This window comes from Denitratimonas tolerans, from assembly GCF_037203605.1.
Taxonomy (GTDB): Bacteria; Pseudomonadota; Gammaproteobacteria; order Xanthomonadales; family Xanthomonadaceae; genus Denitratimonas; species Denitratimonas tolerans.
The window spans coordinates 1-57,671 of sequence record NZ_JBBDHC010000001.1; the positions used below are offsets into that span (position 1 = coordinate 1).

A 57,671-nucleotide genomic window follows, 5' to 3' on the forward strand; every position below is an offset into this window, starting at 1 on the left:
CGTGACCACCGGCGTCTTCTTCTTGCGTGGCATACGTACTCCTTGGCAGTAGCATGGTATGCCTCACACACAAAATTCCTGACAGGCTCCATCGTCCATTCGCACGATTCCCGCTAACCTGGCCCAAGCCGGCGCGACAGGAATCCCATGCGTGCCGACACCTCGTGCTCTGCTCGAACGGATGCGGCCCTGGAACACCCGGCAATGACTATGCTGTCAGACGGCCTTTATGATCGATTGCTCAACCGTGCGCTGGAACAGGCGCTGCGCGAATTGCCCGCCGGCCGACAGGCGCAGCTGGAAGAACTCGGTCGCGCTGAACAGCGCCGCCGCCTGGCGCTGGAAGTTTCGCGGCTGCTCCCGGAAATCCTCGACGGCCTTGCCGACCAGGACGGGGACGGAAGCAGCGACGAGCTGACGTTCATTAATACCCTGCTGGGCACGCTGCGCAGGGAAAGCACGCAGGAAACGCAGCTCGTCGCTCCACTTCGCAGTCTGCGTGCGATCCATCCCATCGGGCAGTCCCCGAACTACCCGCCGACCGGCTTGAGCGCGCCCTGGCTCTTCACCGCCGGCCGAGCCGATCCCTCACTGTACGCGGAGCTGCGCGCAGAGCTTTCCAATGCGGATCGCATCGACGTGCTGGTGAGCTTCATTACCTGGAGCGGACTCCGTAAGATCATCGATGTACTCGAAGCGGTTACCGCGCCCAGCGCCAGCGGCAGTCCAGGCACGCGGCTACGCATCATCACGACCACCTACACGGGTGCCACCGAATCCGAAGCCGTGGAAAAACTTGCGCGACTGCCGGGCGTGGAGCTCAAGATCTCGCTCGACGGACAGCGTTCGCGGCTGCACGCCAAGGCCTGGATGTTTCACCGCAAGACCGGCTTTGGCTCGGCACTGGTCGGCAGCGCGAACCTGTCCGCCTCGGCCCTGCTGAACGGAATCGAGTGGACGGTGAAGTTCACCCAAGCCGGTCAGGCCGACCTATTCGCTGCCGCCACCGCGCACTTCGAGACGCTGTGGAACGACGCGGAATTCCAGCGCTTTGACCCGGGAAACGAAGAACACCGCCAGCGCCTGCGCAGCGCGCTCGGGGAGGCGCGGAACCCGAGTCGCGGCACCCGCGTGGTGGCGCTACCCACCTGGTTCGACCTGCGCCCGCGCGCCTTCCAGGAAGCAATGCTGGAGCGCCTCGCCAGCGAGCGCCGCCACGGCCGCCATCGCAACCTGCTGGTCGCCGCGACCGGCACCGGGAAAACCGTCGTCGCAGCATTCGACTACCTGCGCCAGGTACAGTCCCAGGGCACACCGCCGCGACTGCTGTTCGTGGCGCATCGTTTGCAAATCCTGCAGCAGGCCATGGCTACCTTCCGCCAGATCCTGCGTCGCCCGGACTTTGGCGAACTGCTTGCCGACGGTGCCGAGCCACAGGCCTGCCAGCACCTGTTCGCAAGCATTGCCAGCCTGGACTCCCGAAGGCTGCTGGAAAAGTACGGCGTCGACTACTGGCACACCGTGATCATCGACGAGTGCCACCACCTGCCGGCGGCCTCGTTTCGGCGCTTTGCCCAGGCCGTCCAGCCGAAGGCCCTGCTCGGGCTGACCGCGACACCCGAGCGCACCGATGGCGCATCGGTCACTGCGTTTTTCGACGCCCGCCCGAACGGCAGCCCGGCGGTGGAACTGCGCCTTTGGGACGCGCTCGACCAGCAATTGCTGGCGCCGTTCGAGTACTACGCCACGGCCGATGAGACAGACTTGCACACGGTGCGCTGGGGTCGGCCGCAGCAGGAACGCGAAGACCTCAGCAACATCCTGGGCGCCGACCACGCGCGGGCGCGTCGGATCATCAACGCACTCGAACACTACGTCGACCGGCGCGATGCGGTGCGTGCGATCGCGTTCTGCGTGGACATCGCACATGCCAACTTCATGGCCGAGCGCTTTTCGGAAACCGGCTGGAGCGCAATGGCGGTGACCAGCCAGACCTCGCGCGAAGACCGCGCCAGCGCGCCGGCGCGCCTGACGTCAGGCGCGCTCCAGATCCTGTGCACCTGCGACCTGTACAACGAAGGCGTCGATATCCCCGATGCCAACACCCTGCTGTTCCTGCGGCCGACGCAGAGCCCGGTGGTGTTCGCCCAGCAGCTCGGGCGCGGCCTGCGGCTTGCGCCAGGCAAGGAAAGCTGCCTGGTGCTGGACTTCGTGGGGCGCATCAAGGAAGGCTTCCGTTTCGATCGCATCTATCAGGCCGTCACCGGACTGACCCGCAGGCAGCTGCAGCAGGAAATGGAGCAGGGTTTCGCCAGCCTGCCGCCCGGCTGCCATATCCAGTTCGACCGCCTCGCGCGCGAACGCGTACTTGACGCCCTGCGCGCGGTCGCCAACCAAAGCTGGCGCCGCCTGACCGGGGAGCTGGTCGCCTTTGCACAAGGTCGACCACGCGACTCGATTCACCTCACCCAATTCCTGGCCGAGCAGTGCCTTGAGGCCAGCGATCTCTACAGCACCAGCCGCTCCAGCTCGGGCTGGAGCGCACTCAAACGTGCCGCGGGACTGGAGGTGCGCGACGCCGGGCCGGATGAGGCGTACCTGGGCAAGCGGCTGACGGCGCTGCTCGAGGTCAATGACGACGAGCGCGTCGTGTTGATGCGGCGCATCGCCATGCGCGACCCGTCCCTGCGCACAGGCAACGATCCGCGCACCTGCCGCCAGCTGCAAATGCTCGCCTACCAGCTCTTCGGCCAGCGCAACGTCTTGATGGACGGCGCCGGCTTCCTCGATCGCCTCGAAAGATCCCCACGGATACGCGAAGAACTGGGCGAGCTTGCCGCCTGGATCGATCTGCACGCCGACCTGGAGCCCGAGCCGCTGCCCGGCACGCCCGACGACTGGCCACTCCTGCTACACGGAACCTACAGCCGTGCGGAGATTCTGAGCGCCATCGGATTCTGGAGCCCGGAAGTCCGCGATCTGGTGCAAACAGGCTTGCACAACATCAAGCCGCTCAAGCTACAGCTGCTGTTCGTGACCTTGGACAAGAAGGAAGGCTTCCACGAGCGCATCGCCTACCACGACTATGCCATCAGCCCGGAGCTTTTCCACTGGCAAAGCCAGAACAACGCGGGGCCGGAAACGGCATCGGGCCGGATCTACACTCAAAGCGCCAGCAACGGCTGGCGCTTCCAGCTGTTCGTACGCGAGACTCCAACGCATCCCTTCATCGCGCTGGGCCCGGCCACGCTGGACGGCGAGCCGACCGGCGAAAAGCCCATGTCGATGATCTGGCGGCTTGAGCGCCCTGTTCCCATCGCGATGTTCCGGCGATTTTCGGTGCTGCGCGCCTGAATCCTCCGCCACTCGGACGCAGGGCACCCGACGCATCCACCCCGCCTCACGCCTTTTTCACGAACTCCGACTTGAGCTTCATCGCGCCGATGCCCTCGATCTTGCAGTCGATGTCGTGGTCGCCTTCCACCAGCCGGATGTTGCGCACGCGGGTGCCGACCTTCACCACCGAGGAGGAACCCTTGATCTTGAGGTCCTTGATCACGGTGACGGTGTCGCCGTCCTGCAGCAGGGTGCCGTGGGCATCCTTCACCACCAGGCCGGTTTCTGCCGGAAGCGATTCGTCGGGGCTCCACTCGTGCCCGCACTCGGGGCAGATCAGCAGGCCGCGGTCTTCGTAGGCAAAGGCGGAACCGCAGTTGGGGCAAGGGGGAAGATCACTCATGGAACATCACTCGCATATCGGTATCGGGACCGCCCGCGGAGAGCGGCGGCGGAATTGCCTGCAGCGCTCCCTGCGCGGTCGGAACGCTATTGTAGGGCGGAACCCGCGCAGCGGTTTCCGCGCGGCTGATGCGCTGCCCACGGTTCAGCCCCCGCTGCCCTGCTCCAGATAGCGCAGCACCTCCTGCGCCAGATTTTCCGGCGGCTGGCCGTGGTTGTGCAGATGCAGCTCGGGCGAAGCGGGTGGCTCGTAGGGTGAATCGATGCCGGTGAAGTTGCGCAGTTGCCCGGCGCGGGCCTTGGCGTAGAGACCCTTGGAATCGCGCGCTTCGCACACCTCCAGCGGCGCGTCGACGAAGACTTCCACGAAGCTGTCCTCGCCCAGCAGCTCGCGCGCCATGCGGCGCTCGCTGCGGAAGGGCGAGATGAAGGACACCAGCACGATCAGGCCGGCGTCGTTCATCAGCTTCGCCACTTCGGCCACGCGGCGGATGTTCTCCACGCGGTCTTCCTGGGTGAAGCCGAGGTCGCGGTTGAGGCCGTGGCGCACGTTGTCGCCATCGAGCAGGATGGTGTGCCGGCCGCCGGCGTGAAGCTGCTGTTCGACGAGGTTGGCGATGGTGGACTTGCCCGCGCCGGACAGGCCGGTGAACCACAGGCAGCGCGGGCGCTGCTGCAGGCTGGCGGCGCGCGCGGCGCGGTCGATGGCCAGATCCTGCCAGTGGATGTTGGCGGCGCGGCGCAGGGCGAAGTCGATGGTGCCGCAGGCCACGGTCTGGCCGCTCTGGCGGTCGACCAGGATGAAGCCGCCCAGTTCGCGACTCTGCGCATACGGCTCCCAGGCGATCGGACGATCCAGGCTGAGGTGGATGCGCGCCACCTCGTTCATCGCCAGGCGGGTGGCGGGCAGCGGCTCCTGGCTATCGACGTCGATCTTGTGGCGGATCGCGGTGACGCGCGCGACCGCGCTGCTGCTGGCAAGGCGCAGGCCGTACAGCCGCCCCGGCAGCAGCGGCGTTTCGGCCAGCCACAGGAGATGCGCGGAAAACTGGTCGGCGCAGTCGGTAGGCGCGTCGACCGGTGCCAGCAGATCGCCGCGCGCCACGTCGATGTGGTCGGCCAGGGTGACGGTCACGGCCTGCCCCTGCCGCGCTTCGTCGGCGGGCTTGCCCGCCACGTACAGCGACCGGATGCGGGAACGCTGGCCCGAAGGCAGCACGACAACGCGATCGCCCACGCGCAGCCGACCGGCGACAAGATTGCCGTCGTAGCCGCGGAAGTCCTGTCCGTTGCGGTGCACGCGCTGTATCGGCAGGCGCATCGAGCGGTCGAGGTCGACCTGCTCCACCGGCACGGTTTCGAGCCAGTCGAGCACGGTCGCGCCGGCGTACCAGGGCATGTTTTCGCTTCGGCGCACCACGTTGTCGCCGGCGGTCGCCGACACCGGCACCGCGGTCACTTCGGCAATGCCGACGGCGGCCGCCAGTTCACGGTATTCGGACTCGATCGCGTCAAAGCGCGCGGCGTCGAAATCCACCAGATCCATCTTGTTGACCACCAGCAGCACGCGGCGGATGCCGAACAGCGCGCAGATCCAGCTGTGCCGGCGGGTCTGGGTGAGCACGCCCTTGCGCGCATCCACCAGCACCAGCGCCACCGAAGCGGTGGACGCTCCGGTGGCCATGTTGCGGGTGTATTCGGCGTGGCCGGGGCAGTCGGCGATGATGAAATCGCGCCGCGCCGTGGCGACGTAGCGGTAGGCGACGTCGATGGTGATGCCCTGTTCGTGCTCGATCGCCAGGCCGTCGAGCAGGCGGGAAAAATCCGGCGGATCGCCGAGGCGCGCGATGTCGTCGTCGTGCAGCAGGCCGGCGTCGAACAGCATCCGGCCCAAGAGCGTGCTCTTGCCGTCATCGACGCTGCCGCAGGTCACAAGGCGCAGCAGCTCGCGCGGTGCCGTCGCGTCCATCAGAAATACCCCTCGCGCTTCTTGTCTTCCATGCTGGCGCCGGGGGCAAAATCGATCACCCGGCCCTGGCGCTCGGAGGCGCGCGAGGCCTGCATCTCGGCGAGGATCTCCGGCACGCTGGCGGCCTCGGAGCGGATCGCGCCGGTCAGCGGCCAGCAGCCCAGGGTGCGGAAGCGCACGCGCTCGTGTTTCACCGTTTCGCCCGGTGCCAGCACCATGCGGTCGTCGTCGCGCATCAGCAGCGCCCCGTCGCGCTCGACCACGGGGCGCGGCGCGGCGAAGTACAGCGGCACCACCTCGATGCCTTCGCGCCCGATGTAGCGCCACACGTCCAGCTCGGTCCAGTTGGAGAGCGGAAACACGCGCACCGACTCGCCCGGCGCCATGCGGGTGTTGTAGAGATTCCACAGCTCCGGGCGCTGCCGGCGCGGCTCCCAGCGGTGCGCGCTGTCGCGGAAGGAGAACACGCGCTCCTTGGCGCGCGAACGTTCCTCGTCGCGTCGCGCGCCGCCGATCGCGGCATCGAAGCCGTGCTGATCCAGCGCCTGCTTGAGCGCCTCGGTCTTCATGACGCGGGTGTGTTCGGCGGCACCGTGGGTGAACGGCCCCACGCCCTCGCGCACGCCGTCGGGATTGATGTGGACGATGAGATCCACGCCGGCATCGCGCACCGCGCGGTCGCGAAAGGCGATCATTTCGCGGAACTTCCAGGTGGTGTCGATGTGCATCAGCGGCATTGGCGGCGCGCCGGGCGCGAACGCCTTGCGCAGGAGGTGCAGCAGCACCGAGGAGTCCTTGCCGATGGAATACAGCAGCACCGGGTTGCGGCAGGTCGCGGCCACTTCGCGCAGGATGTGGATGCTTTCGGCTTCGAGCCGGTCGAGGGTGGTGAGCGTGGTCATCGGCAGGCGGCGGGATGCGGGGCTGGTCGGTGGATGATCGGAGGATGGCACGAGGCGGGCAGTCGGCACGCTACCACTGCGTCGCGCAGCGCGGCGCGGCCGGCGGCGTGCGGAGCACCCGCGGAAGGAAAACCGCATGCCGCCAGCGCCATAATGCCGCCAGCGCATGAGCGAACCCGACCCCCTTGCACCCTTCCCCGAATCCTGATTCCCCCGCGCCGCCGTCCCGACCGCCGGCGTCGCGCGCGCCGGGGTTGGCGCTGGCCTCCGGCATCGGCGCGCTGGCGCTCGCGCTCGGCCACTGGATGCCTCTCGTCGGCGGCGCGGTGTTCGGCATCCTCCTCGGGATCGTCGTGCGCCAGTTCATCCCGCTCGGCGCGCGCACGGTGCCGGGCATCGCCTTCGGCAGCTCGCAGCTGCTGCGCGGTTCGATCATCCTGCTGGGTTTCGGGCTGAGCCTGGACCAGGTGGCGAAGGTGGGGATGGAATCGCTTGCGGTGACGCTGGTCACCATGGCGACCGCGTTCATCGCCGCCTGGCTGCTCGGGCGCTGGCTGCGCGTGCGCGGCCACCTCACCCTGCTGATCGGCGTGGGCACGGCGATCTGCGGCGGCTCGGCCATTGCCGCCGTGTCCCCGATCATCCGCGCGCAGCAGCACGACGTCGCCTTCGCCATCTCCACCGTGTTCCTGTTCAACGTGGCGGCGGTGCTGGTGTTTCCCGCGCTGGGACACGCCATGGGCCTGTCCGACCCGGGCTTCGGCCTGTGGGCCGGCACCGCGATCAACGACACCTCGTCCGTGGTCGCCGCCGGCTATGCCTACAGCCCTGCCGCCGGCGACTACGCCACCATCGTCAAGCTCACCCGCGCGACCTTCATCATCCCGATCTGCCTGGTGCTCGCGGCCGTCGTGGCCTGGCGCGGGAAGCACGAAGCGACCACGCAGGGCCGCGTGCGCCTCGGCCGCATCTTCCCGTGGTTCATCCTGTGGTTCCTGCTGGCCTCGGGCCTGCGCAGCGCGGGAATCATCCCGTCCGCCGCCCTGCCCTGGCTGCAGACGCTGGCGCACCTCCTCATCGTCGTGGCCCTCACCGCCGTCGGTCTGGGTGCCGACCTTCGCCGGATGCTCGCCACCGGCCCGCGCCCGATCCTGCTGGGCCTGGGCGCGTGGATCGCGGTGGCGGTGAGCAGCCTGGTCGTGCAGCAGGCGATCGGACGGCTGTAGGCGCGGATCCCGTCCGAGCGTACCCACAGCGATGGCGCGGAAGTACAGTGGCCCGCATCCGCAGACTCCCGGTGCCACGCCATGCACACACGCCGTTACGCCGGCCTGCTCGCGCTGACCGTCTTGCTGACCGGCTGCACCACGGTCGGGCAGGTGCGCAATCTCGAGGCCCCTGCGTGCCGCCGGTCGCTGGAAAGCGGCGTGGCGCAGATCCTCCTCGCGCAGGGCGAGAACGCGGGCGAGGCCGAACGGCTCGCGCAGCGCACCGTGAGCGCGCTGGACCTGTCGCCCGACGGGCCGCGCCCGTTCGCGCTCGCGGCCAATTCCGGCACCGACTACCACTTCATCGTCCAGCCGACCCGGACCCTCTGCCAGCTTCGCCTTTACGGGCGCGTGCGGGGTTTCACCCGCGTCACCAACAACCTCACCTGGATCGAATCGCGCCCGCTGGTCGGGTGCGAGTGCAGCCGCTAGCACCCGCCTACTTCGGCTGGAAGTCCGGATCGCCGAACTGCCACAGCACGAAGCTCAGCTTGTCCGCTGCTTCCTCCAGCGCTTGTCCAACGGTGTTGCCGATGCCGTGCCCGCCGTCGTAGTCCACCCGCAGCAGCACCGGCTTGCCGCTGGCGGTGGCGGCCTGCAGGCGCGCGGCGAACTTGGCCGGAATCCAGGCGTCCACGCGCGGATCGTTGACACCGGTGGTCACCAGCACGGCGGGATAGTGGATGCCGTCCTCGATCTGGGCGTAGGAGCTCATCTCGAGCAGTTGGCGGAAGCCGGCTTCGGTCTTGACGCTGCCGTATTCGGGCACGTTGGGCGGCCCGTTCGCGGCGGTCTCGAAGCGCAGCATGTCGGCCACCGGCACCTGGTCCAGGACCGCGGCGAACAGGTCCGGGCGCTCTTCCAGCGCGCGGCCGATCATGATGCCGCCGGCGCTGCCGCCGCTGGCGGCCAGTTTGCCCGGGTTGGTGTAGCCATGCGCGACCAGGTACTGGGCGCAGGCGATGAAGTCCTTCCAGGTATTGGGCTTGGTCTGCTGGAAACCGGCCTGGTGCCAAGCCTCGCCGTACTCGCCGCCGCCGCGCACGTGCGCGAGCGCCATGATGAAGCCGCGCTCGAACATCGCCCCGAACACCGGGTCGTAGAAGGGCGTATAGGTGATGCCATAGGCACCGTAGCCGAACAGGTAGGCCGGATGGCTGGCATCGAGCGCCAGGCCCTTGCGGTGCACGATCGTCAGCGGCACCAGCACGCCGTCCCAGCTCTTGACCTTGACCCGCGTCACCTCCAGGCCGTCGGCCTGGTCGCCCGGACTGGCCGGCCGCAGCGAGGTATCCATTGCGCTGCGGCCGCTCCCGGCGTCGTAGTGCAGATAGGTCGGCATTCGCGTCCACGACGTGACATCGAGCACGGCACCGCCGCGGCCGTGATCGACGATGATGTCGTACACGCTCGCGGCAAACGGCAATTCGATCACCGCGGGTGTCGCGCCCTCGGAAAATGCCAGGCGCTGCGCCTGCTGCACGCCCGCATCCATCCGCACCACCCACAGCGCATCGGGCCCGACCACGAGGTCATGGATCGGGAGCCCGCCGGGCGCAAGCACGACCTGCGCCTTGGCGAGATCGGGATCCGCCAGGTCGATCGCGAGCACTTCGCCAGCGGGCGAGCGAGCGCGCGATATGACGTAGAGCGTGTCGCCGCGCAGGCCGAAGCTCTGGTAGTTATCGAGATCGGCGGCCACGACCCCGTCGTCGTAGCTGGCCGCAATCGCGCGCCAGGGCGCGCCGCCCTCGGCATCGAGCTGATCGAGCGGCGCGGCGTAGAGCCGCACCCGCGCATCGGTTCCCGGCGAGACGATCGCCACGGCGTAGCGCGAATCGGGAGAGGTCAGCAGCAGCGGTATCTCGGTGGGGCGCAGCGGCAGGCGCGCATCGCTCACGCCGATTCCGACGATGGCGCGGTCTTCCGTCAGCGGGCGGCCGAGCTCGTGCCGGTAGATGCGGCCGTTCTCGAAGCGCGCGGTTTCCGGCATGCCGGGGCGGAACTCCTGCAGGCGCGAATAGAAGAACGCGCGCCCGTCGGGCTGCCAGGTGAAGAAGCTGAACATCGAGCGATCGATCGTCTCCGGCAGGTTCTGGCCGCTGGCCGCGTCCAGAACGTGCAGGGTCGGCTGCTCCGAGCCGCCCTCGGCCAGCCCGTAAAGCACGTGACGGTTGTCGGGCGAAGGCGCGAAGCCCGTCATCGCCACGTGCGCGCCGCCCGCGCCGGTGAGCGTTTCCGGATCGAGCAGCAGGCGATCCTCGCCGCCCAGCCCGTCGCGCACGTAGAGCTTGGGAAGCTGGGCCATCGCGGGCGAGCGCTGCGTGTAGTAGTGCCCGTCGACGAGCTGCAGGCCGCCGACCCGCATCGGCACGGACCGATCCAGCTCCTGAATCCGCCGCAGCAGGGGCGCGCGGCCGGGGAGCGAATCCAGCACGGCGCGGGTGTAATCGGCCTGCGCCTTCATCCATGCCGCCGCATCGGCGTTCTCGCGCTCTTCGAAGTAGCGGTAGTTGTCGGTGATCCTGGTGCCGAAGTAGTCGTCGACGACCGGACGCACGGGTGCCGGCGGCGGCGGGCTGATGGCGATGACCACGGTGGATGCGAGCGCCAGCGCGACGCCGACGATGCGGGTGCCGAATCGGTTCATGGGATATCCCCTTCGATGAATGCTGCGGTTCTTGCCGGAAGGGCGTGCAGTGCAGGCCCGTCGTGAAACCGAACCAACGTCTTGCGAACGATTCATCCCTGGATACATCTGCAGGCCGCGTCCCCCGGCCCGTCGGCTCCATCGCGCAAAAGGCTGCGCCTGCCGATGCGGTGGCGTCAAGTGTCCTGCCGTTGCGGAAATTGGCCGGACAAATCGCGGCCAGTGTCGAACGCTTCACGGGAGTCGGCCCCGGCGCATCGGCACCGGCTCCGATACGATATCCCTATGCCGAAGATCTACGACCGCGACTATTTCGACCGCTGGTACCGCGAACGTCCCGTCCTTTCGCGCCAGCGCCTGGCGCGCAAGGTGGCGCTGGCCGTGGCCACGGCGGAATATCACCTGGAGCGCCCGATCCGCAGCGTGCTGGACGTGGGCTGCGGCGAGGGCGTCTGGCGCACGCCGCTGCTCGGCCTGCGTCCGAAGCTTGCCTATCTCGGCTTTGATTCAAGCGACTATGCGGTGCGTCGCTTCGGCGCGCGCCGCAACCTGCACCTCGCGCGCTTCGCCGATTTCGAAATGCTGCGCCCCTGCCCGCCGGTGGATCTGCTGGTGTGCAGCGACGTACTGCACTATCTGTCCGCGCGCGAAATCGACCGCGGGCTTCCCGGTCTGGCCGCGCTGTGCGGCGGCGTGGCCTTCCTCGAATGCTTCGCGCGCGAGGATCAGGCCGAAGGCGACGACGACGGCTTCCACCAGCGCCCCGCATCGTTCTATCGCGACCGCTTCACCGCGGTCGGCTTCGCCCAGATCGGCTCGCACTGCTGGCTCTCGCCGGCGCTGGCCGGGCGCGCGACGGCGCTGGAAATCGCGCCCGCCGCGCCGCGCCGGCGGCGGATCGAGCTGCGCTGAGGGTCGAAGCGGCCGCAGCACCGCGCGCCGCCAATCCCGCTGCGCTTGCCCTGGATCAAGGAGCCGGTGCCGGCCGGGCGCTAGCCTCGACGCGGCAATTGGTGTGCGCGCAGGATGCACCGGCTCCCGCGACGGGCCACTTCCCGCGGCGCACCGACCACGCTCCGGCCCCGATGCCGCGCCGCGACTTCACACGCAGCAGCCCAACGCCCATGAAAGAACGACGCAAACCCCGCTATGTCCAGATCGGCGATGCGCTTCAGGCCGGTATCGAAGACGGCACCTACCCGCTCGGGGCGCTGCTGCCTACCGAGCTGGAGCTGTGCAAATCGCTCGGCATCAGCCGCCACACCGCCCGCGCCGCGCTGGCGCGCCTGAGCGACGCGGGTCTGGTGCTGCGCCGCCCGGGCTCGGGGACGCGCGTGATCGCGCGCCGCGCGGCCATGCACTGCGCCTGCGAGGCCAACTCCACCGAGCAGCTGCTGCAGTACGGCAAGGCGAGCCAGATGCACCTGCTCAGCGCCAGGCGCTGTCAGGCCGGCACCGACGTCGCCGAGCAGCTTTGCATCCCGCCGGGCACCGAGCACCTGCACCTGACCGGGCTGCGCCGCACCGGTGCCGACGGACACCCGGTGGCGCTGACCGAGATGCTGATGCCGATCCATGCCGACACGCCGATCGCCGAACTGCTGGATCCGGCGCGTGCGGAAGTGGCGCTGGCGCGGCTCCTGGACATGTCGCGCCTGGCGAGCGTCGAGCAGACCTTCGACGTGGACGTGTTCAGCGCCGCCCAGGCGCGGCATCTGGACGTGGCACCGCGCGAGCCGGCGCTGCGCGCCCAGCGCCGCTATGTGGACAACATCGGACGCCTGGTGATGGTGTCGACCAGCCTGCACCCGCGCGAACGCTTCGCCCATCGCGCCGTCTTGTCGCGCGGCGGACACTGATCCGGCGTGACGGCGGGGCGTGGCGGCGAGTTTCCGTCGGGGGCGTAGCCCCGACCTACGGGCCGTTGCCGTGCGCGCCGTTGCCGTGCGCGCCGTTGCGCGTGGCGCATCGCTTCCGTAGGTCGGCCCTACGTGGCCGACGTTGCGGGGCATCGAACACCGCGTCGGGGGCGTAGCCCCGACCTACGGGCCGTTGCCGTGCGCGCCGTTGCGCGTGGCGCATCGCTTCCGTAGGTCGGCCCTACGTGGCCGACGCTGCGGGGCATCGAACACCGCGTCGGGGGCGTAGCCCCGACCTACGAGCCGTTGCCGTGCGCGCCGTTGCGCGTGGCGCATCGCTTCCGTAGGTCGGCCCTACGTGGCCGACGTTGTAGGACATCGAACACCGCGTGGCCGACGTTGCGGGGCATCGAACACCGGTGACCAGACGCAGAAAGGGCGCCCGAGGGCGCCCTTTCCGGTTCAGCGTTTGATCGTTACCGATCAGTGATTGCGACGCAGGCCGAGGATCAGCATGCCGAGCGCGGCGAACACACCGAACAGGGCGAGCTTGGACCACAGCGAGCTGGCCGGCACGAAGGTCGGCGGCGGCGGAGCCGTCGACGCAGCCGGGCAGGTCACCGGGTACGTCCACGCGATGGCACCCGCCTGATCCGTACCCGTGCAGGTCACGGTACCAGTGATCGCCGCGGCACCCGGGGTGCAGCCCACGACCGCGTTCTGCGCAGCGCCACCCGGCGGGGTGAACGTCAGCGCACCCGCAGGCGTCACGGTGAAGCCGGCGGAACCGGTGCTGCAGGTCACGCTGGCGTTCGGACCGCCCGCGTCACCGCCGGCCGGAGTGATCACGATGTTGGAGCTGACGGGGGTACCGTAGCTGCCGGGCAGCGTGATGGCCGTGCCGCTGGCCGGATTCGAGCTCAGAGTCGGAGCCGCGAGCACCGTGCCCGCCGGAGCGGTCAGGGTCCAAGTGGCCGTCGAGGTACCGCCCGAATCCGTCACGTCGCAGGTCAGGGTGGCGTTGAGAGCCGCAGCACCCAGCGTGGCGCTCAGGTCGAGCGAGGTCGCCGGAGGAACCGTGGACGGGTTGCCGCCGGTGATGGCGAACGAGCCGGCATCGGCACCGCCGAGCACGCAGCCGCTGACCGTACCGGAGCCGATGGTGCCGGTGTTGCCGATCGCGATGGACTGGGTGACAACGTCAGCCGGCATGCCGCCGGGGAAGGTCACCGTGCCACCGGAAGCCGGGGTGAAGGTCACGATCACATCGGGCGGCGGACCGCCCTGAAGGACGATCTCCCCACCAGTCGCCGTGTTTCCCGGGACTGGATTGCCGCCACCGTCTCCCCACAGATCGTTCTGCATCGTGAGCGGCCAGACAATATTCGGATCGCCTGGAGCAGGGATGTCCCCAGCATTCAGCACTGTGAATGTGACATTGCAGTACGACGTTGGTCCCGCAGGCAACGGGTTCAGCCCAGGATCTGTCATCTGCACAACGACAATTCCGGTCCCGTTATTTGCTGCGCACGCGCCGCCATTGGCACCTGCAGCAACTCCGCTCACCTTTGTCTGATCGTACTTCACTTCCACTTCGAAGAACGAAACGACACCATCACCCGTGAACTGAACAGCAATCGGCGGAACATTTACTGTGCCCGTCACTGCTGACGCTGGGTTGAGTGCGACGCTTGCAGCCTGCGCAACTCCGTAAACCGCAAACAGCGCTGCCACCAGCGCAGATTTTTTAACAAAACGTCTGACGTTCATTGCATCACTCCGATGAAAACAACAACAATTAATTATTTGACTTCAGCAAATGTTGAAACCTTGGCATCAAGCCTGCCGGCCTGCGCGTCAGCCACCAAGATGTTTTCAACTCGAACAGACTGCACGGCTTTTCCAGAAACAGCAATTCGGCCGACAGGCACAATGCCCTCGGGAAGCTTCGCGTTCGTGTTGCTATACACCATCACGACTACCTTCCCTTTGGCCTGATCATACTTACATGCGCCAACATGGGACGAGGGCACCTCAGAGACGCAGTTCTTCGTATCGACTACCGCACCTTTCGGAACCGCAACTTCAAACTCGAATGCCGTAGCCGCACCGGAACTTGCGAAGTCAATAGACACGTTGGCAGAACCTTTTTTAGCCTGGTCAATCGTTGCAACCAACTCATTTGCGTTGGCTGTCGTCCAGAGCATACCCAAGGCGCACGCCATCCCAAAAATAAACGACTTACGATGCGTATTCATCAGTCCAAATCCTTGTCCGTTAGTTGCAGGTTACGCTGGCCAGACGAAGCGCCACAACGCAGTTCGTGTCGAATACGTTAATTGCACCATCTTCAGTGCAATCAGGCTGACCAGATGCAAGCGTTCCGTTGACGCGCTCGGCAGTTACGGCGGCAGTGTCAAACACATTGATGACATTATCCCCATTCGCATCACCCCGACACAGACGCCCGATCGCCGTCGTTTCCGAGCGGGTGGATTCGAACGCGTCGAAGCCCAGGCTGGCCGCGCCGGTGCTGCCCGCCACGGCACCCAGGACGGCGGAACCGACCGTGCCGGTGCCGGCCGCGCCGGAGACGTTGCCGACTTCCGCCGTGCCGCCCGCGCCCCATACGGATGCGGTGAAGTTGCCGCCCGAGACGTAGAGCATTTCGATGGAGTACCACTTGTTGGCCTGGATGCCGGCCACGCCCGAACCGACGGCTGCGCCGTTGGAGCGGAAGTTGAAGGCCGAGCCGGTGTAGTCGACTTCGATCACCGAAGCGCCGCCGCCGTTGTCGCTGGCGCTGGCCTTGAAGATGGTGACGGTGCCGGTGGCCTTGGTGAGCACGTAGAAGCGGGCGCGGTAGGTGCCCTCGGTGCCCGGGGTGTTGTCGACCACGTACTTGCCGCTGTCGACCGCAAGGCCGCAGACGCCGCTGTAGCGGGCGATGCCCTCGGCGGGGCCGCCGGTGTTGGCTGCGGCCGCCGTATTGGTGCCGTTCCAGTTGGAGATGGTGCAGGCCATCGCGCCGCTTGTCGGCAGGGCGACAAGGAGGGCTGCGGCCAGGAGGGTCCTGGTGGAAATCTTCATGTTCAACACCCTTATGTATTGATTGTTCGGTCGAAGCCGAGGAGGCAAGGCTCCCGCAAGCGAAGCGAGCTTAACACACGCTTGACGCGGTGCAAGTACTTGCTGCGCACGGGGAACTTTCCAGCCCGGAGCGTTGTGGCAGCTTCGGGCCTGCAGGTAGTACGCAGCGGGATGGGGTTTTGTGTCACGCGATGGACCCGGACGAACAAGCAGGTGGCGCGGCCCCCCAGCCGCAGCGGACACAATTAGACACACTTCGGGAGTGGAGCGCAAGGAATTGCGTCGGGGACGTAGCCCCGGCCTACGAGTCGCCGCATGCTTCCGTAGGTCGGCCCTACGTGGCCGACGTGGCATTGCGCTGGAGAGGTGTTGCGTCGGGGGCGTAGCCCCGACCTGCGAGCCGCCGCATGCTTCCGTAGGTCGGCCCTACGTGGCCGACGTGGCATTGCGCTGGAGAGGTGTTGCGTCGGGGGCGTAGCCCCGACCTACGACAAAGCGTTGCGCCGCCCCGCAGGTCGGCCCTGCGTGGCCGACGGTGCTGCGCGCGGTTCCGCCCTACCCGGGCCGCGCGCGCTGGCGCAGCGCTTCGATGAGGGCGCGGGTGATGGGGTCGGCGGCGGACTCGGGGCTGTCGATGGCGGTGTCGAGGTCCGCGGCCAGGCGCTTGCCGAGCTCCACGCCCCACTGGTCGAAGGGATTGATGCCCCAGATCGTGGCCTGCACGTAGACACTGTGTTCGTACAGGGCGACGAGCGCGCCGAGGGATTCGGGCGTGAGCGCGTCGAGCAGGATCATGGTCGAGGGGCGGCTGCCGGGATAGGCGCGCTGCGGGTCGGCACCCGGCGCGCCGTTCGCGAAGGCTTCGGCCTGGGCGAGCAGGTTGGCGAGCAGGGCCCGATGCTGCACCGGGCTGCCGTGGTCGGCGCGCGCGATGCCGATGAAATCCATCGGCACGGTGTCGGTGCCCTGGTGCAGCGACTGGAAGAAGGAGTGCTGCACGTCGGTGCCCGCGCCGCCCCAGATCACCGGCCCGGTGGCGCAGGGCACGGGCGCGCCCGCCTGCGTGGCGGATTTGCCCAGGCTCTCCATGACGAGCTGCTGGAGATAGGCCGGAAGGCGGGCGAGGCGCGCGTCGTAGGGCAGCACGGCGTGGGTGTCGTAGCCGAGCGCGTTGCGGTTCCAGACCGCGACCAGCGCGTGGCGGACGGCGAGGTTGGCTTCCAGCGGCGCGCGGCGGACGTGCTCGTCCATCTGCGCGGCACCGGCGAGCAGGCGCTCGAACACCTCCATGCCCAGCGCCGCGGCGACGGAAAACCCGACCGCCGACCACAGCGAATAGCGTCCGCCCACCCAGTCCCACATCGGCAGGATGCGCTCGGCGGCGATGCCCAGCGAGCGCGCGCGATCGACGTTGGCGGTGACGGCGTGGAAGCGGTCGTCCGCGCCCATCCACTCGCGCAGCACCTGCGCGTTGAGCAGGGTTTCCCGGGTGGAAAAGCTTTTCGACACCAGCACGGCGGCGGTGCGCGCAGGATCGAGCTGGCGCAGCAGGTGGCTGGCCGCGTGGCCATCGACCGTGCTGAGGAAATGCACGCGGAAGCGGCCCGGGTCGAGTTCGCGCAGGGCTTCCAGCGTCAGGCGCGCGCCGAGATCCGAGCCGCCGATGCCGACGTTGACGATGTCGGTGACTTCCGAGGCGCGCAGCGCATCGATCTGCTGCGCCATGCGCGCACGCGCTTCGCGCGCCTGCGCATGGGCGGCGCGCGCGACGGCGCTGGAGGCCAGATCGGAGCGCAGGGCGGTGTGCAGCGCGGGGCGGTTTTCCGAGCGATTCACCGGCTCGCCTTCGAACAGCGCGGCGATGGCCTCGGCCACGCCGCGTTCGCGGGCGACCTCCCGCAGCGCCGCGGCGGCGGGCGCATCGATGCGCTGCCGCGCGAAGCAGGCCAGGAGCGGGCCGACGCGCAGGGTGGTGGCGGCGAAGCGGTCCGGCTCGTCCGCGATCAGTTCGGGGAGGCGGCGGCCCAGGTTGCGCGCCGCGTGCGGTGCCAGCCGCGCCAGCCAATCAACCGAGCGCACGGGTCAGGCCTCGCCTGCGGACGGGCGCAGGCGGCGATGGGATCGGACCAGCGGTGGCATCGTGTCGGCTCCGGTGTTGCAGAAATGCAACATGCAGGGAATGGCGGAAGCTCCCGATGCTAGCAAAGGGCGGCAGCGGGGCGCGCCTCGATTCTGGCCGGACAAACGTATCTTGTTGATTGAAAACGATTTCATCAGAAATTGCGGACAAAAAAAACCCCACCGGAAGTTCCCGGCGGGGTTATAACGGAGTGACGATTACCCAAAAATGCGCCCTGCATTTACCTTCGGGAGGTGCGCGATTCGCAGCAGCAGTTCCGGAAGGCGTGGCCAATCTACCACAGCCTTTGCACAAAAGCTACACCCCTGTTGCGCGGCGTTCCCTGGGCCGCTCGCCGGCGCAACGCGGCGTCGGCCACGTAGGGCCGACCTACGGGGTTGCGGTAGCGGCAACGTCGGCCACGCAGGGCCGACCTACGGGTTGCGGTAGCGGCAACGTCGGCCACGCAGGGCCGACCTGCGGGGCGGCGCAACGCTTTGTCGTAGGTCGGGGCTACGCCCCCGACGGGTGTTCGATGCGCGGCAACGTCGGTCGCGGGGCAGCGCCGACCGCCGATCAGGTGAACGGGAGGTTGTCGATCAGGCGCGTGCTTCCGAGGCGGGCGGCGAGGAGGGCGACGAGGGCCTCGTCGCCGGCTCCGGTGGGCGGGGCAAGATCGCTGCTGCGGCGGATTTGCGCGTAGTCGGGTGCGAAGCCCTGATCGTCAAGGTGCCGCAAGGCGTCGGCTTCGATGCGCTCGAACGACGCGCCGGCGCGCCAGGCCTCGCGCATTGCGAGCAGGGTGCGATGGATCGCCGGCGCGCGGGCGCGCTCGTCAACGCTGAGGTAGCGGTTGCGGGAGCTGAGCGCCAGGCCGTCGGGATCGCGCGCGATCGGCGCGGGGACGATCGCGATCGGCAGCGCGAGGTCGCGCACCAGATACTCGATCACGCGCAGCTGCTGGAAATCCTTGAGCCCGAACACGGCGAGGTCGGGCTGCACCATGTTGAACAGGCGCAGGACCACGGTGGCCACGCCGTCGAAGTGTCCGGGGCGTGCGGCACCATCGAGCTCATCGGTGAGGCCGGGCACGCGCACCGCCACGCAGCGTTCGGTACCGAAGGGATACATTTCCTCCACCGTCGGACGGAACAGCAGGTCGCAGCCCGCCTCATCAAGCCCGGCTTCGTCCTCGCGCGGGGTGCGCGGGTAGCGCGCGAAGTCCTCGTTGGGGCCGAACTGGGTGGGATTGACGAAAACGCTGGCGACCACGCGATCCGCCTGCTGGCGCGCCAGCGCGATCAGCGAGTGGTGGCCGGCGTGCAGGTTGCCCATGGTCGGCACGAAGGCGATGCGCTGGCCGGCCTGCCGCCAGGAGGCGATGGTTTCGCGCAGCGCGCGGACGTATTCGATGGTCTGCATGGCGTCGGGGAACCCCTGATCTCAGTCGAACCCGTGTTCCTCCGCCGGGAAGCGGCCTTCGCGCACGGCCTGGAGGTAGGCGGAGAACGCGCCTTCGATGCTGTCGGTGCCGGCGAGGAAATCCTTGACGAAGCGCGGGGTGCGATGCTGGCCGCGCAGGCCCAGAAGGTCGTGCATCACCAGCACCTGGCCATCGCAACCGACGCCGGCACCGATGCCGATCACGGGAATGTCGAGCGAACGGGTGACCTCGGCCGCCAGCGCGCGCGGCACGCATTCGAGCACGAGCATCGCCGCGCCGGCCTCCTGCACGGCCAGCGCATCGGCGCGCAGCCGCCCCGCAGCGGCTTCTTCACGACCCTGCACGCGGAAGCCGCCCAGCTTCATCACCGACTGCGGCGTCAGGCCCAGGTGCGCGCAGACCGGCACGTCGCGCTCGGCCAGCACGCGGATCGATTCGAGCATGGGTCCGGCACCTTCGAGCTTCACCATCGCCGCCCCACCCTCGCCCATCAGCCGGTGCGCGGTATCGAGCGCGCGCTCGGGCGTGGCGTAGCTGAGGAAAGGCATGTCGGCGACGAGCAGCGCGTGCGTCAGCCCGCGCGCCACGGCGGCGCTGTGGTAGACGATGTGGTCCACCGTGACCGGCAGGGTGCTGTCGCGGCCCTGCACCACCATGCCGAGCGAATCGCCCACCAGCACGGTATCGACGCCGGCGCGATCCATCGCCAGGGCGAAAGTGGCGTCGTAGCAGGTCAGCATGGTGATGCGCTGGCCCTCGGACTTCATTTTCCGCAGCCGCGGCACCGAGACGGGGGCGGTGCGGGCTTCAGTCGTGCTCATGCCTCGTTTCTCCAGTATTCCGGGTTGCCGGATCAGGCGCTCGACGCCGGCATCGCCGATGCCGGCAAGCAGTTCGCGCACCGGGCCGCGCCCGGGAATCTCCAGCGTCGGCGCAAGCTCGGCCAGCGGCACCAGCACGAAGGCGCGCTCGTGCAGGCGCGGGTGCGGCAGCGTGAGTCCGGGATCATCGCTGCAAAGATCATCGAAGACCAGCAGATCGAGGTCGAGCGTGCGCGGTCCCCAGCGCCGTGCGCGGCTGCGCCCGGCGGCGGTTTCGATGGATACCAGTGCGTCCAGCAGCGCCTCGGGTGAAAGCGAGGTTTCCAGGCGCGCGACGGCGTTGACGAAGGCCGGCTGCGCGGTGTCGCCCCAGGGTTCGGTACGGTAGAACGAGGACACGTCCGCGACGCGAATGCCTGCGCCGGCATCGAGCGCGGCGAGCGCGCGATCCAGCTGCGCCACGGGGTCATCCAGGTTGCTGCCCAGGCCGATGAAGGCCTGCCGCGCGTCCATCACTCGGCGGCCTTGCGCGGACGCCGGCGGCGGCGCGCGGTGCGGGGTTTGGCTTCCCCTTCGGCCGGCGGCGACTCCGCACCGGCGCGCGGGCGCGGCGCGGCGGCGCTCTTGCCGGGAAGCTGTGCGGAGAGCGTGTCCGAGGGCATGGCCTGGGCCTTGGCCCACCAGCCGGCTTCCTCGCGCAGCTCCGGCACGACGGCGGCGCGCAGTTCCAGGAAGTCGAAGGCGGCGCGGAAGCGCGGGTGCGCCAGCAGGCGGAACACGCGCTTGCGCTGGCGCTGCGGGAAGCGCGACTGCAGCCACCAGATTTCGTGCATCGGCGTGCTGAAGCGGCGCGGGATGGCGACGCGGTCGGCCTGCCGCAGGGTGACGCGATCCGCGGCGCGCTGCTCGGCCACGGCCAGGTCGAAACCCTGCGCCAGCAGGAGCTGCAGGTCCTGCGCATACGCGGGCCAAAGCAACGCGGCGAACAGGAAAGCCGGCGTCACCGACTTTTCCTCGGCGATGCGCGCATCGCAGTTGCGCAGCGCCATCACCAGCATCTCGCGGCACAGGCCGCTGGTGTCCAGCGCCAGCGCGGCGGCGGTATCGGGCAGCAGGTGCGGCAGCAGGCCGTACTGTTCCAGCAGTTCGAACACGCGCTCGCTGTGGCCGGTAAGGAACAGCTTGAGCGATTCGTCGAACAGGCGCGCGTTCGATGCGTCCGCCAGCAGCGGTGCCAGGGGCGCGATCGGCTCGGCGCTGGCGGCCTCGATGGTGAAGCCGAGCTTGGCCGCAAGCCGTACCGCGCGCAGCATGCGCACCGGATCTTCGCGATAGCGCGACTCGGGATCGCCGATCAGGCGCAGCACGCGCGCGGCGACGTCGTCAAAGCCGCCGACGTAATCCCGCACCGAGAAATCGGACACCGCGTAATAGAGCGCGTTGGCGGTGAAATCGCGGCGCACGGCGTCCTCTTCGAGGGTGCCGTAGACGTTGTCGCGCACCAGGCGGCCGTTCTCCATCTCCCGATCGCCCGAACCGTCATCGTCACCGGCGCGAAACGTCGCCACTTCGATGATCTCGGGGCCGAAGACGATGTGCGCCAGGCGGAAGCGCCGCCCGATCAGGCGGCAGTTGCGGAAGAGCTGCTTGACCTGTTCGGGCGTGGCGCTGGTGGCGACGTCGAAATCCTTGGGCTGGCATCCGAGCAGCAGGTCGCGCACCGCGCCGCCCACCAGATACGCCTCGAAGCCCGCCTCGTTGAGCCGATACAGCACCCGCAGCGCGCCCGAACTGATGTTCTTGCGGGAAATGGGGTGAAGTTCGCGCGGGATGACGCGCAGGATGGGTGGATTCGGGGGCACGAGCTCGTCGCAGGAAAGGGGGCGTTTCGGATTGCCTGAAGAATCCGAGCCGCCTATAATACGCGTTCGGCTGAACCCAGCTCAACGCGCTCCCTTCGTCTAGTGGCCCAGGACACCGCCCTCTCAAGGCGGGAACACGAGTTCGAACCTCGTAGGGAGCGCCACTTCTCTATCCAGACTCCTCCGATGGCCTTCGTCGTTACCGAGAATTGCATCCGGTGCAGATACACCGACTGCGTTGAGGTTTGCCCGGTCGACTGCTTCCACGCAGGACCAAACTTCCTGGTGATCGACCCGGACGAGTGCATCGACTGCACCCTGTGCGAACCCGAGTGCCCGGCCGAGGCGATCTTCCCGGAAGACGACGTGCCGCAGGGCCAGGAGCACTTCATCCCGCTCAACGCCGAGCTTTCGCGCGTCTGGCCCGTGCTCAGCGTGCGCGAAGAGCCGCCCGCGGATGCCACCGAATGGGACGGCAAGCCGGACAAGCTCAAGTTCCTGGAACGCTGACCGCGATCCGGCCGCACGTTTGCCGCCTCCGCAGCATTCCGTCGGGGACGTAGCCCCGACCTACGATAAAACGTAGCGCCGCCCTCGCAGGGTGGAACCGCCGAAGGCGTTTCCGCCGGGGTGCGGCAAGGCCGAAACGGCGGAATCCGCTGCGCGGGTTCCGCCCTGCCGGGCTAGTCGGGCCGACTGTGCGCCAGCACGCGCCAGCAGGCGCGCGCCGCGGCCAGCGGGAAATGCGCGGCAATGCCCAGGCGCACGAGTGCGCGCAGCCACCACGGGCTGGTTGCGGCATCGAAGCGGTGGAAGTAGCGCCACATGCCCCGGTGTTTCTGCCATTCGACCCACACCGGACGACGCCGGCTCGATGTGCCTTTGGCGTGGATGATTTTCACGTCGGTCGCGATGGCGATGCGCCACCCGGCCAGCAGCGCGCGCCGGCACAGGTCGAGATCTTCGCAGTGCAGGACGTAGCCGCCATCGAATCCGCCGAGCGACTCGAATACATCGCGCGGCATCAGCATCAGCGCGCCGGACGTGGCTTCCACATCGAGCAGCGCGCCGCTGCCCGCGTGCGGCTGCGGTACCGGGCAGCGCCCCAGCGCCTGCGCGATCGCGCGCCCCGGCAGCGGCGTGCGGCGCTGCGCCGCCGCCTGGTCGCTGCCGTCGGGATTCAGCAGCCGCGCACCGAGGATGCCCAGTTCGGGTGCCGCCGCCAGATGGGCGAGCAGGCGCGATGCGGCATCGGGCGGCAGGCGGCAGTCGGGATTCACGAACAGCAGGCTCGCGGCACGCGCTTGCGCGGCCCCCTGGTTGCAGGCCGTCGCAAATCCCGGGTTGTCGGGATTGCGGACAAGCGTCAGGCGCGGATCGGAAGGCAGCGCATCAGGCGCGCCGTCGCGCGAGCCGTTGTCCACCACGACCACCTGCATCGCCACGTCCTGCGCGAGCAGGTCGGCGACGCAGGCGTGCAAGAACGCGCCGCTGTCGTGGCTGACCACGACGGCGGTGAGCTGCGGCACGGGCGGCGTCGGTGCCGGCATCGTCCGCGTTCGGTCAGGCCGTGGCCGCGTCGCGCCAGCGCGCGGCGTGGGCGCGGGCGAACTCGAACGCGGCCGGCCAGGCACGCAATCCGTCCGCCAGAAGCCGCGCATCCTGGCGGAAACGCGCGGCGCAGCCGGCGGCATCCAGCGTCGCCGGCCAGCCGGCCAGGCGCGGTGCACCGCCGCCGATGAGCGCCTTGCCCTGCGCTTCGACCGCGGCGCGCAGGTCGGCCACCCAGTAGACCGGCGGCGACGGCTCGGACGCGGTCATCTGCTGCATCCGTTCGATCACCGTCGAGCGGTGCCAGGCGAGGAACTCCGCGAGATAGCTCACCACCCGCGCGTCGGGTGCGGCGGCCATGTCGTCGAGGCGCGCGGCCAGTACGCCCAGCCGCGCGGCGGGATCGCTGCCGTAAAGGTCCTGGCCCACGTGCGCGGCCAGGCCCGCGAAGCACTTGGCGGCGTCGGGCCGGCCCACGGCGTCGTCGGCACCGGTGCCCGGGTGGCCCTGTTCCAGCGCCTCGGGAAAATCGAAGTCCACGCTGTCGGGCTGCGCCAGGCGCAGCAGTTCGACCTGCAGCTCCGTCACCCGCTGTCCGTCGGGCAGCGTGCAGGGAATCAGCGCGCCGCCATCGAAGGCCAGCGGCACGAGGCGCTCGCCCATGCCCGCACCGAAGTGGCTGAGTCCGGCCCAGAGTGCGGGGCTGCGGTAATTTTCCAGATAGCTCTCGCGTGTGGCGGTCAGCCCGGCGCGCTCCACCGGGCCGAGCTGGAACGGCAGGGTGGGATCGGGCAAGGCGACGCGCCCCGCGCGCCCGACGGCGGTGAAGGCGACGCGACGGGTCGGCTCCAGCCAGGGCGCGCGCGAAGCAATCACGCCGTGCAGGCTTTCCCGGGTGATCGTGGCCTCGGGATGGCGCGCAAGCGCTTCGCCCAGGCTCAGGCCGCAGGCCGCCAGGTGCGCGGCGAGCGGATCGGACGGCGGCGCGATTCCCGCGGCGACCGCGTCGTGGCCGGTGGCGAAACTGCGCAAGGCATAGGCGCGGGTGTCGGCATACAGGCCCTCGGCGAACTCCGGATGGCGTCCCAGCGGCAGCAGCATGTCGGCATCGAGCACCAGGTGGCGCGTGCCCGCCGCCAGCAGCGCCGCCATATTGCGCGCGGCACCGATGCCCTGCGCCTTGGGCGGCAGCAGATCGGCCAGCGCGGCGGCATGCTGCGGCAGTTCTTCGGACAGCGCCCGCACCATGGCCTCGGCGGACTGGCGGGTGACGTAGCGCACCGCGGCCCCGGTGGTGCGCGCGAAGTCGGCGATGCGCGCGGCGCGCGCCGGCACATCCTCGGCCCGGATCTGGGCGTCGATCACGTACACCGGGCAGGCAAGGCCGAACTGCGCGGCATGGGCGCGCAGGCCGTCGAGCGCGCGATCGAGCGCGTCCGCCGCCGGCGAGGCGCACAGCAGGTACAGCCCGGACACGGGTGCCTGCGCGCGGCCCGCCGTCGCGGCGAAGCCGGCGGCAAACTCGACGTCGCTGCGCATCAGGCCGTTGGCGACGAACATGTCGAGCACCTTGCGCACGGCGGCAGCCTGGCCCTTGAGCGACGGCAGCGACTCGATGATGCGCGCGACGTGGTCATCGAGCGCCAGGAACGGCTGGCACAGGCTGAAGGCGTGCGCGACATCGCGCGTCATCACCTGGCTGCGGCCGGTGGCGGTTTCGAAAAACACCGCTTCATCGGTGCCCAAGGAAGCGATGCGGCCTTCGACCGCGGCGTACAGCGTGGAGGAATCGTCGGTGGCGACGGGAGGACGGGTGGAGGCCATGGGATACTCGGAGCGGGTCTGTGAAGGGCGGATCAGAGAAGAGCAGGCCGCGATGCCAGGCATCGGGCGGCGGGTGAAGACGGGTGGCGAAGCCCGCGGGCGGCGCGAGCCATTCAGGCCGATTCAGGGCGAGGGAAACAGGCTTCCCTGGCGACTGCCCTCCCCGCCCGCCGGCGGCGGCGAGGCCGCATCGAGTGCAGCCGCAATCCGTTCGCGCAGCGGGGCGAGCGGATCATCCAGGATGAACTGCGCGACCTGCGCATTGTAATGCGGATAGCGCGCCGCCAGCCGCGCCAGGTTTTCGCCGCCCGGCTGATGCCCGGTGGGTCCGAACGAGGCCCCGCCGCGATGCGCGACGTAGGCGTCATCGCACAGCACGTTGCGCCAGCCGTGGCCGGCGGCACGGCGGCACAGATCGTTCTCCTCGCCGTAGCCCCGCCCGAAGGTGGCCTCGTCGAAATCGCCGATGGCATCGAGCATCGCGCGGCGCACGTACATGCAAAAACCCACGCCGGTCGGAAGCTCGGGATAGGCACGCGGCCCCGCTCGGTGCGCGGCCTGCGCGATGCGCGCGGCCTCGGCGGCGTCCGGCACGGGCGCGGCGCGGCACAGGTCGGGAAACGAACAGATTTCGGCGTTGTTGGACCAGGGCGTGATGGTGCCGATGCGCGCATCGGAGGCGGCGCAGGCCAGCATCGCCGCGTACCAGCCCGGCGCGGGCACCGTATCGGAATTGAGCAGGATCACATCGTCCGGCGCGCTCTGCGCGAAGGCGAGATTGACGTTGCCGACAAAGCCCAGATTCGCCTCGCGCCGCGCGACGCGCACGGACAGGCGCGCGTGCGCGACGAAGCGTTCCAGCAGCGCCGGCACGGCGGGATCGGGCGAGGCGTCGTCGGCCAGCAGCACGCGGGTGCCGTCCGGCAGGGTGCGTTCCAGCGCGACGAGGCACCGCGCCAGGTCATCGGGCGCCTGATAGACCGGCACGATCACCGTGACGTTCATTCCCAGTGCCGCTCCATGCAGAAATTGCCGAGGAAGCGCGTGGAACCGCGGATGGTGACCGCCCGCTCCACGGTATCGAACAGCCGCAGCCCTTCCGGGTCCATCGCGTGCAGCCGCAGGATGTAGCTGGCCGGCAGCAGCGCCAGGCGGGTGAAGCGCAGGCGATAGCGCCAGTGCGTGGCGCTGATCTGCGTGGGCACGGCCCGGTCCAGCTCGCTGCTGGTGGTGAACAGCCCCGCACCATCGGCACGCACGAATCCGGCGGCGAGCACCGGCACGCGCCCGTCGGGAGAATACAGATCGGCCTCGATCTCCAGATCACTGCCTTCCGCAAGCAACCGCGCGGTTTCGTCCTCGCTGCCCTGCACCGCCACGCGCACCACGCGATAGGCATCGCCGGCATAGCCCAGCTCCAGCGCCGGCCCGTGCTCCAGGGCCTGCTTGCGGTCGTGGAAGGCGAGGTAATCCTGGGTCACGTCGAATACGTCGCCGTAGGCTTCCACCCGCCCCTGGTTGAGCCACAGCGCCTGCCGGCACAGCTTCTGGACGTGGTACATCGAGTGCGACACCAGCAGCAGGGTGCCGCCGCCGTCGAGGTAATCCTCGATCCAGCGGATGCACTTCTTCTGGAAGGATTCGTCGCCCACCGCGAGTACTTCATCGGTCACGAGGAGATCCGGCCGCACCGCCGCGATCACCGCGAAACCCAGGCGCACGACCATGCCGGAGGAATAGTGCTTCACCGGCTCGTCGAGGTAGCGGCCGATATCGGCGAAGGCCACGATTTCCTCAAAGCGTTCGCGCACCTGGGCGGCGTTCCAGCCGAGGAAGCCGGCCGCGATGGAAACGTTCTCGCGGCCGGTGCGCTCCAGATCGAAGCCCGCGCCCAGCTCCAGCAGCGCGCCCATGGTGCCGCTGCGCTCGACCGTTCCGGAACTGGGCAGAAGCACGCCGGAAATCAGCTTGAGCAGGGTCGATTTGCCTGCGCCGTTCTCGCCGATGATGCCCAGCGATTCGCCGCGACCCACGGTGAAGCTGATGTCGTGCAGCACGTCCCACTGCGGAAAGCGCCGGCCCAGCAGGATGCGCCCGAACGCGGCCAGCCGCGTGCGCGCATCGCCGCTGCGCGGATAGGCCTTGCCGAGGCGCTCGGCGCGCAGCAGCACGCCGCTCACAGGAACTCCCTCACGTGCGGCCGGAAGCGCCGGTGCATGCCCCAGGCCAGCAGCAGCGCGACCCCGGCGACCAGCAGCGAGGTCCAGGGAAAGACGGTCGAGGCGTCGCGCCAGAGCAGCGGATCGCGCACGCCGGCAATCAGGCCGGTCATCGGATTGACCTTCATCCAGCCGCTGAACGCCGGCGGCAGCAGGCTGTGGGCGTAGAGGATCGGCGTCAGGAACATCCACGCGGTCAGCAGGTAGGTGAGGATTTGCTGGGTATCGCGCGCAAACACGTTGCAGATGGCGAAGATCTGCGCCAGCGCCAGCGCCAGCGCGGCCAGCCCGACCCAGGCGATGAGCGTGGCCGGCAGCCAGACCAGCGAGATGAGGTCGAGCCAGAGCGCCAGCAGCAGCACCACGACGATGAACCCGATGCCGTGGATGATGAAGGCGGCGATGACCCGTGCGGCGACCATGTCCCAGGTCGAGATCGCCACTTTCGCCAGCAGCCCCGCCCCGTCGGTCAGCGCGGACGCGCCGCGCGCGACGGCCTCGGAGAAGGCGAACCAGGGCCACATACCGAGCGCAAGAAAGGCGACATAGCCGCGCTCATCCAGCCCCGGCACCCGCGCCTTGAAGATCCCCGCGAACACCACCGCGAACACCAGGAGCTGCAGGAGCGGCGCAAGCACCGCCCACGCGGCCCCGAGCACGTTGCCGGTGAAGCGCTGACGCAGGTCTTGTTGAACGAGGAGGAGGACCACTGTGGCTCAGGGCATCGGAAGATCAGTGGCGCAGGATAGCGGGTTGGCGTCGAGGTGGCGGAAGCGATCTTCACGAAAGCAACAACGTCGGCCACGTAGGGCCGAGCTACGGAAGGTATCGCGTGCGCAACAACGGAGCGCTCGTCGTAGGTCGGGGCTACGCCCCCGACGGCTGCATTTCCGCCAACCGCCTCGCATGAAGGCGGCCGCATCGAAGCAACGTCGGCCGCGCAGGGCCGACCTACGGGAGGTTTCGCGCGCGAGAACGGCGTGCTCTTCGTAGGTCGGGGCTACGCCCCCGACGCGATGTTCGATGCCCGGCAACGTCGGCCGCGTAGGGCCGACCTGCGAGAGGTTTCGCGCGCGCGCGAGAACGGCGTGCTCTTCGTAGGTCGGGGCTACGTCCCCGACGCGATGTTCGATGCCCGGCGACGTCGGCCGCGTAGGGCCGACCTACGAGAGGTTTCGCGCGCGAGAACGGCGTGCTCTTCGTAGGTCGGGGCTACGTCCCCGACGCGATGTTCGATGCCCGGCGACGTCGGCCGCGCAGGGCCGACCTACGGGAGGTTTCGCGCGCGAGAACGGCGTGCTCTTCGTAGGTCGGGGCTACGTCCCCGACGGTTTTTCCGCGCCGGGAACGGCGGCGGGGGCCGTGTCGGTGAAGTAGCGCGAGAACAGCTGCTGCACGACCTCGTCATTCATCTGCGTGGGCATCAGCACGAAGCGCTTCATGTAGGTGGTGCGCGCCTGCTGGGCCACCTCGGACTTGATGGCGGTCTCGATCTGGTCACGCACGTCCTCGAAGGGCGGCACCACGGCCGGGTTGCTGCGGACCAGTTCGATGAGGTTGTAGCCACCGCCGCCCTCGAACACCTCGGTAAAGCCCGGTCGACTCTTCAGCGCGGCAATGCTCAGGCGCACGACCTGGTCCACCCGCAGCAGGTCGGTCAGCGGCACATCGCCGTTGAACTCACCCGGCGCATCGGGATCTTGCAGCTCGGCAATGATGGCGGCGAAATCCTCGCCCTCCAGCGCCCGCTGCCGCGCGTTCTCCGCGACCAGCTTGGCGGCAACCCCGCCGTACTTTTCTTCCGATACCTTAAGGTGGCGCAGCGTGTAGGTGGCGGGCTTTGCATATTCCGCCTTGTTGGCCTGATAGCGCTCGCGCGCGATCTGCCGCACCTGCTCGTCGGTGACGCTGGGCGACACGTGCTCCATCAGCGCATTGGCCAGCCCGGTGACGCGCTCCAGCTCGCTGCCCCCGGCGGCCTGCGCCGGGGACGGCTGGAGCCCGTCCTTTTCCGCCTGCGCGGCAAGCTGCAGGGTCAGCAGCATGCCGTCGATCATGCGGGCCATGCGCTCGGGATCGTCCAGATAGTCCGAGCGTATCTTCTCCGGCATTTCCGCCACGCGCTGGTCGACCAGTGCGACCGTCAGCGTGGCGTCGCCGCGCTGAGCAACGGTATCCGCCGGGGCAAGCGCGCTGCCGGCGGCTGCCGCCAGGCACAGCGGCGAGCCCAGCGCCAGCGCCAGCGCGGCGGCAGCGGCGCGGCGGCTGATGCCCAGGCCAAAAGCAAGAGGCTCAGCCACCGGTTCTCCTCCTGACGTCAACCTTCTTGCCGCAGTTGGTGACGCCTGCATCGCAGCCCCACACCGGCGGGGCGCCCGTGGCGCGGTAGGCGTCCAGGCTGTGGTTGGTGACGTTGATATACATGCGCGCGCCCGGCTTCAGGAAGCAGTAGGTGGCCGGCCCGATCAGATTGCCAGTGGTCGCATACAGGCTCGTTCCGGTTGTGCGACACTGATTGCGGTCGTAGTAATCGCTGGAAGCATTGTTAACCGCAGGGGCACGGAAATCCCCCTGGCAGGGGCTGATGTTGGCCTCAAACAGGAGAGAGTGATCCATCCCCTGATAGTTCTGTGGTTCAATGATTAGGAGCGAGAATCCTGTCCCCGCCGGCGTGCTGGCCGGGATATCAATGGGGATGGACATGTATTTGCCCGGTCCCCCATGGGGGCCAGCAAAGGCCCCGCGGCCATCCTGACCGCTGTTGATGACATCCAGCAAGGTGATCGCAGGACCCAGTCCACTACCGCTCGCAAACACCTCTTGGAACTGCTTGATCACTGGCTGCAGGATGGTCGTAGGCACCGAAAACCCCGGCGCGCTGCGCGCCGGATGGCCCGCGGGGTAGTACTCGCTGCAGTAGTCGGAGCCGCCGGGCGTCGGGGTGCCGGTGGAGGAGGCAAGCTTCACAATGCCACTCACTGGAACTTGCTGGACCGCGACGACGTCGGTACCGCCGACATCGCCTACGGTCTTGGAATAGCAGCGCAGGGTGAATCGGTATTCGGTGTCGACGCCGGCCGTGGCGCTGCGCTCGAGGTTGCCCAGCGCGAAGCCGGTGCTGGCACTCCCGTTCGCGGGCCACTCCTTGCTCCAGGCGCTGCTGCCGGTACCCGTGTAGGACTCCCAGGCTCCGGCAGCACTCTTCTTCTCGATCTGCACGCCGTAGCAGGCGTCGGCATTCGTGGTGGTCCACTGCAGCCGGGTGGATGTGTCACCCAAGGCCACCGCGGCGGAAGGCACCGTGAAGCTCAAGGTGGGGGTGCCGGTGATCGCACCGCCGCCCGCACCGATGTTTGGGCAGTCGCCGTTCGTCGTGAGGCAGTCCACCACGATGTTGCCGTGGCTGTCGAGTTGCGCCTGGGTGCCGATCAGCGGGATCGCGGCCTTCGGCTGGGGGTCGCCATCCACCGTCCCCACCGCATCACCCGTCGCGTTGGGGAGCGCAGGCACGTTTTTCAGAACCACCTTGATCGGTGCCTGTTGCGCCTGCGCCGCGAGCGGCGCACCGCACAGCAGCACCATGGCCACCGCGGCGGCAAGTACGTTGCGTGACTTCATGTCGATCTCCTGAGCAGAATCCATCCAGAACCATGCCGCGCTGCGGCGACGCGATGAGACAACGGCCGCCGATGATACGGAACAACGAATGAACCGTCCCAATCCGCGCACGGGGTTGGAGCGCGACGAATGGGCGAGGCGACAGCGTCTTCAAGTGTAAGGCATCCGGGCGGGTAGCGTCTGCGGGCGGAGCCACGTTGGCCACGTTGGCCGCGTCGGGCCACGTCGGGCCATGTAGGCAACGTCGGCCACGTAGGGCCGACCTACGGAAGCAACGCGCCACGACGCGCACGGCGACGGCGCGTAGGTCGGGGCTACGTCCCCGACGCGGTGTTTGATGCCCGACGCGGTGTTCGATGCCCGGCCACGTCGGGCCGACCTACGGAAACGACGCGCCACGACGCGCACGGCGACGGCTCGTAGGTCGGGGCTACGTCCCCGGCGCGATGATTGATTCCCGACGCGGTGTTCGATGCCCGGCAACGTCGGTCGCGCTGGCCACGTCGGCCACGCAGGGCCGACCTACGGAAGCAACGCGCCACGACGCGCACGGCAACGGCGCGTAGGTCGGGGCTACGCCCCCGACGCGGTGTTTGATGCCCGACGCGGTGTTCGATGCCCGGCCACGTCGGCCGCGTAGGGCCGACCTACGGAAGCAACGCGCCACGACGCGCACGGCGACGGCGCGTAGGTCGGGGCTACGTCCCCGACGCGGTGTTTGATGCCCGACGCGGTGTTCGATGCCCGGCCACGTCGGGCCGACCTACGGAAACGACGCGCCACGACGCGCACGGCGACGGCTCGTAGGTCGGGGCTACGTCCCCGGCGCGATGATTGATTCCCGACGCGGTGTTCGATGCCCGGCAACGTCGGTCGCGCTGGCCACGTCGGCCACGCAGGGCCGACCTACGGAAGCAACGCGCCACGACGCGCACGGCAACGGCGCGTAGGTCGGGGCTACGCCCCCGACGCGGTGTTTGATGCCCGACGCGGTGTTCGATGCCCGGCCACGTCGGCCGCGTAGGGCCGACCTACGGAAGCAACGCGCCACGCCGCGCACGGCAACGGCGCGTAGGTCGGGGCTACGTCCCCGACGCGGTGTTTGATACCCGGCAACGTCGGTCGCGCTGGCCACGTCGGCCACGTAGGGCCGACCTACGGAAGCGACGCGCCGCGACGCGCACGGCAACGGCTCGTAGGTCGGGGCTACGTCCCCGACGCGGTGTTCGATACCTCCCCGCGGGGCTCTCACGATTCGCTCATGCCGTGGATGTGTTCGGGCGGTATCGCGCCCCATGTTGGCGGATACACCCCTCGCGCTTGCCACGCCGCCAGGCTCGACCAGGGCCAGGACGCGGCATGGGTGCTCAATCCGTGCTTGACCGGATTGAAATGCACGTAATCCAGGTGTCGGGAAAAGTCCTCGCGGTCGCGCACGATATGGTCGTAGTAGCGCGGCTGCCATAGTCCGGACGATGCCAGGCCGGCCCGATGCATGCCGGCCTGGGCGGCGCGCTTGAAACATCCAACCAGATCCGAAATGCAAACCCCGTGATGCGGGCTCAGCAGGAGGTGGAGATGGTCGGGCAGGAGCACGTATGCGTGGTGGGAAAACGGATGCAGTGCCCGCGCCGCACGCAGCGCCGCGAGGATCTCCCGGCACACGGCGGGACCGGACATCCACGGGCATCGGCCTTGGGCGACCAGGGTGAGGAAAACGGTTTACCCATCACGGTAGTAGCGTCGGTAGCGAGGCATGGCGGAAGGATGGATGCGGGGCGCAAACGACGGTATCGGCGTTCAGCCCGCAATCGCATCGGATTTTCCGCAAATCGCCCGACAACGGCGGCGGCGCGTAGGTCGGGGCTACGTCCCCGACGGGGTGTTTGATGCCCGGCAGCGTCGGCCACGTAGGGCCGACCTACGGCAGAGCGTAGCGGTGTTCGATGCCCGGCAACGTCGGCCTCGTAGGGCCGACCTACGGAAGCGACGGATGTTTTACGAACGTACAAAAAGACATCGGGGCCCGAAGGCCCCGATGTTTTTACCACCAGCGAACTGAAAGCCGAAGGGCGATCAGAGGCTCGGGCAGGCCAGAGCTGCGCTGGAAATCGAGCCGCTCGTGGCACCAACCGGAGCGACGCGGCAGTCGCGGCTGTGGCGGTGCTTGTGGACCACACCGTAGTTGATGCGCACGCCCTCACCCACATCGGTGTTGACCAGCTCGGAGGCCCAGAAGCCGCTGACCGGCTGACCGATCAGAGCCTGATCGGCACCCAGAGGAGCCGGCAGCCAGTACTGGAAGCCCGCAACGTTCGGATCGTCGAACTCGATGCGCGCCCAGCCCTCGTTGAAGGCGAACGGGGTCAGACCCATCGCGCCCAGGGCCGGAGTGGCCGCCAGGATGTTGGTCGGCGTGGACGCACCCAGCTCCTGACCGAACGCGACGACGTTGGCTTCGAAGCAGAGGCCGAAGCCGGAGACCGGCGGCGGCGGCGACGGGATCAGGCGCGTGGTGGTGGTGCGCTCCTCGCGGTCCCAGTAGCGGATGTCATAGGCATGGCAGGAGCCACGATTGCCGAGCGGCGCGGTGAACGGCATCATGTAGCTCGCCGAAGCCGTGTGGATGTGCTGACGCTTGGTCGGGAAGGTGACGACCCACTCGGACGAGGCCGCCAGCGCCGGGCTGATGAAGAACTCGTTGTAGATGTAGCGCGAAGTCAGCACCGCCGACACCGCATCCACCGCACCGGCAGCATAGTCGACCTGGTACAGCGCGCCGTTCGAGAACACGCGCGCGGTGGCCACACCGCCATTATCCGCATAAGCCAAGGTCGGGTTCACGTCGCCCGGGTTGAAGTGCAGGTTTGCACCCGGAACCGTGAAGAAGCCATCGATGGCGTCGGCGTTGTAGCTCAGGGTGCGGCCCCACTCACCGGACACGATCACGGCCGAACCAAACAGGCCGCCGTTCGGGGTCTCGATGTTCGCATTCGAATCAGCGAACCACGCACCGCCGTCCCACGCGTTGACGAGGGCGTTGCAGTTGGCAGGCGTGCCGGCGGAGGTGTGCGTGGCGGCCGCGGCCAGCGCGCCGGTCACGTTGCCCATCTCGATGATTTCCACGTGGCCCTGACGGGTACGCGCGAGGCCGAGAGCGGCGAGCGCGTCCGGCGTGTTGTAGGCAAACTCGTAGTCCACGAACGGCGTGCCGTTCGAGATCTTCGGCACGGTGCACGAGGTGTCATTGATGTGCAGGCTGGCACCGCTGGTGCCATCGGCCTGGATCTCGGCGCCCCACACGTCGTACGGCGAGAGGTACAGGTTGAAGTCCAGGACTTCCGCGCTGTTCACGGACTCGAGGAAGCGGACCTTGACGGCCTTCACTCGGTCGGTGGTGTTGACCACGGCGATATGGGTGGAGTTGCCACCGTTGACCGTGTAGTAGGGATACAGCAGAACCTGGCCGAGGCCGTCCGGGTTCAGGTTGACGGCACCAGCCACGCCTACCAGACCAGCAACACCGGCGACGCCGGCGATGATGGCTGTAGTCAGCGAATTCTTTTTCATCACAACACTCCTAAGGAACGTTCACAGGGCTTCTTATTTGCCATCCATCCGAGGCGCGGCACTTGGTGCGCCACACTTCTGCGGACAGGCTAGCGGATGGGAGTATAGACAGACACAAACCCCATTGCAATGGCCACCAAGCCCCGATCGATGGTCATTGCTTGTTCAAGAAACGGTCGCCTCCGGTACATCTTGGCGGCGGCGGTCATCATACCCGCTTCCGGCCCGTGCGGGAGGCGAATTGCGGCGATCACTGGATGCGGCTGGGCAGGAAGTACCACTGGCCGTCCGAGCGCAGCCAGCTTTCCACCAGCCTGGTCTGGCCGGGCACCTGGCCCTGGCCGGTGCCGGGGATGGTGAGCAGGGTGTCCACCGCCACCTGCGCCTGGCAGGTGTCGGCATCCTCGCATTTGACCCAGTCGACCGTGGAGCCGGTCCATTTGATCTGCGCCATGCCGAGCCGGCCCGCGTAGGCGTCCAGCGACATTACCGCGCGGGCACCGGGCGTCAGGTACTCGTAGGCGGACTTGAAGTCGCCGGCGACGATGAGCTTCCAGCGCTCCTGCGCGCGCTGGGTGATCGCCTCTTCGGGCGTCTGCGGCACCTTGGTGCGGGTGGATCCGGTGGTGCCGCAGGCGGAAACCAGCAGGGCCAGGACAATGGCCGGCAGGATACGGGTGAACATGGTCGACAACTCCTTCATTGATCGTGGGTCGCCGCCGGCGCGGCCTGGGCCGGCGCGTTCGCCGGTGCCGGGGCCCTTGCGCGCAGCGGTTCGAGCGCGCGGAACTGGCTCGAATATTCGTCGGTGAGGCGGCGGGCGTCGTCGCTGTTGCGGATGACCACGGGGGTGAGCATCACGAGCAGTTCCTGGCGCTGGCTCTGCTGGCTCTTGCCGCCGAACAGGCCACCGATGATGGGAATACGATGCAGGCCCGGTATGCCGCTGGATGCCTTGGAATCAGTTTGTTTGATGAGGCCGCCGAGCAGGACCGTCTGGCCCGACTGCACCGCGATCTCGGTCTTGATCTTGCGCTGGTCGACCGGGACGTTGCCGTTGACGGCATCGTCGGCCGCGCCCGGGGTGCTGTCCTGCTGGTCGATCTCCATGAACACCAGGCCGCCCGGATTGACGCGCGGGGTGACGCTCAGGGTGATGCCGGTGTCGCGGAACTGGACGTAGGTCTGGCTCTGGGTGTTGCCCAGGCCGGTGTTGATGAAGCTCGAGTTCACCGGGATCTGGGTGCCGACGTTGATCGACGCCTGCTTGTTGTTCAGCACCACCACCGAGGGGGCCGAGAGCACGTGCACGGTGGAGACCGAATCCAGGGTGTTGATGATGGCGGCCATGTTGGGGCCGATGAAGGTCCAACCGAGGTTGCCGCCGACGATGCTGCCGGCGTAGTCGCTCCAGCCGCGGGCGCTGCCTGCGAGCTCCTGCAGCGCGGAGCCGGCACCCTCGATCCCGCCGATGGCGTTCTCGAAATACCACTGGATGCCGTATCTGAGCTGGTCGTTGAGGGTGACCTGGAGGATCTTGGCCTCGATGTGCACCTGCAGCGGGATGGTGTCGAGCCGCTCGATCACGCGGCGGATCGATTCCCACTGCGGCGAGGTGGCCAGCACCAGGATGGAGTTGCTTTCCTCCACGGCGGACACGCGGATCTCGTCGCTGGCACCCAGCGCGATGCCGCCGCTGGAATCGACCACCGGCGCGCCATCGGCCCCTGCGGCGACGAATTCGCCATCGCCGCGCTTGGGGGTACTCATCTGGGTGCGACCGTTGCGGCGGGTGTCGCGGGCCTGCGGCGGGGTGACGCTGCCGTCGGCACCGACGCTGCGCACTTCCACCGACTCCAGGCCGGGCGCGACGCTGCCGCCGGAGCTGGAGCGCGACGCCGGCGCGGGCGCGCCGAACACCTCGGACAGCGTGCTCGCCAGATCCATCGCCTTCACGTTCTTGACCGCGTAGGTGTAGAGCCGCTGCCCGGCCTGCCCGCCGCCGAGGTCGAAGCGCTCGATCCACTCGCCGATGCGGCCGAGGTACTTGGGCTGCGGGGTGATGACCAGGATCGAGTTGATCCCTTCCAGCGGCATGAAGCGGAACATGCCGGCCATCGGCGTGTTGCTGCCTTCGCCGAAGATCTTGTCCAGCTCGGCGACGGTCTTGGTGGCCTCGGTCTGGGTCAGGTTGAACACGCCCACGGACATGCCCTCCAGCCAGTCGATGTCGAATACCGCGACGGTGTGGAGGTAGTTGTCCAGTTCGGCGCGCGAACCGGCCAGCACCAGCATGTTGCGCATCGAATCCACGCTCACCACCGCTTCCGGCTTGGCGTAGGGCTTGAGCAGCTTTTCCATCTCGACGGCCGAGATGAACTGCAGCGGCACCGCGCGCACTTCGTAGCCGCGCATGTTCTGCAGCGGCCCCGAGCGCGGGGTGAGGTTGCCCGGCAGCGCCTGCTGCACCGGCAGGATGGTGTAGCGGCCGTCCTGCCAGACCATGGTGGTGTTGTTCCAGCGCAGCAGCATTTCCAGGATCGACAGCGCCTGGTCGCCGCGCAGCGGCTTGGCGGTGGAGAAGGTGACGTTGCCCTGCACGCCCGGCGCGATCACGTAGTTCTGCTGCAGGAAGTCGCCCAGGATGGCCTTGACCACCGCGTGCAGCGATTCGCCCTCGAAGTTGAACGATACCTCGCCGGTCGGCCCCGGGCCGGGCGGCGCGCGGCGCGCGACTTCTTCGTTGATGAAGCGGCCGGTGCCCGGTTTGGAGACGTTCTCGCGCTCGCTTCCGACCTCCGGCTCGGCCTCGGCGACGGCTTCGGTCGCGGTGCCGGGTGCCTCTTCGGCATTCTGGCGCCAGGCGTTTTCGGCATAGGAATCGAACGGGCGGAACGTCTGGCGCGGTTCGCGTGCGGCGCAGCCGGCAAGCAGCACGAGCACGGCCGTCGCGCACAGCACGCGCACGAACGCAGATCGCGCCGCGCGCGCCTGCGAAAAACTGGTTGGATGGATGGGATTCACCTGGTCAAGTCCTACCTGTTGTTGGCACGCGCGGCTTCTTCGCGCATCTGACGGCGCCGCTCCTCGATGCGGCGGCGGATCATTTCGGATCGCTGTTCGGGCGTCAGCGTCTCGGTCTTGGCCTCGCCTTCCGCACCCTGCGCCGGCTGCTGCGCGGGAGCCGCGCCGGCAGCCTGGCCGGGAGGCGCGGCGCTGCCGGGTTCGGCAACCTGGGGCACGGCGAAGGGCGTCGGAGCCTGCCCGCCGGCGCCGTCGAACACCCGCAGATCCGCGCTGACCTCGCCCCCCGGACCGGAAAAGACCGCCTTTCGCGCCTGCAGTTCCTTCAGGCTCCATCCGGCGAACTCGCCGTCCAGCACCTGCCCCTCTTTCACCGAGACGCTCTTGCCGCTGCGCGTGTCGGTGACGATGGCCAGCTTCAGGCTCGGCGTCATGATGATGCTGGTGACCACCACATCGAGCGGTGCCGCGGGCGGCGGCGGCTCGCCTTCCGCGCCGGCATCGGCCTTGGCATCATCGAAGGGCAAGGGGCGGCGGTCGGCGTTGAACAGCGGTCGCTCGCCGATGTCGGCGTAGGCTTCCACCGGCTGCAGCGGGCTGCGCGCCTGGGAAAGATCCAGCGCCGGCAGCGGCGGCACGCGCGCCGGGTCATCGGGGTGCACGCGATAGCGTCCGCCCAGGCCGGTCAGGCCGGCGATGGCAAAAAGCAGCGCCCAGAGCGTGACCACGGCGGCCAGGAGCGCCGGAAGCCGCTGGGCGGATGTGAGCTGCAGCAGGCGCGGGGTCATTTCTTGCCTCCTGCGCTGCGGCGCAGGTAGCCGTAGAGGTCGAATGCGGTGTCGAGGTAGCCCTGCTGCTGCACGCCGACCGGCCCGCGCCCCTGCGGCACGGGCGCTCCGCGACGCCCGGTGATGGTGAGATCGGCGACGAAAAGCTGCGGGCTGCCGCTCTCCAGCCCATGCATCAGGAGGCCGAAAAACTCCATCTCGCAGCGCATCCGCACCTTGATCGTGACCTTCTCGAACGGGGTGTCGGATTCGGCGGCGCGGCCCGAGCCGCCCGTTCCGCGGAACGGCGTGCGGCTGACCAGGGCGCAGCGGTCGCCCGCCTGCAGGGTGTCGATCTGTTCCTGCAGGCGCTGGATCAGGGCCGAGGCGGCGAGGTCGAAGTTGGCTTCGACAAGGAAGCCGGGATTGCCGGCCTCGAACGCGCGCACTTCGCCCAGCGCCTCGCGGATCGCGTCGCGCTGCTGGGCAATGGCGCGAAACCGCGCTTCTTCCTCGCGCAGGTCGATCATCTCGCCGCGCGATTTCATCAGCGGAGCCACGAACCACCAGTGCACCCCGCCCAGATAGCCCAGCAGCAGGGCGATGAGCAGCAGCACGACGGCGAGCAGGCGGCCGTGTCTAGCGTCCGGCGTCAGGCGCATCGCCATCCTCCGCGGGCTTGCCGAACCGGGCGGCGATGTTGAAGCGGTCCTTGCCGGTGCGCGAGTCGGGCTGGATCGGTCCGCTCAGCGACGGCGAGCGGAACGTGACGCTGTCCTGCAGCAGTTCGACCAGCTTGGGTGCCTGCCCGCTCTGCCCGGCCAGGGTCAGTTCGCCGCGCGTGACGCTCAGGCGCTCGATGAAAGTATCGTCCGGCAGCTTGCGGGTGAGCTCGTCGAGCAAAAGCAGCATCGACGGCTGGTCCAGCTTTTCGACCGCCAGGAAATTGGCCCCCGCGACGGCGGCATCCAGTTCGTCGCGCAGCCGCGTCACCGCGCGCGCCTCGTCGCGCTGCGCCTCCACCTCGGCGGTGAGGCGGACGATGGCATCGGCGCGGTTGTCGATGATGCGGCTCATGCCCAGCCAGAGGAAGAACAGCGTGGCCAGCGCCAGCCCGCCCATCAGCCAGGCGAAGGTGTGCGCGCGGCGCGCGCGCAGCTCCGCGGGCAGGAAATTGAATCCGGCGCGCGCGCCGGCGGCATCGGCCGAATCAACCGCGCTGAGGGTGGAAGCCAGGCCATCGACATCGGCCAGCTCGCGCGCCATGCGCTCACGCGTGATCAGCCCGAGCTGCACCGGAATCTGGCGGGCGTCGGCAGCGTGCGGCAGCACCCGGCTGTCGTGGTGGACCTGCTCGGCGCGGAACGGCGTCTGGCGATCCAGCTCGAACCCGATCACGCCGGCGAGGTTCTCCAGCGCGGCGGCGGGAAGATGGAGCGTGCGCCGCAGCACGGCATCGGACGGCACCAGCAGGATGCGACGAACCTCGCGGAAATCCTCGTCCAGCAGCCCGTTGAGCGCCGCCGGAAGGCCCTCGGCCGGCAGCGCCGGAATGCGGCCCAGTTCCTCCAGCGCGCTGCCCTGCTGCAGGCTCACCGCATAGGCATCGTCATCGCGCCGCAGCAGCACGGCGCGCTCGGCCACATGGAAACGGTGGCGCCAGCGCACCGGAAGACAGGCGCGCAGCTCGCCGCCCCACCAGCGCAGGAAGCGCGGCACCGGACTTTGCGCATAGCGCACGCCGATGCGGCTCAATGACTGGGCAAGTTGATCGGGAATCGAGGGCATGAAAGCTCAGAAGGAACCGCCGTCCTGCCACCGCAGGACCGTAAATGCCATGCCGGAGACTCCGCCGCCGCCAAGCCGGATCGTGGCATCCACCTGCGTCCAGGTTCCGTTGGGAAGCGTGGCGCGGGACTCGATACTATACGTGCCAGTGCCGCCTTGCGCCATCAGCGCCGTGCCATCGGGCAACATCGGGGCCGGCATGCCGCTGTTGGGATCCCAGGCGTGGCGCGCGTCGATGATCTGCTGGGCGAGCTCGGGCGTCATGCCCGGAATGGTCAGCAGCACCTCCAGCGGCGCGAACGCCAGGTTCGGGCGCGACTGCCCGCCATAGACCGTCACCGCCGGCTCGATGCGCTGCATGAGCTCGGGCGTCATGCCCAGCACCTGCAGCAGTTCCGACACCATGTCGAACGGGGCGTTCTTCGGCCCCCAGGCGTAGCCTTCGGCATCGTATTCCGCCTCTTCGGCCCCGTTGGGTGAAACCAGATCATCCGCATCGCGCCAGTCCTGGATCGCCGCCGCCAGCGCGACAGCCTGATCCTCTTCGACGCCCGCACCCCGGAACAGTTCCGTCAGCATCGACATGTCGGCGGTATTGAGATCGATCAGGCCCGATTCGTCGGTAATCCGGATCGTCAGCCGGGCCTCGTCGAACTCGAGCGAGTACTCGCGCCCGTCCGGGATCCAGCGCAGCATGGGATCGGGCACCGACAGGAACAGCGCGGACTCGTGGATGCCGGCTTCGGCAGCGTAGCGCGCCACGGTCGCGTCATAGAGCCAGCGCGCCTGCATGCCCTCGGTGCGGGTGAGCAGCGCGAAGGCCCCCAGCAGGATCGTCAGCAGCGCCATCAGCCACAGCACCACCACGAAGGCGACGCCGCGCTGCGCGCGGGCGGCGGGAAACGGCGCGGGCGGGCGGCGGGTCACCGCCTGGACTCCGATTCGGAACCGCTGCGGATGCCGGGGCGGCGCATCCGGAACATCGTGGGCATGCTGCTGCCGGCCAGGACCGGGATTTCCAGATCGGGCCAGACTCGGTTCTCGGCCTCGAATTCCACCATCACGCGCACCAGCAGCGGCAGCTGTTGCACGTTGTCCCACTCGCGCGCCCACTCGCCCAGCTCGCCGTTCTCGTCCAGGCCGCGGTATTCGAAGTGGGCGGAAGCGACGCCGGCCATCAGCAGCACCGGGGCGCGCGGATTGTTGGCCTTGGGGCTGTCCGGGTCGTAGCCGTTGAGCTGGGCGTGGTCGAACAGGATTTCGCTGCCGGCCAGGGTGATCCACTGGACGTGCGGCCCGCCGTTGGCCAGATGGCCGGGCATCGGCCCGACGAACCGCAGCTCGTCGCGGCCGGCCTCGAACACGCGGTTTTCGCCGATGTCCTCCTGCCGATCGAAGGGAATCGACATGGCGTGGGAAAGCTGGCGGCGCAGGAACTCCTGCACGGTGCGGGTCTGGTTGGTCCAGGTCACCACGCGCTCGCCGGCGTGGGTGGTGGCGACCGCGCCGCGCAGCGTGCCGAAGGCCATGGCGATGAGCAGCGCCAGCAGGGTGATGGCGATCAGCACTTCCAGCAGGGTGAAGCCGCGGGCACGGCGCGGGGCGTTCATCGCACCTCCGGCGTGAGCGCACGCAGGGTCGAGAACCGCGCCTCGTAGTCGTTGCGGCCGCGCTCCCAGCGCACCCGCAGATCGAGCCGGTAAAGCTGCACCGGCACCATCGCCGGATCGATCGGAGGATCGCTGGCCACGTCGTAGGGCGTGACCTCCAGATCCCAGGCATAGCGGTCGCCGAAACGGCCCGAGTCGCCGCCTTCCTGCAGGCGCTCGCCCACGCCCAGACCATCGAGCAGGGACTGGGCGTACAGCGAGGCCTCGGTGAAGGCCTCGGCGCTGCGCGCCTGGCGCATCGAGCTCACCGCGATCTGCATCGCCGCCGCCAGCCCGACGGCCAGCAGCGAGAACGCCACCACGATCTCGATCAGGGTGAATCCGCGCTGCGCCCGCTCCGGCCTGGACACCCTCATCTCAGCGCTCCCGGTCCTTGGGTTCGATCACGCTCACCTCGCCGGTCAGCCAGTTGACCTCGATGCGCCACGCGACCTCGCCCAGGATCAGCTCGACGTTGCCGCCGGTGGAGGCACCGTCGGGGAAAAACCGGATGCGGCCGATGCCCTCGCCCTCCATTTCCGAGCGCGCGGTGACCAGCTTCATTTCCATGTTCTTCGGCAGTTCGACCCACTTGCGCCGCGGCGCACGGTAGCGTCGGCCGTCCACGTCGATGGCGATCGCCTGCGGCTCGCGCTTCACGATCGCCTGCCCGCGGGTGTAGCGCATCGCGGCCACGAGGTCGCGGCTGGCGGCCTTGACCCGCGCGCCGGTCAGCCCGTCACCGACAGTGACCGCGACCAGGGTCATCGCCAGCGCGATCAGCGCGACGACCGCGAGGATCTCGACCAGCGTGAATCCGCGTGCGACGCGCATCGGCATGTCCTCTCCGGCCGCACGCGCGCCCGGCACGGTCCTCACTCGTTGGTGATGTCCGCATCCACGCCGGCACCGCCGGGTTTCTTGTCGGCACCGTAGCTGGTGATGGTGAAGCTGCGGCCGCTGACGCGGTACTCGTAGGGCGTGTTCCACGGATCCTTCAGCGAGCCTTCCTTGATGTACGGACCCAGCCAGCCCTTGGCGTTGCCGGGTGAGCTGATCAGGTCTTCCAGGCGCTGCGGAAGATCGCCCACGTCCATTTCGAACTGGCCGACCTTGGCGGAAAGCGAGGTGATGTCGGTCTGGGCCAGCTTGTACTTGGCCTTGTCCTGCCCGCCAAACACCTGGTTGGCGACCATGCCTGCGATCACCGCGATCAGCGCCACCACGATCAGGATTTCGATCAGGCTGAAACCACGCTGGGCGTGGGCCGCGATCCGTGAGCTGCGTTGCGTCTTCATCATCATGCGTCCGTATTCACTTGTGTGTCAGCCCACCGCGTTGGTGAGGCTGAAGATCGGGATCAGGATGGCCATCATGATCAGGGCCACTGCCGCCGCCATGAACACCGTCACTGTCGGCACCAGCGCCGCCAGCAGGCGCTCGACGGTATTCTTGACCTCCTGGTCGAAGGTGTCGGCCACCTTGGTGAGCATGGTATCCAGATCCCCCGATTCCTCGCCCACCGCGACCATCTGCAGCGCCAGGCGCGGGAACAGCTTGCTGCGCCCCAGCGCCTGCGCCAGACCGCCACCGGTCTTGACCTCCGCGCTGGCGGCTTCGACCGCATCGGACAGCGCGAGGTTCCCCATCACGTTGCGCGCGATCGACAGTGCGGTGAGCAATGGAACGCCGTTGTGCACCAAAGTTCCCAGAGTGCGGGCCAGGCGCGCGGTTTCCAGACGCGCGACCAGTCCGCCGACGAGGCCGCGCCTGAGCACCCAGGCGTCGAACCCGCGCCGGGTCTGCGGATCGGCCAGGCGTCGCCGCAGCAGCATGAAGCCGGCCACCAGGCCGGCCAGCAGCAGCCACCAGTAGCCGCTGACGAAGTTGCCCAGGGCCATCACCACCTGGGTCAACAGCGGCATCTCCACGTCCATGTCCTCGAACAGCGGCAGGAACTGCGGCACCACGTAGCCCAGCAGCAGCAGCAGCGCGCCGAACACCATCAGCACGAGGATACTCGGGTAGATCAGCGCGTTGATCACCGATTCGCGCAGCGCCTTGCTGCGCTCAAGGTACTCGGCCAGGCGCTTCAGGGTGTCGTGCAGCGAGCCACCCGCCTCGCCGGCGCGCACCATGTTCACGTAGAGCCGCGAAAACACGCCTTCTTCCTGTTCCAGCGCCTGCGACAGCGGCGTACCGCCGCGCACCGCATCGCGCACCCGCTCGATCACGCGCCGCGCCTCGGGCGAGTCGGGCAGGTCGAGGAGGATCTGCAGGGCGCGATCCAGCGGCTGCCCAGCGCCCAGCAGCGTCGCCAGCTGCTGGGTGAACTGCAACACCTGCGCGCCCTTCATCGGCGCACGCCGGAACAGCGCCGCCAGCGAGCCGCCGGAATCGTCCGCCGGGCGCGCGTCCAGCGGCAGGTTGCCGGCATCCTGCAGCCGCACGATCACCTCTTCCGCGCTCGCAGCTTCCATCACGCCCTCGATCGGGTCGCCGGCGGTGCTCAGGGCCTTGTAGCGGAAGTGGGGCATCAGCGGGATTCGGGATTGGATATTGGAGATTGGAGGATAGCCGGGCAACCTGGTACGTCGGGACACGAAGGCGCGATCAGCGAAGCGACACCCGCCGTTACGGATACCGAATCCCTGATCCCGAATCCCATCGCTAGTTTTCCTGCGTCACGCGCAGCACTTCCTCGATCGTGGTGACGCCCTGCATCGCCTTGACCAGGCCATCCTCGTACATGGTGCGCATGCCGAGCCTGCGGGCTTCTTCCTCGATGAGGTTGGTATCGGCGTGCTTCATCACCAGGCGGCGGATCGGCTCGGTGACCACGAGGAACTCCATGATCGTGGTACGACCGAGGTAGCCGGTGGGAGTGAGTGCGGAAGGCACCGGGCGGTAGAGGTGGATCGTGCCCTCGGGCTGGAACTTGCGCAGGTCGAACTCTTCGATCACTTCCGGCGAGGGTTCGTAGCGTTCGGCGTGGGTGGGTTCCAGGCGCCGCACCAGGCGCTGCGCCAGGATGCCGTTGACGGTGGAGGTGAGAAGGTAATCCTCCACGCCCATGTCGAGCAGGCGGGTGACGCCGCCGGCGGCGTTGTTGGTGTGCAGGGTGGACAGCACCAGGTGGCCGGTGAGCGCGGACTGGATCGCGATCTTGGCGGTTTCAAGATCGCGCATTTCGCCGATCATGATGATGTCCGGGTCCTGCCGCACGATCGAGCGCAGCGCGTGCGAGAAATCCAGCCCGATCTGCGGCTTGGCCTGGATCTGGTTGACGCCTTCGAGCTGGTATTCGACCGGGTCCTCGACCGTGATGATCTTCACGTCCGGGGTGTTGAGCTGGGAGAGCGCGGTGTAGAGCGTCGTGGTCTTGCCCGAGCCGGTCGGGCCGGTGACCAGCAGGATGCCGTGCGGCAGCTCCAGCACCTTGAGGAAGTCGGCCAGGAACTGGTCGGTGAAGCCGAGTTTCTTGAAGTCGAAGACGATGGATTCGCGGTCCAGGATACGCATCACCACCGACTCGCCGTGCGCGGTCGGCACGGTGGACACGCGCAGGTCCAGCTCCTTGCCCTGCACCCGGATCATGATGCGGCCGTCCTGCGGCAGGCGGCGCTCGGCGATGTTGAGCTTGGCCATGATCTTGACGCGCGAGATCACCGCGGCGGTGAGGTTGGCGGGCGGGGATTCGGCTTCCTCCAGCACGCCGTCGATGCGGTAGCGCACCTTCAGGCGGTTCTCGAAGGGTTCGATGTGGATGTCGGAGGTGCGCTGTTCCACCGCGCGCTGGATGATGAGGTTCACCAGGCGGATCACCGGGGCCTCGGAGGCGAGGTCGCGCAGGTGCTCGACATCGTCCTCGTCGCGGGCATCCGCGCCTTCGCCCAGGTCTTCCACGATGGTGCCCATGGCCGAGCGCCCGGTGCCGAAATAGCGCTCGATCAGGTCATCGATCTCCGCGCGCAGCCCGACCCTCACCGCCACCTCGCGCCCGGTCGCCATGCGGATGGCCTCGACCGGATAGTCGTCGGCCGGATCGGCCACCAGCAGCTCGATGCACTCCTCGGTTTCGGCCAGCGGGCAGACGTGCTGCTGCTTGAGGAAGCGCACCGAGATCTGCACCGACGGCGGGTTCTCGGGGAAATCCCTGGAGGTCACCAGCGGCAGGTCGAACACCTCGGCGCTGGCTTCGGCCACGTCACGCTCCGACACCAGGCCGATGCGCGTCATCAGCGACACCAGGCTGCCGCCGCCCGATTCCTCGTGCAGGCGGCGGGCGCGGGCGAAATCGGCGTCCTTGAGCCGGCCGCGCGCGAGCAGCTGCTGGCAGATCAGATCCTCGCGCTGGTCCAGCACGGCATCCTGATCGTCCACGTCCACGGCCACGGCCGCAGCGGATGGAGCATTCATGGGGTTTCTCCCGGGTTGCCGCCGGCGTCTTCGCCCAGATCCTCGTCCCAACCGACCAGGGTTTCGAGGAAGGGACGGTTGAGCAGGATCCACATCACGATGGGAACCACCGGCGGAAGTATCAGATAGCCGAACTGGCGCACCAGCGCCAGCACTTCGACGTTGATGCCGGCGGCATCGAAGCGCTGCGCGATGAAGGCGTTGGCCGCCTGCCCGGCCTGTGCGGCCAGATCGCCGAAGCCTTCCTCGGCGAGCGCGGCGGCGACCGCATTGCCGGTGCCGTCGCGGATCGTGTAGAGCGCTTCCATGGCCACGCCCGCGGCGCTCGTCACCGCGAGCACCGCCAGGCCGATGCCCCACTGCAGGAAGGTGCGCCGCCAGGTGTCGGTGCTGGCCACCACCAGGCCGCAGAACAGCGGCATGGAGTAGGCGTAAATCAGCACGTTGACGCTCTGCTCGTCGATCTCCAGCTTGCCACCGGGCAGGCCGGGCACGCGGCTGATGTCCACGATATAGGCATAGGCGAAGCGCGCGTAATCCTGTCCGGCTTCGCTCAGCAATCCGGGCACGAGAAAGTCGACGAAAACGTGCGCCATGCGTACGATCGGAAACGCCACCACCGTGTTGAGCGCAAACCAGAGCGCGAACATCAGCGGCAGCCAGAGCATGGCCGACCAGATGAACTCGCGCAGCGGGGAAATCTTCATCGCGCGCCCTCAGCCCAGCCAGGCGCGGGCATTGCGGAACATCCGCAGCCACGGCCCGTCCTCACCCCAGTCGGCCGGCCGCCAGGACATCTGCACGCTGCGGAACACGCGCTCGGGGTGCGGCATCATCAGGGTGGCGCGACCGTCGAGGCTGGTGAGGCCGGCAATGGCGTCGGTCGAGCCGTTCGGATTGAACGGGTAGCCCGGCGAGGCTGCTCCGTCCGGTGCCACATAGCGCAGCGCCACGCGCGCCTGCGCGGCGTCGGCGGGATCGCGGAACGTCGCGCGGCCCTCGCCGTGCGAGGTCGCCACCGGAAGGCGCGAGCCAGCCATGCCCTGCAGGAAGACCGACGGCGATTCCTCCACTTCCAGCATCGCCAGGCGCGCCTCGAAGCGCCCCGAGGCGTTGTGCAGGAAAGCCGGCCAGTGCTGCGCACCCGGGATCAGTTCGCGCAGGTGGCTGAGCATCTGGCAGCCGTTGCACACGCCCAGGGTGAAGCGGTCGTCGCGCGCGAAGAACGCGGCGAACTGCTCGCGCAGCGGCGCGCGCTCGAGGATCGAGGTGGCCCAGCCGCGCCCGGCTCCGAGCACGTCGCCGTAGCTGAATCCGCCGCAGGCCGCCAGCCCGCGGAAGTCGTCCAGCCGCAGGCGGCCTTCGATCAGGTCGGTCATGTGCACGTCCACCGCCTCGAAGCCGGCACGGTCGAAGGCTGCCGCCATCTCGACCTGTCCGTTGACGCCCTGCTCGCGCAGGATCGCCACGCGCGGGCGCGCGCCGCTGGCGATGTAGGGCGCGGCAATGTCCTCGGCCGGATCGAAGCCGAGCCTCGGTGCGAGCGGCGGCGCGGAAAAATCGCGCCGCGCCGCGCGCTCGGCATCGGCACTTTCGGGTGTGTCGCGCAGCGCCTGCATGGCGTGCGTCACCTGCCACCAGGCATCGAACAGCTCCTGCCAGCCCCATTCGGCCAGCATGTCGCGCCCGGCCAGCACGCGCACGCGCGGTGAGGCGAGCGGCTTGCCGATGCGCTGCGCGCAGTGGGTGAGTCCGTGCCGGTCCACCAGGTCGGCGAATTCGGCGCGGTCGTCCATCGATACCTGCACGATCACGCCCAGCTCTTCGCAGAACAGCGTGCTGAACGGATCGTCGCCCCAGTGATCGAGCTGGATTTCCAGCCCGCAGTGCGAGGCGAAGCCCATCTCGCACAGCGCGGCGAACGCGCCGCCGTCGCTGCGGTCGTGACAGGCCAGGACGATGCCGGTGTCGCGCGCGTCGCGGACCAGATTGAACAGCCCGCGCAGCAGTTCGGGCGAATCGAGATCGGGCGGCTCGCCGCCGAAGGTGCCGTGCACCTGCGACAGGATCGAACCGCCGAGGCGGCGCTTGCCGCCGCCCAGCCCGATCAGCCACAGCTCCGAATCGACCTCGCGCGCCAGCACCGGCGTCAGCGCCTGGCGTACGTCGCGCACCCGCGCGAAGGCCGACACCACCAGCGAGACGGGGGAGATGCAGCGATGGGCTTCGCCCGGATTGGGGATTGGGGATTGGGGATTCGAGAGGATGGAGTCGGGCGGGCTCTTTGCTCCTGCCAATCCCGAATCCCCACTCCCGAATCCCGTCCACCTGGAGGCCATCGACAGCGAGTCCTTGCCGACCGGGATCGAAATGTCGAGCGCCGGGCACAGCTCCATGCCCACGGCGCGGACGGCGTCGAACAGGCGCGCGTCCTCGTCGCCGTGGCCGCAGGCGGCCATCCAGTTGGCCGAAAGCTTGATCTCGGCGAGATCGGCCACCGGCGCGGACAGGAGGTTGGTGATGGCCTCGCCCACCGCCATGCGTGCGGCGGCGGCGGAATCGAGCAGCGCCAGCGGCGCGCGCTCGCCGATCGACAGCGCCTGCCCGGTGTATCCGGAGAAGTCGTCCAGGCTGATGCCGCAGTCGGCCAGCGGTATCTGCCAGGGACCGACCATCTGGTCGCGCGCCACCAGGCCGCCGACGGTGCGATCGCCGATCGTCACCAGGTAGTTCTTGCTCGCCACGCTCGGGTGCGACAGCACGCGCAGGCCGGCCTCGCGCAGGTCCATCGCCCCGGTATCCAGGCGCGGCCAGCGCGCGTTCGCGCCGCGCTCGGCGTCGCGCTGCATCTTCGGCGCCTTGCCGAAGAGAAGATCCATCGGGATGTCGATGGCGGCTTCGCCGCGGAATTGAGGATTCGGGATTGGGGATTCGTCGAGCGGGCACTCCGCCACGAGGAGGTGTTCCTCCACCGTGGCGACGCCGACGACGGCGTGGGGACAGCGCTCGCGGGCGCAGATCGCGCGGAAGGCGTCGAGGTGTTCGGCCGCGATGCCCAGAACGTAGCGCTCCTGGGACTCGTTGCACCACAGCTGCATCGGCGAGAGCGACGGGTCGTCGCGCGGAATGGCGGCAAGATCGATCACCCCGCCCACGCCCGAATCGTGCAGCAGCTCGGGGATGGCGTTGGACAGCCCGCCCGCGCCGACATCGTGCGCGCTGCGGATCGGATTGTCGGCACCGCGCGCGAAGCAGGCGTCGATCACCTCCTGGCAACGGCGCTGCATTTCCGGGTTGTCGCGCTGCACCGAGGCGAAATCCAGTCCTTCCGAACTTTCGCCGCTGGCCAGCGAACTGGCGGCACCACCGCCCAGCCCGATCAGCATCGCCGGGCCGCCCAGCACCACCACCGCGTCACCGGGGCGCACGGGGAGCTTTTCCACCTGTTCGGGATCGATCGCGCCGACGCCGCCGGCCAGCATGATCGGCTTGTCGTAGCCGCGCACCAGGCCCGATTCGGGGGTTTCCAGCTCGAAGCTGCGGAAGTAGCCGGTGACCGCCGGGCGGCCGAACTCGTTGTTGAAGGCCGCCGCACCGAGCGGCCCGTCCAGCATGATCTGGAGGGCCGAGGCCATGCGCGGATTGAGCGGGCGCGCCGCTTCCCAGGGCTGCGGCAGGGTCGGGATGCGCAGGTGCGAGACGGAAAAACCGCTCAGACCGACCTTGGGCTTACCGCCGCGCCCGGTGGCTCCTTCGTCGCGGATTTCGCCACCCGCGCCGGTCGCGGCACCGGGAAAGGGCGCGATCGCGGTAGGGTGATTGTGGGTTTCAACCTTGATCGCGAAGGCACTCGGCTGCACCGCACCGGCACCCCAGGTACCGGTTTCAGGATCGCACCGGAAGCGCCGCGCCGGGAAACCCTCGATCACCGCCGCGTTGTCCTTGTAGGCGCTGAGGGTGAGCTGGGGGGACTTCGCGTGGGTGTTGCGGATCATCGCGAACAGGCTGCGCGGCTGCGCCTGCCCATCGAGTGTCCAGCTCGCGTTGAAGTTCTTGTGCCGGCAGTGCTCGGAGTTGGCCTGCGCGAACATCATCAGCTCGGCATCGGTGGGATCGCGCCCCAGCGCGCCGTAGCGTTCGCGCAGGTAGTCGATCTCGTCCGCGGACAGCGCCAGGCCCAGCGTCGCGTTGGCCGCCTCCAGCCCGGCCAGCGGCACGCGCACCACGCCGCCCGGCGCGGGCGCGTCGAACAGGGCGGCGGCCGCGGCAAGATCGGGCACCAGCGATTGGGTCATCGGATCGTGCAGCAGCGCCGCCACCGCCGGTTCGATGCCGGGCGTCAGCCCCGCCACCGCGAAGTGCTGGCCGCGCTCGACCCGCCGCACCGCCAGCCCCGCGCCGCGCACGATTTCGGTGGTCTTGCTCGACCAGGGCGAGATCGTGCCCAGGCGCGGCAGCGCCAGCCGCCCTGCGGGCAGCGGCGCATCGAGCACGGCGGCACCCAGCACCCGCGCCAGATCGCGCGCATCGACGACCCGCCCCGGTTCGGGCTGGGCAAAATAGATGTCCGATACGGCCCCGAGCATCAGCCTTGCATCGAGCGCCCGCAGCCGCGCCTGGAGGCGCGATTGCGCGTGGGCGCTCAGGGCGGTCCGGGCCTGGAATACCAGCATGGTTGTCATCGGGTCGGACGAAAGGGACTCAATTCTAACGAAAGGGCCCGCCGGCTTGGCCTGGCGGGCCCGATGCGGAGACGGGATCGCGGGGATCAGCGCGCGCCGGCCAGTGCGTCCAGGCGCTGGAGCAGCTGTTCCGGCGGCAGGTAGCCGCCCAGCTGGGTGCCATCCCTGGTGTACACCGCCGGGGTTCCGTTCACGCCCACGCTCTGGCCCAGCTCGTAGTCGGCGGCCACGGGATTGTCACAGGTCTTCGATTCGAGCTTTCCGCCGGCCTTGGCGTTGTCCATGGCCTTGTTGCGATCGGTCGCGCACCACACCGACACCGCCTTGTCGTACGACTCCCCGCCCACGCCCGAGCGCGGGAAGAACAGGTACTCCACGCTGATGCCGCGCTTGTTGTACTCGGCCATCTCGCCGTGCATGCGGCGGCAGTAGCCGCAGTCGATGTCGGTGAACACGGTGACCGCATACTTCTCGTTCTTGGCCGGGAAGATGATGCGCCGCTCCGGACCCGCCGCCGCCAGCGCGCCCTTGCGCAGGCCCGCCTTGGTATTCTCGGTCAGGTCGATCTTGTTGGGAATGTCGAACACCGAACCCTGGAACAGGAACCGGCCGTCGGCGCTGATGTAGATGACCTGGCCCTGCAGCACGACCTGATAGAAGTTGGGCACCTGCGACTCGGCAATGCTGTCGATCTTGGCACCGGGCACCAGCGACTTGATGGCAGCCTCAACCGCGGAATCGTCGGCGGAAGCGGAAAACGCGGCCGCGCCCAGCGCGGCGGCGATCAGAAAGCGGTTCATGGCGGTTCCTCGGGAACGGTAATGGGACTGCAACGCGCGTTCGACCGGGCCGCAGGCAGAAAGTTCATGGGCAAGGATAAGGGAGCGGCCTCTACCGGGCCAGTGGCGAACGGCGTGGCCGGTGTCTCAGCCGCGCGGATGGTGGCGGGCGTGGAGCTGCTGCAGGCGCTCCTTCGCCACGGCGGTGTAGATCTGGGTGGTGGAGAGGCTGGCGTGACCAAGCAGCATCTGCAGCGATCGCAGGTCGGCACCGTGGTTGAGCAGGTGGGTGGCGAAGGCGTGGCGCAGGCCGTGCGGCGTCACCCGCGCCGCGTCGATGCCGGCGGCGAGGGCGATGCGCTTGAGGCCCCGCCAGAAGAGCTGGCGACTCACCGCGGTGCCGCGCCGGGTGAGGAACAGCGGTTCGCGCACGCGCCCGCCGGCGAGCAGCGGACGCGACCGGGCCAGATAGCGATCCAGCCAGTGCGCGGCTTCCTCGCCGATGGGAAGCACCCGATCCTTGCCGCCCTTGCCGGTGACGCGCAGCGCGCCCTGGCGCAGGTTCACTTCCGCAAGCCGCAGGCCGGTCAGTTCGGAAACGCGCAGGCCGGCCCCGTACATGAGCTCCAGCATCGCGCGATCGCGCAGGCCCAGCGGGCTTTCCGCATCCGGTGCCGCCAGCAGCGCCTCGACCTCGCTTTCGGCCAGGGTGCGCGGCAGTTTGCGCCGCGCCTTGGGGCGCTGCACCAGGGCGGTGGGATCCTCTGCCATCGTGCCCAGGCGCACCTGCCGGGCGTAGAAGGCACGCAGGCTCGACATCAGTCGCGCGTTGCTGCGCGGGTCGTAGCCGGCGTCGGTGCGCCAGGCGAGGTAGTCGAACAGTCGGGCGCGGTCCAGCGCATCCAGGCGCACCGCGTCGCCCAGCCAGCGCGCCAGGCCTTCGAGATCGCGCCGGTAGCTGGCCTGGGTTTGGGCGGAGATGCCGCGCTCGGCCCAGAGGTGGTCGATGAAGGCGTCGATCTGGCCGCGCGCCGCCTCCGGCACGGGCGGCATGGCGCGGGCGCGCAGGCGTCGGCGGGTAATGGCCTCGGAAGACATGTGCCCAGCATAGCGGCCGGAGCGCCACGCCCGCCGCACGCGGCGTGCTGCCGCTATCCTTCGCCGATGACCGCGCCCGATTCGCCTTCCCCGCCCCGCCTCGCCGCCGAACCCGCTGCGCTGGGCTTCCGCCTGATGGCGATGATCTACGACCTGCTGCCGCTGGGCGCACTGTGGTTCGCCACCGCCGCGCTGGTGCTGCTGGCGCGCGGCGGCGCGCCGGTGACGCCCGGCAGTCCGGCGGCCTATCTGGAGTTCGCGCTGATGCTGGCGGTCGGGTTCGGCTATTTCGGCCTGAGCTGGCGGCGCGGCGGGCAGACGCTGGGCATGCGCGCCTGGCGGCTGCGGCTGGTGCGGTACGATGGCGAATCCACCCCGGAATGGGGCGAACTGGCGCGCCGCTACCTCGCCGCCGGGGTGTCGCTGGCGGCCTTCGGCCTGGGGTTTCTCTGGAGCCTGATCGACCCTGAGCGGCGCACCTGGCACGACCTCGCCTCGCACACCGCGATGGTGCGGCTGCCCAAGCCCGGCAAGACCCGCGGCGGCTGACGCCGGCGGGATCAGTCCGGCAGGATCAGTCCGGCCAGTTCACAGCGCCCGTCCTCGTACATCCGCAGCACGCTGCCCTGTTCGTACCAGTCGCCCAGCACGATGCGCTGGCGCGGCACGCCGTCGACCACCAGGTCGTGCACCGCCGGGCGATGGGTGTGGCCGTGGATCATGCGGGAGACGCCGTAGCGGCGGAAAAAGTCCTCCACCGCATGCGGCGCGGCGTCGCCGATCTCCTGCGAGGTCATGGCCTGCTGGTGCGCGGCGCTGGACTGACGCGCGGCCTGGGCGAAGGCGCGACGCTCGGCCAGCGGCCGCGCCAGAAGCGCGCGCTGCCAGTCTGGATCGCGCACCTGGCGGCGAACGGCCTGGTACGCGGCGTCGTCCACGCACAGCAGATCGCCATGCAGGAGCAGGATCGGCTCGCCGCCCGGTGCGATCACGCAAGGGTCGGGCAGGATCTCGAAACCGGCGCGGGTCGCGTAGCCGCCGCCGAGGAGAAAATCGCGGTTGCCGCGAATGAAGGCGATCCGCGTGCCGCCATCGGCCAGCGCGCGCAGCGCCTGCGCCACGCGCGCGGGCAGCTCGGCGTCGTCGTCGTCACCCACCCAGGCCTCGAAAAGATCGCCCGGGATGTAGAGCGCCGGCGACCGCGCGGCTTCTTCGCGCAGGAAGGCGAGGAACAGGTCGGTGATCTGCGGCCTGGCCGGATCCAGATGCAGATCGGAGACGAACAGGGCGCGCACGCGGCTGCCGCCGGCATCGGTGCGCGCCTGTCCCACGGGCGGACTTACTCCGCGTCCGCCGGCACGGCCGCGGCCAGCACTTCGGCGCGCTCGATCACGACCGCCTGGGTCGGGACATCGGAGTGGAACGGTCCCTGGCCGCCGGTCGGGATGGCGCGGATCTTGTCGACCACGTCCATGCCTTCGACCACCTTGCCGAACACGGCATAGCCCCAGGTCATGCCGTTCTCGTCGCTGACGTAGTCGAGGCGCGGGTTGTCCACGAGGTTGATGAAGAACTGCGAGTTGGCCGAGTGCGGCTCGCCGGTACGCGCCATCGCGAGGGTGCCGCGCAGGTTGGAAAGCCCGTTGCTCGCCTCGTTACGGATCGGGGCGCGGGTCGGCTTGGGCTGGAGGTCGGCGGTGTAGCCGCCGCCCTGCGCCATGAAGTTGTCGATCACGCGGTGGAAGACGGTGCCGTTGTAGTAGCCGTCCTTCACATAGGCGAGGAAGTTCTCCGAAGAGATCGGTGCCTTGGCCGCGTCGAGTTCGATCACGATGTCGCCAAGATTGGTGTGCAGCGCCACGCGCGGTGCCGGGGCGGCGATTTCAGCCGGCGCGGCGGCAGGTGCGGCGGCCGGCGCGGTGGATTCCTGGGCAAAAGCCAGCGCCGGAACCAGCAGGCCGGCGAACATCAGGGAACGAAGGATCATGGACGTGCTTCTCCGCAAGGTCAGAGGTGGCGCAGGCTGCGCCGGAGCCGCCAAGTGTAACCGTCCCGCGCGCCGCGTGGCTGTGCCACACCAGAACGACCTGCGCTGGCGCGGTCGGAGCCGGCGCGCGCACGGGATACACTGTGGACATGCGACGGCACCTGCTCCCGGTCCTTGTTTCGTGCGCGCTGGCGCTTCTGGCCGGCCCCGGCGTTCGCCCGGCCGGGGCGGTGTCGCCGCACACCGACCTGGCGGCCCAGCGCGCCGGTTTCGCACGCGCACTGGAGGCTGCCGAATCACGCCCGCTGGCGGAATTTTCCGCAGCGGCGCGCGACTATGCGCAGCACCCGCTGGCACCGTATCTCGACTACACCGCGCTGCGCCGCCAGCTCGATCGCGCCAGCGCGAGGACGGTCAAGACCTTCCTCGACGCGCATCCGGACCTGCCGGTGTCCGCGACGCTGCGCGATCAGGCGCTGCGCGCGCTCGCGCAACGCGAGGACTGGGCGGGATTCCGCTCGCTGTACGCGGGCAGCGCGGATGCCGAACTGCGCTGCGCCGACCTTCTTTCCCGCCGTGACGCCACGCCCGACACCGCCTGGCTCGACGCCGGTCTGGCCCTGTGGCTGAGCGGCCGCTCGCAGCCGGCACGCTGCGATGCGGTGTTCGAGGTGGTGCGCCAGCGCGGACTGCTCACCGAGGCGCGCACGCTGGAACGCATCGCGCTGGCAGCGACCGAGCACAACCTCGGCCTCATGCGCCATCTCGCGCGCGGCCTGCCGGCGGCACAGGCGAAGCGCGCCAATGCGCAGGCCGACTACCTGGCCGGCCCGACCGCCGCGCTGGCCTCCGGCTGGCCCGACGACGCGGCCAGCCGGCGCATTGCACTCCTGGGCGTGACGCGGGTAGCCAAGGCCGATCCGGATGCCGCCGAGGCGCTGTTCGCCGCGCTGCAGGGCCGCTTCAGCTTCGACGCCGCGCAGCGCGGCGAAGCGCTCAACCAGATTGCGCTGTGGAGCGCGGCCTCCTACCTGCCTGACAGCGCGCGGCGCTTTGCCGCCGTGCCCGCCGAGGCCTGGGATGCGCGCCTGCACGAATGGCGGTTCCGCGAGGCGTTGGCGCGCGGTGACGACCGGGCCGCGCTGGCCGCCATCGCGATGATGCCGTCGGCGCAGCGCGCCGAGCCGCGCTGGCGCTACTTCGAGGCGCGTCTGCGCGAGCGCGCCGGCGACACCGCGGCGCGCGCCATCCTGGACGCGCTTTCAGCCGAGCCGAGCTACTACGGATTCCTCGCTGCCGAACGCATCGGCGCGCCCTATGCCCTGTGCCCGCGCGAGGCATCGCTGGAAGCGCCGGCGCTGCGCCGCAGCCTGGAAGCGCGACCCGGTTTCGTGCGCGCCATGGAATTGTTCGCGCTGGGCCGGATCGGCTGGGCGCGGCGCGAGTGGGACGCGCTCAAGAGCTCGCTGTCGCCGGACGAGCGCCGCGTCGCGGTGGCGCTGGCGGACGCCGCGGGCTGGCATGATCGCGGCCCGTTCACGCTCAACGCCGGCGACGATCTCGCCTACTACCGCCTGCGCTTCCCGCTGCCCTTCGAGCGCCAGATTCGGCGCGAGGCGCGCGCGCACGGGCTGGATCCGTCCTGGGTGGTGGCGTTGATCCGCGCCGAGAGCGCCTGGGCACCGGATGCGCGTTCGCACGCCAACGCACGCGGCCTCATGCAGCTCCTGCCCTCCACCGCGCGGATGGAAGCCACCCGGCGCGGGCAGCGCTATCCGGGCGATGCGGAACTGTTCGATCCAAAGGAAAACCTCAGCCTCGGCATCGCGCATCTGGCCACGATGCTGGAACGACACGGCGGCCTGCCCTTCCTGGCCACCGCCGCCTACAACGCCGGCCCCTCGCCGGTGGCGCGCTGGCTGGCGCAGCGCCCGGTGGCGGATGTGGACCTGTGGATCGAAACGATTCCCTACCGCGAAACTCGCGAGTACGTAGCGCGGATCCTCGCCTTCGCCACCGTCTACGACTGGCGTCTGGAAGGCCGCGCCGTGCCCATCGCCCAGCGCGCGCTGGGCCAACGTCCCGCGGCGGCCGAACGGCATCCGTTCGCCTGCCCGACCACTCTGCCCGGGAGTTCCTCATGAGCCTGTCCCGCATCGTCGTATTCGGCGGCACCGGCTTCGTCGGCCGCCGCCTGGTCGCCGAACTGGTCCGCCGCGGGTTCGCGGTCACGGTACCCAGCCGCAACCGCGAGCGCCAGCGCGATCTGCTGGTGCTGCCCGGGGTCGAGGTGGTGACCGCCGACGTCTACGCCGCGGCCGATCTGCGCCGGCTGCTGGACGGCGCACAGGCCGCGATCAACCTGATCGGCATCCTCAACGAGCGCGGCCGCCGCGGACACGGCTTCCAGCGCGCCCACGTCGATTTCACCGACAGCCTGATCGCCGCCTGCCGCGCGAGTGGCGTGCGCCGCCTGCTGCAGATGAGTGCGCTCAACGCCGGGCGCGGTGAAAGTCACTATCTGCGCACGCGCGGCCAGGCCGAAGACAGCGTGCGCGGCTCCGGACTGGAGTGGACGATCTTCCAGCCCTCGGTGATCTTCGGGCCGGGCGATGGCCTGTTCGACCGCTTCGCCAAACTGCTGCGGCTCGCACCCGTGCTGCCGCTGGCGCGCGCCGGCGCGCGCTTCGCGCCGGTGTACGTGGGGGACGTGACGGAGGCCTTCGTGCGCGCGCTGGAAGACCCGGCCACCATCGGACAGCTCTACGAAATCTACGGCGCGGAAACGCTCAGCCTCGCGGAAATCGTCCGCTACACCGCGCGCTGCCTCGGCCTGCGCCGCGCCATCCTGCCGCTGCCCGACGCGCTCGGCCGTCTGCAGGCGGCGATCTTCGACTTCGTGCCGGGCAAACCCTTCTCGACCGACAACTTCCTCTCGCTCAAGCGCGATGCCGTGGGCGGGATCGACGGGCTG

Annotated in this window: 48 protein-coding genes, 1 tRNA gene and 1 pseudogene (1 of these 50 running past the window's edge); 10 read left to right on the forward strand and 40 right to left on the reverse strand. The window is 68.9% G+C overall.

Features of this window, described 5'->3' with window-relative positions; translation table 11 throughout:
* Positions 1 to 216: 216 nt before the first annotated feature.
* Positions 217 to 510 carry a hypothetical protein gene (locus WB794_RS00005; protein WP_337333793.1) on the reverse strand — a complete coding sequence of 98 codons (294 nt, stop codon included), beginning with the start codon at positions 508 to 510 and terminating at the stop codon, positions 217 to 219.
* 36 nt (positions 511 to 546) lie between these two features.
* On the opposite strand from WB794_RS00005, the gene WB794_RS00010 reads away from it, so the two are divergent.
* Positions 547 to 3,354: a DUF3427 domain-containing protein gene (locus WB794_RS00010; protein ID WP_337333794.1), complete on the forward strand. Its 2,808-nt coding sequence runs from the start codon at positions 547 to 549 to the stop codon at positions 3,352 to 3,354.
* A gap of 46 nt (positions 3,355 to 3,400) precedes the next feature.
* On the opposite strand, the gene WB794_RS00015 is transcribed toward WB794_RS00010, so the two are convergent.
* The 3 genes from WB794_RS00015 to cysD all read right to left on the reverse strand — a co-directional run bounded on the left by WB794_RS00015 (position 3,401) and on the right by cysD (position 6,609).
* Complete coding sequence (locus tag WB794_RS00015) at positions 3,401 to 3,739, reverse strand: zinc ribbon domain-containing protein YjdM (protein ID WP_337333795.1); 339 nt, start codon at positions 3,737 to 3,739, stop codon at positions 3,401 to 3,403.
* A 144-nt stretch (positions 3,740 to 3,883) separates the two neighbouring features.
* The gene (cysC, locus tag WB794_RS00020) at positions 3,884 to 5,707 is read right to left on the reverse strand and encodes an adenylyl-sulfate kinase (protein ID WP_337333796.1); all 1,824 of its coding nucleotides are present in this window, start codon (positions 5,705 to 5,707) and stop codon (positions 3,884 to 3,886) included.
* Entirely contained in the window at positions 5,707 to 6,609 is a 903-nt protein-coding gene (gene cysD / locus WB794_RS00025; RefSeq protein ID WP_415926619.1) for a sulfate adenylyltransferase subunit CysD, read from the reverse strand. Before cysD ends, cysC begins: the two co-directional genes overlap by 1 nt.
* Positions 6,610 to 6,863: 254 nt before the next feature.
* On the opposite strand from cysD, the gene WB794_RS00030 reads away from it, so the two are divergent.
* Together WB794_RS00030 and WB794_RS00035 are read left to right on the forward strand one after the other, a co-directional pair.
* Entirely contained in the window at positions 6,864 to 7,835 is a 972-nt protein-coding gene (locus WB794_RS00030) for a YeiH family protein (RefSeq protein WP_337333797.1), read from the forward strand.
* A gap of 81 nt (positions 7,836 to 7,916) precedes the next feature.
* Positions 7,917 to 8,309: a hypothetical protein gene (locus tag WB794_RS00035; protein ID WP_337333798.1), complete on the forward strand. Its 393-nt coding sequence runs from the start codon at positions 7,917 to 7,919 to the stop codon at positions 8,307 to 8,309.
* Positions 8,310 to 8,316: 7 nt separating this feature from the next.
* On the opposite strand, the gene WB794_RS00040 is transcribed toward WB794_RS00035, so the two are convergent.
* The gene (locus WB794_RS00040) at positions 8,317 to 10,527 is read right to left on the reverse strand and encodes a prolyl oligopeptidase family serine peptidase (protein ID WP_337333799.1); all 2,211 of its coding nucleotides are present in this window, start codon (positions 10,525 to 10,527) and stop codon (positions 8,317 to 8,319) included.
* 285 nt (positions 10,528 to 10,812) lie between these two features.
* On the opposite strand from WB794_RS00040, the gene WB794_RS00045 reads away from it, so the two are divergent.
* Positions 10,813 to 11,439: a class I SAM-dependent DNA methyltransferase gene (locus WB794_RS00045; RefSeq protein ID WP_337333800.1), complete on the forward strand. Its 627-nt coding sequence runs from the start codon at positions 10,813 to 10,815 to the stop codon at positions 11,437 to 11,439.
* A gap of 212 nt (positions 11,440 to 11,651) precedes the next feature.
* Positions 11,652 to 12,386, forward strand: a complete 735-nt coding sequence (locus WB794_RS00050; protein WP_337333801.1) for a GntR family transcriptional regulator — start codon at positions 11,652 to 11,654, stop codon at positions 12,384 to 12,386.
* Positions 12,387 to 12,869: 483 nt separating this feature from the next.
* On the opposite strand, the gene WB794_RS00055 is transcribed toward WB794_RS00050, so the two are convergent.
* The 8 genes and pseudogenes from WB794_RS00055 to pcnB all read right to left on the reverse strand — a co-directional run bounded on the left by WB794_RS00055 (position 12,870) and on the right by pcnB (position 21,722).
* On the reverse strand, positions 12,870 to 14,156 hold the full coding sequence (locus tag WB794_RS00055) for a hypothetical protein (RefSeq protein WP_337333802.1): 1,287 nt from the start codon (positions 14,154 to 14,156) through the stop codon (positions 12,870 to 12,872).
* A gap of 32 nt (positions 14,157 to 14,188) precedes the next feature.
* The gene (locus WB794_RS00060; protein WP_337333803.1) at positions 14,189 to 14,644 is read right to left on the reverse strand and encodes a hypothetical protein; all 456 of its coding nucleotides are present in this window, start codon (positions 14,642 to 14,644) and stop codon (positions 14,189 to 14,191) included.
* 19 nt (positions 14,645 to 14,663) lie between these two features.
* Positions 14,664 to 15,476, reverse strand: a complete 813-nt coding sequence (locus WB794_RS00065; RefSeq protein ID WP_337333804.1) for a hypothetical protein — start codon at positions 15,474 to 15,476, stop codon at positions 14,664 to 14,666.
* Between the two features lie 555 nt (positions 15,477 to 16,031).
* Positions 16,032 to 17,555 (reverse strand): glucose-6-phosphate isomerase, encoded by a 1,524-nt coding sequence (pgi, locus tag WB794_RS00070; RefSeq protein ID WP_415926620.1) that lies wholly within the window; start codon positions 17,553 to 17,555, stop codon positions 16,032 to 16,034.
* A 616-nt stretch (positions 17,556 to 18,171) separates the two neighbouring features.
* Positions 18,172 to 19,017, reverse strand: a complete 846-nt coding sequence (panC, locus tag WB794_RS00075) for a pantoate--beta-alanine ligase (protein ID WP_337333805.1) — start codon at positions 19,015 to 19,017, stop codon at positions 18,172 to 18,174.
* A 21-nt stretch (positions 19,018 to 19,038) separates the two neighbouring features.
* Positions 19,039 to 19,860: a 3-methyl-2-oxobutanoate hydroxymethyltransferase gene (panB, locus tag WB794_RS00080; RefSeq protein WP_337334012.1), complete on the reverse strand. Its 822-nt coding sequence runs from the start codon at positions 19,858 to 19,860 to the stop codon at positions 19,039 to 19,041.
* Between the two features lie 120 nt (positions 19,861 to 19,980).
* Positions 19,981 to 20,373, reverse strand: a pseudogene (folK, locus tag WB794_RS00085) (2-amino-4-hydroxy-6-hydroxymethyldihydropteridine diphosphokinase); the annotation flags it as partial.
* Complete coding sequence (gene pcnB, locus WB794_RS00090) at positions 20,373 to 21,722, reverse strand: polynucleotide adenylyltransferase PcnB (RefSeq protein WP_337333806.1); 1,350 nt, start codon at positions 21,720 to 21,722, stop codon at positions 20,373 to 20,375. The gene pcnB and the pseudogene folK, both read right to left, overlap by 1 nt.
* An 88-nt stretch (positions 21,723 to 21,810) precedes the next feature.
* Between pcnB and WB794_RS00095 the strand changes: the two genes are divergently transcribed.
* Positions 21,811 to 21,886, forward strand: a tRNA-Glu gene (locus WB794_RS00095).
* A 22-nt stretch (positions 21,887 to 21,908) separates the two neighbouring features.
* On the forward strand, positions 21,909 to 22,232 hold the full coding sequence (fdxA, locus tag WB794_RS00100; RefSeq protein ID WP_337333807.1) for a ferredoxin FdxA: 324 nt from the start codon (positions 21,909 to 21,911) through the stop codon (positions 22,230 to 22,232).
* 173 nt (positions 22,233 to 22,405) lie between these two features.
* On the opposite strand, the gene WB794_RS00105 is transcribed toward fdxA, so the two are convergent.
* The 25 genes from WB794_RS00105 to xerD form a co-directional block, all read right to left on the reverse strand.
* On the reverse strand, positions 22,406 to 23,272 hold the full coding sequence (locus tag WB794_RS00105; protein WP_337333808.1) for a glycosyltransferase: 867 nt from the start codon (positions 23,270 to 23,272) through the stop codon (positions 22,406 to 22,408).
* Between the two features lie 13 nt (positions 23,273 to 23,285).
* Positions 23,286 to 25,097 carry a hypothetical protein gene (locus WB794_RS00110; RefSeq protein WP_337333809.1) on the reverse strand — a complete coding sequence of 604 codons (1,812 nt, stop codon included), beginning with the start codon at positions 25,095 to 25,097 and terminating at the stop codon, positions 23,286 to 23,288.
* A 123-nt stretch (positions 25,098 to 25,220) separates the two neighbouring features.
* Positions 25,221 to 26,102, reverse strand: coding sequence for a glycosyltransferase family 2 protein (locus WB794_RS00115; protein ID WP_337333810.1), 882 nt, complete (start codon positions 26,100 to 26,102; stop codon positions 25,221 to 25,223).
* A complete protein-coding gene (locus WB794_RS00120; protein WP_337333811.1) occupies positions 26,099 to 27,277 on the reverse strand; it encodes an ABC transporter ATP-binding protein in 1,179 nt (392 codons plus the stop codon). The genes WB794_RS00115 and WB794_RS00120 overlap by 4 nt, the downstream gene beginning before the upstream one ends.
* Complete coding sequence (locus WB794_RS00125; protein WP_337333812.1) at positions 27,274 to 28,026, reverse strand: ABC transporter permease; 753 nt, start codon at positions 28,024 to 28,026, stop codon at positions 27,274 to 27,276. Before WB794_RS00125 ends, WB794_RS00120 begins: the two co-directional genes overlap by 4 nt.
* Positions 28,027 to 28,632: 606 nt before the next feature.
* Positions 28,633 to 29,616, reverse strand: a complete 984-nt coding sequence (locus WB794_RS00130; protein ID WP_337333813.1) for a peptidyl-prolyl cis-trans isomerase — start codon at positions 29,614 to 29,616, stop codon at positions 28,633 to 28,635.
* Positions 29,609 to 30,934, reverse strand: a complete 1,326-nt coding sequence (locus tag WB794_RS00135; RefSeq protein WP_337333814.1) for a hypothetical protein — start codon at positions 30,932 to 30,934, stop codon at positions 29,609 to 29,611. Before WB794_RS00135 ends, WB794_RS00130 begins: the two co-directional genes overlap by 8 nt.
* A gap of 1,248 nt (positions 30,935 to 32,182) precedes the next feature.
* Positions 32,183 to 32,641, reverse strand: coding sequence for an REP-associated tyrosine transposase (locus WB794_RS00140; RefSeq protein ID WP_337334013.1), 459 nt, complete (start codon positions 32,639 to 32,641; stop codon positions 32,183 to 32,185).
* A gap of 369 nt (positions 32,642 to 33,010) precedes the next feature.
* Positions 33,011 to 34,504 (reverse strand): hypothetical protein, encoded by a 1,494-nt coding sequence (locus WB794_RS00145; RefSeq protein WP_337333815.1) that lies wholly within the window; start codon positions 34,502 to 34,504, stop codon positions 33,011 to 33,013.
* Positions 34,505 to 34,754: 250 nt separating this feature from the next.
* Positions 34,755 to 35,189: an outer membrane protein assembly factor BamD gene (locus WB794_RS00150; RefSeq protein WP_337333816.1), complete on the reverse strand. Its 435-nt coding sequence runs from the start codon at positions 35,187 to 35,189 to the stop codon at positions 34,755 to 34,757.
* 14 nt (positions 35,190 to 35,203) lie between these two features.
* Positions 35,204 to 37,528 (reverse strand): type II secretion system secretin GspD, encoded by a 2,325-nt coding sequence (gene gspD, locus WB794_RS00155; RefSeq protein WP_337333817.1) that lies wholly within the window; start codon positions 37,526 to 37,528, stop codon positions 35,204 to 35,206.
* Between the two features lie 11 nt (positions 37,529 to 37,539).
* Positions 37,540 to 38,316, reverse strand: a complete 777-nt coding sequence (locus WB794_RS00160; protein WP_337333818.1) for a hypothetical protein — start codon at positions 38,314 to 38,316, stop codon at positions 37,540 to 37,542.
* Positions 38,313 to 38,957 carry a type II secretion system protein GspM gene (gspM, locus tag WB794_RS00165; protein ID WP_337333819.1) on the reverse strand — a complete coding sequence of 215 codons (645 nt, stop codon included), beginning with the start codon at positions 38,955 to 38,957 and terminating at the stop codon, positions 38,313 to 38,315. Before gspM ends, WB794_RS00160 begins: the two co-directional genes overlap by 4 nt.
* Positions 38,935 to 40,083 (reverse strand): PilN domain-containing protein, encoded by a 1,149-nt coding sequence (locus WB794_RS00170; protein WP_337333820.1) that lies wholly within the window; start codon positions 40,081 to 40,083, stop codon positions 38,935 to 38,937. Before WB794_RS00170 ends, gspM begins: the two co-directional genes overlap by 23 nt.
* A 6-nt stretch (positions 40,084 to 40,089) precedes the next feature.
* A complete protein-coding gene (locus WB794_RS00175) occupies positions 40,090 to 41,010 on the reverse strand; it encodes a type II secretion system minor pseudopilin (RefSeq protein WP_337333821.1) in 921 nt (306 codons plus the stop codon).
* The gene (locus WB794_RS00180; protein ID WP_300236533.1) at positions 41,007 to 41,693 is read right to left on the reverse strand and encodes a prepilin-type N-terminal cleavage/methylation domain-containing protein; all 687 of its coding nucleotides are present in this window, start codon (positions 41,691 to 41,693) and stop codon (positions 41,007 to 41,009) included. Before WB794_RS00180 ends, WB794_RS00175 begins: the two co-directional genes overlap by 4 nt.
* Positions 41,690 to 42,109 (reverse strand): type IV pilus modification PilV family protein, encoded by a 420-nt coding sequence (locus tag WB794_RS00185; protein ID WP_300236536.1) that lies wholly within the window; start codon positions 42,107 to 42,109, stop codon positions 41,690 to 41,692. The genes WB794_RS00180 and WB794_RS00185 overlap by 4 nt, the downstream gene beginning before the upstream one ends.
* A gap of 1 nt (position 42,110) precedes the next feature.
* Positions 42,111 to 42,572, reverse strand: coding sequence for a GspH/FimT family pseudopilin (locus WB794_RS00190; RefSeq protein ID WP_337333822.1), 462 nt, complete (start codon positions 42,570 to 42,572; stop codon positions 42,111 to 42,113).
* Between the two features lie 35 nt (positions 42,573 to 42,607).
* Complete coding sequence (gspG, locus tag WB794_RS00195; RefSeq protein ID WP_337333823.1) at positions 42,608 to 43,030, reverse strand: type II secretion system major pseudopilin GspG; 423 nt, start codon at positions 43,028 to 43,030, stop codon at positions 42,608 to 42,610.
* Positions 43,031 to 43,057: 27 nt separating this feature from the next.
* Entirely contained in the window at positions 43,058 to 44,269 is a 1,212-nt protein-coding gene (gene gspF / locus WB794_RS00200; protein ID WP_337333824.1) for a type II secretion system inner membrane protein GspF, read from the reverse strand.
* A 133-nt stretch (positions 44,270 to 44,402) separates the two neighbouring features.
* Entirely contained in the window at positions 44,403 to 46,151 is a 1,749-nt protein-coding gene (gspE, locus tag WB794_RS00205; protein WP_337333825.1) for a type II secretion system ATPase GspE, read from the reverse strand.
* A complete protein-coding gene (locus WB794_RS00210; RefSeq protein ID WP_337333826.1) occupies positions 46,148 to 46,858 on the reverse strand; it encodes an exosortase H-associated membrane protein in 711 nt (236 codons plus the stop codon). The genes gspE and WB794_RS00210 overlap by 4 nt, the downstream gene beginning before the upstream one ends.
* 9 nt (positions 46,859 to 46,867) lie before the next feature.
* Complete coding sequence (gene purL, locus WB794_RS00215) at positions 46,868 to 50,824, reverse strand: phosphoribosylformylglycinamidine synthase (RefSeq protein WP_337333827.1); 3,957 nt, start codon at positions 50,822 to 50,824, stop codon at positions 46,868 to 46,870.
* A gap of 95 nt (positions 50,825 to 50,919) precedes the next feature.
* Positions 50,920 to 51,633, reverse strand: coding sequence for a DsbC family protein (locus WB794_RS00220; RefSeq protein ID WP_337333828.1), 714 nt, complete (start codon positions 51,631 to 51,633; stop codon positions 50,920 to 50,922).
* Between the two features lie 126 nt (positions 51,634 to 51,759).
* Entirely contained in the window at positions 51,760 to 52,710 is a 951-nt protein-coding gene (gene xerD / locus WB794_RS00225) for a site-specific tyrosine recombinase XerD (protein WP_337333829.1), read from the reverse strand.
* Positions 52,711 to 52,776: 66 nt separating this feature from the next.
* On the opposite strand from xerD, the gene WB794_RS00230 reads away from it, so the two are divergent.
* Positions 52,777 to 53,259 carry an RDD family protein gene (locus WB794_RS00230; protein WP_337333830.1) on the forward strand — a complete coding sequence of 161 codons (483 nt, stop codon included), beginning with the start codon at positions 52,777 to 52,779 and terminating at the stop codon, positions 53,257 to 53,259.
* An 11-nt stretch (positions 53,260 to 53,270) separates the two neighbouring features.
* On the opposite strand, the gene lpxH is transcribed toward WB794_RS00230, so the two are convergent.
* Together lpxH and WB794_RS00240 are read right to left on the reverse strand one after the other, a co-directional pair.
* Positions 53,271 to 54,005, reverse strand: coding sequence for a UDP-2,3-diacylglucosamine diphosphatase (lpxH, locus tag WB794_RS00235; RefSeq protein ID WP_337334014.1), 735 nt, complete (start codon positions 54,003 to 54,005; stop codon positions 53,271 to 53,273).
* Positions 54,006 to 54,049: 44 nt separating this feature from the next.
* On the reverse strand, positions 54,050 to 54,697 hold the full coding sequence (locus WB794_RS00240) for a peptidylprolyl isomerase (RefSeq protein WP_337333831.1): 648 nt from the start codon (positions 54,695 to 54,697) through the stop codon (positions 54,050 to 54,052).
* A gap of 149 nt (positions 54,698 to 54,846) precedes the next feature.
* Here WB794_RS00240 and WB794_RS00245 point away from each other — a divergent pair, with 149 nt between their 5' ends.
* Both WB794_RS00245 and WB794_RS00250 read left to right on the forward strand, forming a co-directional pair.
* Entirely contained in the window at positions 54,847 to 56,841 is a 1,995-nt protein-coding gene (locus tag WB794_RS00245) for a transglycosylase SLT domain-containing protein (protein WP_337333832.1), read from the forward strand.
* Positions 56,838 to 57,671, forward strand: partial view of a complex I NDUFA9 subunit family protein gene (locus WB794_RS00250; protein WP_337333833.1) — the 5' portion only. It continues 111 nt past the right edge of the window; 834 of the gene's 945 nt are visible here — the first part of the coding sequence; the start codon lies at positions 56,838 to 56,840; the stop codon falls past the right edge of the window. Before WB794_RS00245 ends, WB794_RS00250 begins: the two co-directional genes overlap by 4 nt.

Coding starts and splice junctions, on each gene's coding strand:
- WB794_RS00005 (WP_337333793.1), bottom strand. CDS start 510: ATGGATCGCACGCAGACTGCGAAGTGGAGCGACGAGCTGCGTTTCCTG.
- WB794_RS00015 (WP_337333795.1), bottom strand. CDS start 3,739: ATGAGTGATCTTCCCCCTTGCCCCAACTGCGGTTCCGCCTTTGCCTAC.
- cysC (WP_337333796.1), bottom strand. CDS start 5,707: ATGGACGCGACGGCACCGCGCGAGCTGCTGCGCCTTGTGACCTGCGGC.
- cysD (WP_415926619.1), bottom strand. CDS start 6,609: ATGACCACGCTCACCACCCTCGACCGGCTCGAAGCCGAAAGCATCCAC.
- WB794_RS00035 (WP_337333798.1), top strand. CDS start 7,917: ATGCACACACGCCGTTACGCCGGCCTGCTCGCGCTGACCGTCTTGCTG.
- WB794_RS00040 (WP_337333799.1), bottom strand. CDS start 10,527: ATGAACCGATTCGGCACCCGCATCGTCGGCGTCGCGCTGGCGCTCGCA.
- WB794_RS00045 (WP_337333800.1), top strand. CDS start 10,813: ATGCCGAAGATCTACGACCGCGACTATTTCGACCGCTGGTACCGCGAA.
- WB794_RS00050 (WP_337333801.1), top strand. CDS start 11,652: ATGAAAGAACGACGCAAACCCCGCTATGTCCAGATCGGCGATGCGCTT.
- WB794_RS00055 (WP_337333802.1), bottom strand. CDS start 14,156: ATGAACGTCAGACGTTTTGTTAAAAAATCTGCGCTGGTGGCAGCGCTG.
- WB794_RS00060 (WP_337333803.1), bottom strand. CDS start 14,644: ATGAATACGCATCGTAAGTCGTTTATTTTTGGGATGGCGTGCGCCTTG.
- WB794_RS00065 (WP_337333804.1), bottom strand. CDS start 15,476: ATGAAGATTTCCACCAGGACCCTCCTGGCCGCAGCCCTCCTTGTCGCC.
- panC (WP_337333805.1), bottom strand. CDS start 19,017: ATGCAGACCATCGAATACGTCCGCGCGCTGCGCGAAACCATCGCCTCC.
- panB (WP_337334012.1), bottom strand. CDS start 19,860: ATGAGCACGACTGAAGCCCGCACCGCCCCCGTCTCGGTGCCGCGGCTG.
- fdxA (WP_337333807.1), top strand. CDS start 21,909: ATGGCCTTCGTCGTTACCGAGAATTGCATCCGGTGCAGATACACCGAC.
- WB794_RS00105 (WP_337333808.1), bottom strand. CDS start 23,272: ATGCCGGCACCGACGCCGCCCGTGCCGCAGCTCACCGCCGTCGTGGTC.
- WB794_RS00110 (WP_337333809.1), bottom strand. CDS start 25,097: ATGGCCTCCACCCGTCCTCCCGTCGCCACCGACGATTCCTCCACGCTG.
- WB794_RS00115 (WP_337333810.1), bottom strand. CDS start 26,102: ATGAACGTCACGGTGATCGTGCCGGTCTATCAGGCGCCCGATGACCTG.
- WB794_RS00135 (WP_337333814.1), bottom strand. CDS start 30,934: ATGAAGTCACGCAACGTACTTGCCGCCGCGGTGGCCATGGTGCTGCTG.
- WB794_RS00145 (WP_337333815.1), bottom strand. CDS start 34,504: ATGAAAAAGAATTCGCTGACTACAGCCATCATCGCCGGCGTCGCCGGT.
- WB794_RS00150 (WP_337333816.1), bottom strand. CDS start 35,189: ATGTTCACCCGTATCCTGCCGGCCATTGTCCTGGCCCTGCTGGTTTCC.
- WB794_RS00160 (WP_337333818.1), bottom strand. CDS start 38,316: ATGACCCCGCGCCTGCTGCAGCTCACATCCGCCCAGCGGCTTCCGGCG.
- gspM (WP_337333819.1), bottom strand. CDS start 38,957: ATGCGCCTGACGCCGGACGCTAGACACGGCCGCCTGCTCGCCGTCGTG.
- WB794_RS00170 (WP_337333820.1), bottom strand. CDS start 40,083: ATGCCCTCGATTCCCGATCAACTTGCCCAGTCATTGAGCCGCATCGGC.
- WB794_RS00180 (WP_300236533.1), bottom strand. CDS start 41,693: ATGAACGCCCCGCGCCGTGCCCGCGGCTTCACCCTGCTGGAAGTGCTG.
- WB794_RS00185 (WP_300236536.1), bottom strand. CDS start 42,109: ATGAGGGTGTCCAGGCCGGAGCGGGCGCAGCGCGGATTCACCCTGATC.
- WB794_RS00190 (WP_337333822.1), bottom strand. CDS start 42,572: ATGCCGATGCGCGTCGCACGCGGATTCACGCTGGTCGAGATCCTCGCG.
- gspG (WP_337333823.1), bottom strand. CDS start 43,030: ATGAAGACGCAACGCAGCTCACGGATCGCGGCCCACGCCCAGCGTGGT.
- gspF (WP_337333824.1), bottom strand. CDS start 44,269: ATGCCCCACTTCCGCTACAAGGCCCTGAGCACCGCCGGCGACCCGATC.
- gspE (WP_337333825.1), bottom strand. CDS start 46,151: ATGAATGCTCCATCCGCTGCGGCCGTGGCCGTGGACGTGGACGATCAG.
- WB794_RS00210 (WP_337333826.1), bottom strand. CDS start 46,858: ATGAAGATTTCCCCGCTGCGCGAGTTCATCTGGTCGGCCATGCTCTGG.
- purL (WP_337333827.1), bottom strand. CDS start 50,824: ATGCTGGTATTCCAGGCCCGGACCGCCCTGAGCGCCCACGCGCAATCG.
- WB794_RS00220 (WP_337333828.1), bottom strand. CDS start 51,633: ATGAACCGCTTTCTGATCGCCGCCGCGCTGGGCGCGGCCGCGTTTTCC.
- xerD (WP_337333829.1), bottom strand. CDS start 52,710: ATGTCTTCCGAGGCCATTACCCGCCGACGCCTGCGCGCCCGCGCCATG.
- WB794_RS00230 (WP_337333830.1), top strand. CDS start 52,777: ATGACCGCGCCCGATTCGCCTTCCCCGCCCCGCCTCGCCGCCGAACCC.
- WB794_RS00240 (WP_337333831.1), bottom strand. CDS start 54,697: ATGATCCTTCGTTCCCTGATGTTCGCCGGCCTGCTGGTTCCGGCGCTG.
- WB794_RS00245 (WP_337333832.1), top strand. CDS start 54,847: ATGCGACGGCACCTGCTCCCGGTCCTTGTTTCGTGCGCGCTGGCGCTT.